Source organism: Streptomyces sp. NPDC059787 (assembly GCF_042732315.1).
Lineage (GTDB): Bacteria > Actinomycetota > Actinomycetes > Streptomycetales > Streptomycetaceae > Streptomyces > Streptomyces atrovirens.
Window position 1 is genome coordinate 134,332 of the sequence record NZ_JBHWHX010000004.1, and the last position, 57,671, is coordinate 192,002.

The 57,671-nt window shown below is 72.3% G+C and carries 47 protein-coding genes (1 of these 47 running past the window's edge); 36 read left to right on the forward strand and 11 right to left on the reverse strand.

Annotation, left to right across the window (positions count from 1 at the left end; translation table 11 throughout):
- From ACFV5H_RS05500 to ACFV5H_RS05515, 4 genes are all read left to right on the forward strand, one after another.
- Window positions 1-281 carry the 3' portion of a hypothetical protein gene (locus ACFV5H_RS05500; protein ID WP_385052338.1) on the forward strand. It extends 43 nt beyond the left edge of the window, so the window shows 281 of its 324 coding nt (coding positions 44-324); its start codon lies beyond the left edge, outside the window; the stop codon is at window positions 279-281.
- 172 nt (window positions 282-453) lie between these two features.
- Window positions 454-2,700 carry an MMPL family transporter gene (locus ACFV5H_RS05505; protein ID WP_385193000.1) on the forward strand — a complete coding sequence of 749 codons (2,247 nt, stop codon included), beginning with the start codon at window positions 454-456 and terminating at the stop codon, window positions 2,698-2,700.
- On the forward strand, window positions 2,678-3,238 hold the full coding sequence (locus tag ACFV5H_RS05510; RefSeq protein WP_385193002.1) for a GNAT family N-acetyltransferase: 561 nt from the start codon (window positions 2,678-2,680) through the stop codon (window positions 3,236-3,238). The genes ACFV5H_RS05505 and ACFV5H_RS05510 overlap by 23 nt, the downstream gene beginning before the upstream one ends.
- A gap of 35 nt (window positions 3,239-3,273) precedes the next feature.
- On the forward strand, window positions 3,274-3,816 hold the full coding sequence (locus ACFV5H_RS05515; protein ID WP_385193005.1) for a hypothetical protein: 543 nt from the start codon (window positions 3,274-3,276) through the stop codon (window positions 3,814-3,816).
- A 50-nt stretch (window positions 3,817-3,866) separates the two neighbouring features.
- On the opposite strand, the gene ACFV5H_RS05520 is transcribed toward ACFV5H_RS05515, so the two are convergent.
- Genes ACFV5H_RS05520 through ACFV5H_RS05535 form a run of 4 tightly spaced genes read right to left on the reverse strand, consistent with a single transcriptional unit; the run spans window position 3,867 to window position 8,124 of the window.
- Window positions 3,867-4,778: a 5-dehydro-4-deoxyglucarate dehydratase gene (locus tag ACFV5H_RS05520; protein WP_385052328.1), complete on the reverse strand. Its 912-nt coding sequence runs from the start codon at window positions 4,776-4,778 to the stop codon at window positions 3,867-3,869.
- 46 nt (window positions 4,779-4,824) lie between these two features.
- Window positions 4,825-5,808, reverse strand: coding sequence for a 2-hydroxyacid dehydrogenase (locus ACFV5H_RS05525; RefSeq protein ID WP_385052325.1), 984 nt, complete (start codon window positions 5,806-5,808; stop codon window positions 4,825-4,827).
- A 7-nt stretch (window positions 5,809-5,815) separates the two neighbouring features.
- Window positions 5,816-7,090 (reverse strand): glucarate dehydratase family protein, encoded by a 1,275-nt coding sequence (locus ACFV5H_RS05530; RefSeq protein ID WP_385193007.1) that lies wholly within the window; start codon window positions 7,088-7,090, stop codon window positions 5,816-5,818.
- Window positions 7,091-7,149: 59 nt separating this feature from the next.
- Window positions 7,150-8,124, reverse strand: a complete 975-nt coding sequence (locus ACFV5H_RS05535; protein ID WP_385052320.1) for a 2-hydroxyacid dehydrogenase — start codon at window positions 8,122-8,124, stop codon at window positions 7,150-7,152.
- Window positions 8,125-8,642: 518 nt separating this feature from the next.
- Here ACFV5H_RS05535 and ACFV5H_RS05540 point away from each other — a divergent pair.
- The 9 genes from ACFV5H_RS05540 (at window position 8,643) to ACFV5H_RS05580 (ending at window position 18,714) form a co-directional block, all read left to right on the forward strand.
- Window positions 8,643-10,154, forward strand: coding sequence for an ABC transporter substrate-binding protein (locus tag ACFV5H_RS05540; protein ID WP_385193010.1), 1,512 nt, complete (start codon window positions 8,643-8,645; stop codon window positions 10,152-10,154).
- Window position 10,155: 1 nt separating this feature from the next.
- Window positions 10,156-11,085, forward strand: a complete 930-nt coding sequence (locus ACFV5H_RS05545) for an ABC transporter permease (protein WP_385052314.1) — start codon at window positions 10,156-10,158, stop codon at window positions 11,083-11,085.
- 14 nt (window positions 11,086-11,099) lie between these two features.
- Window positions 11,100-12,077, forward strand: a complete 978-nt coding sequence (locus tag ACFV5H_RS05550; protein ID WP_385193013.1) for an ABC transporter permease — start codon at window positions 11,100-11,102, stop codon at window positions 12,075-12,077.
- The gene (locus ACFV5H_RS05555) at window positions 12,074-13,078 is read left to right on the forward strand and encodes an ABC transporter ATP-binding protein (RefSeq protein WP_385052308.1); all 1,005 of its coding nucleotides are present in this window, start codon (window positions 12,074-12,076) and stop codon (window positions 13,076-13,078) included. The genes ACFV5H_RS05550 and ACFV5H_RS05555 overlap by 4 nt, the downstream gene beginning before the upstream one ends.
- Window positions 13,071-14,114: an ABC transporter ATP-binding protein gene (locus ACFV5H_RS05560; RefSeq protein WP_385052305.1), complete on the forward strand. Its 1,044-nt coding sequence runs from the start codon at window positions 13,071-13,073 to the stop codon at window positions 14,112-14,114. Before ACFV5H_RS05555 ends, ACFV5H_RS05560 begins: the two co-directional genes overlap by 8 nt.
- Window positions 14,111-14,830 carry a sulfite exporter TauE/SafE family protein gene (locus ACFV5H_RS05565; protein WP_385052361.1) on the forward strand — a complete coding sequence of 240 codons (720 nt, stop codon included), beginning with the start codon at window positions 14,111-14,113 and terminating at the stop codon, window positions 14,828-14,830. The genes ACFV5H_RS05560 and ACFV5H_RS05565 overlap by 4 nt, the downstream gene beginning before the upstream one ends.
- Before the next feature lie 105 nt (window positions 14,831-14,935).
- Complete coding sequence (locus ACFV5H_RS05570; protein WP_385052302.1) at window positions 14,936-15,133, forward strand: hypothetical protein; 198 nt, start codon at window positions 14,936-14,938, stop codon at window positions 15,131-15,133.
- Window positions 15,134-15,443: 310 nt separating this feature from the next.
- The gene (locus ACFV5H_RS05575) at window positions 15,444-18,491 is read left to right on the forward strand and encodes an AAA family ATPase (protein WP_385052300.1); all 3,048 of its coding nucleotides are present in this window, start codon (window positions 15,444-15,446) and stop codon (window positions 18,489-18,491) included.
- 34 nt (window positions 18,492-18,525) lie between these two features.
- Window positions 18,526-18,714 (forward strand): DUF6191 domain-containing protein, encoded by a 189-nt coding sequence (locus ACFV5H_RS05580; protein ID WP_385052299.1) that lies wholly within the window; start codon window positions 18,526-18,528, stop codon window positions 18,712-18,714.
- 7 nt (window positions 18,715-18,721) lie between these two features.
- Here the strand turns inward: ACFV5H_RS05580 and ACFV5H_RS05585 are convergent, their stop codons facing one another.
- Entirely contained in the window at window positions 18,722-19,888 is a 1,167-nt protein-coding gene (locus ACFV5H_RS05585; RefSeq protein ID WP_385193016.1) for a PQQ-dependent sugar dehydrogenase, read from the reverse strand.
- 110 nt (window positions 19,889-19,998) lie between these two features.
- Window positions 19,999-20,997 carry an aldo/keto reductase gene (locus tag ACFV5H_RS05590; protein ID WP_385193018.1) on the reverse strand — a complete coding sequence of 333 codons (999 nt, stop codon included), beginning with the start codon at window positions 20,995-20,997 and terminating at the stop codon, window positions 19,999-20,001.
- A gap of 296 nt (window positions 20,998-21,293) precedes the next feature.
- On the opposite strand from ACFV5H_RS05590, the gene ACFV5H_RS05595 reads away from it, so the two are divergent.
- The 6 genes from ACFV5H_RS05595 to serA all read left to right on the forward strand — a co-directional run bounded on the left by ACFV5H_RS05595 (window position 21,294) and on the right by serA (window position 31,326).
- Entirely contained in the window at window positions 21,294-22,247 is a 954-nt protein-coding gene (locus ACFV5H_RS05595; RefSeq protein ID WP_385193020.1) for a 2-hydroxyacid dehydrogenase, read from the forward strand.
- A 491-nt stretch (window positions 22,248-22,738) separates the two neighbouring features.
- The gene (locus ACFV5H_RS05600; RefSeq protein WP_385193022.1) at window positions 22,739-25,738 is read left to right on the forward strand and encodes a putative bifunctional diguanylate cyclase/phosphodiesterase; all 3,000 of its coding nucleotides are present in this window, start codon (window positions 22,739-22,741) and stop codon (window positions 25,736-25,738) included.
- Window positions 25,739-25,968: 230 nt separating this feature from the next.
- The gene (locus tag ACFV5H_RS05605; protein WP_385052284.1) at window positions 25,969-27,819 is read left to right on the forward strand and encodes an acetolactate synthase large subunit; all 1,851 of its coding nucleotides are present in this window, start codon (window positions 25,969-25,971) and stop codon (window positions 27,817-27,819) included.
- 35 nt (window positions 27,820-27,854) lie between these two features.
- Window positions 27,855-28,379: an acetolactate synthase small subunit gene (gene ilvN / locus ACFV5H_RS05610; protein WP_030866294.1), complete on the forward strand. Its 525-nt coding sequence runs from the start codon at window positions 27,855-27,857 to the stop codon at window positions 28,377-28,379.
- 118 nt (window positions 28,380-28,497) lie between these two features.
- Window positions 28,498-29,496 (forward strand): ketol-acid reductoisomerase, encoded by a 999-nt coding sequence (gene ilvC / locus ACFV5H_RS05615; RefSeq protein ID WP_385052281.1) that lies wholly within the window; start codon window positions 28,498-28,500, stop codon window positions 29,494-29,496.
- A 240-nt stretch (window positions 29,497-29,736) separates the two neighbouring features.
- Window positions 29,737-31,326 carry a phosphoglycerate dehydrogenase gene (gene serA, locus ACFV5H_RS05620; RefSeq protein WP_385052277.1) on the forward strand — a complete coding sequence of 530 codons (1,590 nt, stop codon included), beginning with the start codon at window positions 29,737-29,739 and terminating at the stop codon, window positions 31,324-31,326.
- Window positions 31,327-31,376: 50 nt separating this feature from the next.
- Here serA and ACFV5H_RS05625 read toward each other — a convergent pair whose 3' ends face one another.
- Entirely contained in the window at window positions 31,377-32,927 is a 1,551-nt protein-coding gene (locus ACFV5H_RS05625) for an MFS transporter (RefSeq protein WP_385193025.1), read from the reverse strand.
- 84 nt (window positions 32,928-33,011) lie between these two features.
- On the opposite strand from ACFV5H_RS05625, the gene ACFV5H_RS05630 reads away from it, so the two are divergent.
- A complete protein-coding gene (locus tag ACFV5H_RS05630) occupies window positions 33,012-33,602 on the forward strand; it encodes a TetR/AcrR family transcriptional regulator (RefSeq protein ID WP_385052271.1) in 591 nt (196 codons plus the stop codon).
- Here the strand turns inward: ACFV5H_RS05630 and ACFV5H_RS05635 are convergent.
- Complete coding sequence (locus ACFV5H_RS05635) at window positions 33,583-34,833, reverse strand: PucR family transcriptional regulator (RefSeq protein WP_385193027.1); 1,251 nt, start codon at window positions 34,831-34,833, stop codon at window positions 33,583-33,585. The two genes, ACFV5H_RS05630 and ACFV5H_RS05635, sit on opposite strands and share 20 nt — an antisense overlap.
- A gap of 138 nt (window positions 34,834-34,971) precedes the next feature.
- Between ACFV5H_RS05635 and ACFV5H_RS05640 the strand changes: the two genes are divergently transcribed.
- The 5 genes from ACFV5H_RS05640 (at window position 34,972) to ACFV5H_RS05660 (ending at window position 40,586) form a co-directional block, all read left to right on the forward strand.
- Window positions 34,972-35,898: a proline dehydrogenase family protein gene (locus ACFV5H_RS05640; protein ID WP_385052266.1), complete on the forward strand. Its 927-nt coding sequence runs from the start codon at window positions 34,972-34,974 to the stop codon at window positions 35,896-35,898.
- 173 nt (window positions 35,899-36,071) lie between these two features.
- Window positions 36,072-37,703: an L-glutamate gamma-semialdehyde dehydrogenase gene (pruA, locus tag ACFV5H_RS05645; protein WP_385193029.1), complete on the forward strand. Its 1,632-nt coding sequence runs from the start codon at window positions 36,072-36,074 to the stop codon at window positions 37,701-37,703.
- A gap of 302 nt (window positions 37,704-38,005) precedes the next feature.
- On the forward strand, window positions 38,006-38,137 hold the full coding sequence (locus ACFV5H_RS05650) for a hypothetical protein (RefSeq protein WP_106982032.1): 132 nt from the start codon (window positions 38,006-38,008) through the stop codon (window positions 38,135-38,137).
- Window positions 38,138-38,204: 67 nt separating this feature from the next.
- Window positions 38,205-39,248, forward strand: a complete 1,044-nt coding sequence (locus ACFV5H_RS05655) for a 3-isopropylmalate dehydrogenase (RefSeq protein ID WP_385193032.1) — start codon at window positions 38,205-38,207, stop codon at window positions 39,246-39,248.
- A 249-nt stretch (window positions 39,249-39,497) separates the two neighbouring features.
- Window positions 39,498-40,586, forward strand: coding sequence for a branched-chain amino acid aminotransferase (locus tag ACFV5H_RS05660; protein ID WP_385052261.1), 1,089 nt, complete (start codon window positions 39,498-39,500; stop codon window positions 40,584-40,586).
- Window positions 40,587-40,715: 129 nt separating this feature from the next.
- Here ACFV5H_RS05660 and ACFV5H_RS05665 read toward each other — a convergent pair whose 3' ends face one another.
- Window positions 40,716-42,158, reverse strand: coding sequence for a cytosine permease (locus ACFV5H_RS05665; protein ID WP_385193034.1), 1,443 nt, complete (start codon window positions 42,156-42,158; stop codon window positions 40,716-40,718).
- 144 nt (window positions 42,159-42,302) lie between these two features.
- Here ACFV5H_RS05665 and ureA point away from each other — a divergent pair, with 144 nt between their 5' ends.
- The 7 genes from ureA to ACFV5H_RS05700 all read left to right on the forward strand — a co-directional run bounded on the left by ureA (window position 42,303) and on the right by ACFV5H_RS05700 (window position 50,881).
- A complete protein-coding gene (gene ureA, locus ACFV5H_RS05670; RefSeq protein WP_385052257.1) occupies window positions 42,303-43,007 on the forward strand; it encodes an urease subunit gamma in 705 nt (234 codons plus the stop codon).
- Window positions 43,004-44,716: an urease subunit alpha gene (locus ACFV5H_RS05675; protein ID WP_385193036.1), complete on the forward strand. Its 1,713-nt coding sequence runs from the start codon at window positions 43,004-43,006 to the stop codon at window positions 44,714-44,716. The genes ureA and ACFV5H_RS05675 overlap by 4 nt, the downstream gene beginning before the upstream one ends.
- 8 nt (window positions 44,717-44,724) lie before the next feature.
- A complete protein-coding gene (locus ACFV5H_RS05680; RefSeq protein WP_385193038.1) occupies window positions 44,725-45,774 on the forward strand; it encodes an agmatine/peptidylarginine deiminase in 1,050 nt (349 codons plus the stop codon).
- Window positions 45,775-45,783: 9 nt separating this feature from the next.
- A complete protein-coding gene (locus tag ACFV5H_RS05685; protein WP_385193041.1) occupies window positions 45,784-46,275 on the forward strand; it encodes a hypothetical protein in 492 nt (163 codons plus the stop codon).
- A complete protein-coding gene (locus ACFV5H_RS05690; protein ID WP_385193044.1) occupies window positions 46,272-46,874 on the forward strand; it encodes a TetR/AcrR family transcriptional regulator in 603 nt (200 codons plus the stop codon). The genes ACFV5H_RS05685 and ACFV5H_RS05690 overlap by 4 nt, the downstream gene beginning before the upstream one ends.
- A 926-nt stretch (window positions 46,875-47,800) precedes the next feature.
- Entirely contained in the window at window positions 47,801-49,405 is a 1,605-nt protein-coding gene (gene cimA / locus ACFV5H_RS05695; protein WP_385052246.1) for a citramalate synthase, read from the forward strand.
- A 111-nt stretch (window positions 49,406-49,516) separates the two neighbouring features.
- The gene (locus ACFV5H_RS05700) at window positions 49,517-50,881 is read left to right on the forward strand and encodes a hypothetical protein (RefSeq protein WP_385052244.1); all 1,365 of its coding nucleotides are present in this window, start codon (window positions 49,517-49,519) and stop codon (window positions 50,879-50,881) included.
- Between the two features lie 566 nt (window positions 50,882-51,447).
- Here ACFV5H_RS05700 and ACFV5H_RS05705 read toward each other — a convergent pair.
- Window positions 51,448-52,053, reverse strand: a complete 606-nt coding sequence (locus ACFV5H_RS05705) for a YceI family protein (RefSeq protein ID WP_385059194.1) — start codon at window positions 52,051-52,053, stop codon at window positions 51,448-51,450.
- 138 nt (window positions 52,054-52,191) lie between these two features.
- Here ACFV5H_RS05705 and ACFV5H_RS05710 point away from each other — a divergent pair, with 138 nt between their 5' ends.
- On the forward strand, window positions 52,192-52,863 hold the full coding sequence (locus ACFV5H_RS05710) for a hypothetical protein (RefSeq protein WP_385193046.1): 672 nt from the start codon (window positions 52,192-52,194) through the stop codon (window positions 52,861-52,863).
- Here ACFV5H_RS05710 and hpnR read toward each other — a convergent pair.
- A complete protein-coding gene (gene hpnR / locus ACFV5H_RS05715; RefSeq protein ID WP_385059189.1) occupies window positions 52,860-54,359 on the reverse strand; it encodes a hopanoid C-3 methylase HpnR in 1,500 nt (499 codons plus the stop codon). The genes ACFV5H_RS05710 and hpnR overlap by 4 nt on opposite strands.
- A gap of 284 nt (window positions 54,360-54,643) precedes the next feature.
- On the opposite strand from hpnR, the gene ACFV5H_RS05720 reads away from it, so the two are divergent.
- The 3 genes from ACFV5H_RS05720 (at window position 54,644) to ACFV5H_RS05730 (ending at window position 57,544) form a co-directional block, all read left to right on the forward strand.
- Entirely contained in the window at window positions 54,644-55,498 is an 855-nt protein-coding gene (locus ACFV5H_RS05720) for an SDR family NAD(P)-dependent oxidoreductase (RefSeq protein ID WP_385193119.1), read from the forward strand.
- Window positions 55,499-55,757: 259 nt separating this feature from the next.
- A complete protein-coding gene (locus tag ACFV5H_RS05725) occupies window positions 55,758-57,341 on the forward strand; it encodes an acyl-CoA carboxylase subunit beta (protein WP_385059187.1) in 1,584 nt (527 codons plus the stop codon).
- Between the two features lie 14 nt (window positions 57,342-57,355).
- Window positions 57,356-57,544, forward strand: coding sequence for an acyl-CoA carboxylase subunit epsilon (locus tag ACFV5H_RS05730; protein ID WP_073936439.1), 189 nt, complete (start codon window positions 57,356-57,358; stop codon window positions 57,542-57,544).
- The last annotated feature ends 127 nt before the right edge of the window (window positions 57,545-57,671 follow it).

The following is a 57,671-nucleotide window of genomic DNA, read 5'->3' on the forward strand; positions in this document are numbered from 1 at the left end:
GGGCCGAGGACGCCGAGCAGGGCGACGAAGCCTCGCAGGAGGTGCGGCGCGCCCGGTGGGCCGCGGTCGGTGCCGGGGCCGTACTCGCCCTCGCGGGTGCGGCCGCCGCTCTGCTCCGTCTCGCGGGTTCCGCACCGGCCCTCGTCCCCGTCGCGTACGCCTGCGGGGCCGCCGTCTGCGCCCTCGCCGCGGTGCTGGGCTCCCGGGGGCGGACCCGCAGAGCGCTGTGGCTGCTGGTCGCGGGGCTCATGATCATGGCGCTGGGGGACCAGTTCGACTGAGCGGTGCCGCTGCTCGCGGAGATGTGAACAAGGACACGAAAGCGACAAACGATCATCTATGACTGCGAGAGTGGTCAGCACATCGCTCATGCGTTCTTTGCGGGATGTTCCGTCCACGTTCGGCTGTTCCCGGTCAAAGATCCACACCTCAGTCACTCCGGGAGCACGTTTCGTGGCAGCCCTCGCACGCTGGTGTGTCCAACGCCGTCTGATCACCGTTCTGCTCTGGCTCCTCGCCCTCGGCGGGGTCTCCGCCGGCGCCTTCGCCGCCGGCTCCGCCTACTCGAACGACTACAAGGTGCCCGGCACCGAGTCGGGGCGGGCCACCCAGCTGCTGAAGGAGGGCTTCCCGGACCTCGGCGGCGACAGTGACAACGTGGTCTGGCACACCACGTCCGGCAGCGTCCGGGACACCGGCGTCGAGCAGGCCATGACCCGCACCCTGGACCGGATCGGGGACCTGCCCGGCGTGGCCGCCGTGAGCGGTCCGTACGACGACCGGGGCGCCGGCCGGATCAGCGCGGACGGCCGCACCGCCTACGCCACGGTCACCTTCGACGACCAGTCCGAGGACATCGACGCGGGCGAGGCCGCCACCGTGGTGGAGACGGCCGAGGCCGCCCGGACCGACGGGCTCCAGGTCGAGCTGAGCGGCAGCGCCGTCGAGATCGGTGAGTCCTCCGGCGGGCACACGGCCGAGATCGTCGGCGTGGCCGTCGCCGCCGTCGTCCTCTTCCTCGCCTTCGGCTCGCTCGCCGCCGCGCTGCTGCCCATAGCCACCGCCCTGGTCGGCGTCGGCACCTCCTACGCCGGGATCGTGCTCCTCGGGCACGTCATGACCGTCGCCGACTTCGCCCCCATGCTCGGCATGCTGATCGGGCTCGGCGTCGGCATCGACTACGCGCTGTTCATCGTGACCCGGCACCGGCGCGGACTGAAACGCGGCCTCACCGTCACCGAGGCCGCCACCAACGCCGTCGCCACCACCGGACGGGCGGTCGTCTTCGCGGGCGCCACCGTCTGCATCGCCCTGCTGGGCATGCTGATCCTCCGGCTGAACTTCCTCAACGGCGTCGCCATCGCGGCCTCGCTCACCGTCGTCCTGACCGTCGCCGCCTCCGTCACCCTGCTGCCCGCCCTGCTGAAGTACATCGGCATACGCGCGCTCAGCCGCCGGGAGCGGCGCCGGCTGGCGGAGCACGGGCCCGAGCCGGAGCTGCCGACCGGGTTCGCCGCCCGCTGGTCGGCGTTCGTCGAGCGCCACCCCAAGCTGCTCGGCGCGGTCGCGGTCGTCGTCATGGCGGTCCTCGCGCTGCCCACCCTCTCCCTCCACCTGGGCACCTCCGACCAGGGCAACGACCCCAGGACGTCCACCACCCGCCAGGCCTACGACCTCCTCGCCGACGGCTTCGGCCCCGGCGTGAACGGCCCCCTCACCCTCGTCACCCACGTCGACGACGCCGGGGACCGGCTCGCCCTGGACAACCTCGACACCACCCTGCGCGCCACCGAGGGCGTCGCGTCGGTGTCGCCCGCGACCTACGGCACGGGCGGCGACACCGCGTACCTCACCGTCGTACCGGAGTCGTCCCCGCAGTCGAAGCAGACCAGTGACCTGGTCGACCGGCTGCGCGACGACGTGCTGCCGCGGGCCGAGTCGGGCACCTCGCTCGATGTGCACGTCGGCGGTGTGACGGCCGGGTACGACGACTTCGCCGACGTCATCGTCGACAAGCTGCCCCTCTTCGTCGGTGTCGTGATCGGCCTGGGCTGCCTGCTGCTCCTGCTCGCCTTCCGGTCCATGGCCATCCCGCTGAAGGCCGCCGCGATGAACGTGGCCGCCGTCGCCGCGGCCTTCGGCGTCGTCGTCGCGATCTTCCAGTGGGGCTGGGGCAGCGAACTGCTCGGCCTCGGCAGCGCGGGCCCCATAGAGCCCTTCCTGCCCGTGATCATGGTGTCGGTCCTCTTCGGGCTCTCCATGGACTACCAGGTCTTCCTGGTCAGCCGGATGTACGAGGAGTGGCTGGAGACCGGCGACAACCGGCGCGCCGTCCGCGTCGGCCTCGCGGAGACCAGCCGGGTGATCAACTCCGCCGCCGTGATCATGATCTCGGTCTTCCTCGCCTTCGTCCTCACCGGCGACCGGGTGATAGCCATGTTCGGCATCGCGCTCGCCGCGGCCGTCGCCCTCGACGCCTTCGTCCTGCGCACCCTGCTCGTCCCCGCCCTCATGCACCTCCTCGGCGGCGCCAACTGGTGGCTGCCGCGCTCGCTGGACCGGATCCTGCCGCGCATCAGCATCGAGCCGCCCGAGGCCCGGGCCGCCCATGAGAGGCTGGCCGCCGCCACGGACGCCGAGGTGGCGGACGTACTGGCCGAGGAGGAGCAGCAGCGGGATGTACGCGATACGACTGGGTGACGACGGAGCCGAACTGCGCCCCCTGGAGCCCTGGCACGCCGAGGAGTTCCTGGCCCATCTGGACCGGGGCCGGGACTTCATCAACCAGTACGTCCCCTTCGGCTCCAAGGCCACGGACGTGGACGGCGCCCGGGAGGTGCTCCGGCGGTACGCCGACTGGCGCGCCGCCGACACCGCCTCGCTGCACGGGCTGTGGCTGGACGGCACGCTCGTGGGCGGGGTGCTCACCCTGAACTTCGACGCCGGGAACGGCAGCTGCGAGGTGGGCTGCTGGCTGGAGCCCGCCGCCACCGGGCGCGGGCTCGTCACCCGCGCGATGCGGGTGCTCATCGACTGGGCCGTCGAGCAGCGCGGCATCCACCGGGTCGAATGGGTCGCGGCGGCCGGCAACGAGCCGAGCGTCAACATCGCACGCCGGCTCGGCATGACCCGTGACGGTGTGCGCCGCGAGGCCCATCTCCACCACGGGGTACGCCACGACCTGGAGGTGTGGTCCGTGCTGGCCCCGGAGTGGCGCGCGGCGCACAACGATCATTAAGCGGACTCTCAGAGAGCGTCCGTACGGTGCGGGGCATGGGAACCAGGACAGTGGACGAGACCGGAGCCGACACCGAGCGCGACGAGACGGCGGTGGACGCCACCGAGCCGGACGACGCCACGGACGAGGTGCAGGACGCACCCGAGGCAGGTACCGAGGTCGGCAAGGAGGGCGACGGTCCGTCCGGTGTCGGACAGGGCGCCGCCGCGGTCGTCTCCGCGGCCCTCGGCCTCGTCTCGCTCACCGGCGGCTGGCTGGGCACGGTGGCCGCCGCGCGGGAGACCCTCATGGGCCAGCTGGAGACGGCCGCGGACGCCTCCGTCGCCACCCAGGTCAAGGAGGTGTACGGCGACGCCTGGCACACCAGCGCGCTGTGGGCCGGTCTGTTCGCGCTGACCGCGCTGATCGTGGGCGTGGTGGTGCTGGCGAGGCCCGCGTTCGGGACGCCGGGACGGACCGTCCAGGCGCCCTGGACCAGGTCGGTCGCCTGGGCGGGCGTGTCGCTCGGCGTCATCGGGCTGCTGCTGGCGGTCCTCAAGTACACCGACGTACTGCTGGGCCTGCCGGCGACCGGCTGAGCCGGGCCGCGTGAGGGGTCTCCGGGTGCCCGGAGACCCCTCACGCGCGTTCAGGAGGCGAGTACGGCACGCGCCTCGGCGATGATGGCCGCCAGTTCCTCGGTCTCGGGCGCGGTGAGGGGGGTCAGCGGCGGGCGCACCGGTCCGGCCGCGAGGCCCTCCAGGGTGACCCCGGCCTTCACCAGCGCCACCGCGTATCCCGGAACCCGCTTGCGCAGCCGGACCAGCGGGTGGAAGAAGGTCCGCTGCAGCGCGTCGATCCGCTTCCGGTCGCCCTCCTCCACCGCGCGGTGGAAGGCCAGGGAGACGTCGGGCGCGAAGGCGAAGGCCGCCGACGAGTACAGCTCCACGCCCAGCGCCCGGTACGCGAGCTGGCTGGCCTCGGCCGTGGGCATGCCGTTGAAGAACTGGAACTCCTTGCCGGTCCCGTCGAGCGCCTCCCGCACGGCGGGGACGATCCGCGCGAGGAGGTCGAGGTCACCGGTGCCGTCCTTGAAGCCCACGACGGTGGGCAGCTGGGCGACCGCCGCCGCCGAGCGTTCGTCGAAGCGGGCGTTGGCCCGGTTGTAGACGATCAGTGGCAGGGCGGTCTCGCCGGCCACTTCGCGGGTGTAGGCGACGAGCCCGTCGCCGGGGGCCTCGACCAGGTACGGCGGCATGAGCAGCAGACCGTCCGCACCGGCCCGGTCGGCGGCCCGCGCGAACCGGCGGGCCTGGCCGACGGCGCCGCCGGCCCCGGCGTACACCGGGACGCGTCCTGCCACCGCCTCGACGGCGGTGCGGACGACCGCGGTGTACTCCTCGTGGTCCAGGGCGTGGAACTCGCCGGTGCCGCAGGCGACGAAGACTCCGCCCGGTCCGGCGTCGACCCTGGCCGCGATGTGCCGGCGCAGGGCGTCGAGGTCGACGTCACCGGTCTCGGTGAACGGGGTGACGGGGAAGAACAGAACGCCTTCGAGCATGGGTGGGTTTCCTACTCTGGGTGAGGGACGGGAGTGCCGGCCGGTGTCAACGGCCGGGGGACGGAGCGCGGACCACGTTGGTGAGCGCGTCCCCCCGCTCCAGCCGGTCGATGTTCTCGGCGATCTCGGTCGCGCGGGCGGCGAAGGTGTCGGCCGTGTGGCCCGAGTGGTGCGGGGTCATCAGTACGTTCGGCAGGTCCTGGAAGGGCAGCCGGCTCGGCGCGTCGGGCGGGCCCGACCACCACACGTCCAGTGCGGCGCCCGCGATGGTGCCGGAGCCGAGCGCCTCGTAGAGCGCCTCCTCCTGGACCACCGGCCCCCGCGCCACGTTGACCAGCAGGGCCCGGGGTCCCATGGCCTTCAGTTCGGCGGGGCCGATCAGTCCGCGGGTGGCGGGGCCCAGCGGGACGGTTACCACCACGACGTCGGAGTCGGCGAGGAGTTCCGGCAGCCGGTCGTCGCCGCCGACCCAGTCGGGCCGCAGGTCCGCGGGGAACGGTGCCGAGGGGTCACGTCGTACGGCGCGGACCCGCAGGCCGACCGCCTGGCACAGCCGGGCGACCTCGGTGCCGGTCTCGCCGAAGCCGATGATGCCGACCCGGCGGCCGTGCAGCGTGGTCCCGAAGGGCAGTCCGGGGTCGACCGCCACGTTGCGCCACCGCCCGGCGCGCAGCGCGCGGTCGGCGCCCAGGACGTCGCGGGAGAGCATCAGCACCGACATCAGCACGTGCTCGGCGATGGAGCGGCCGTGGTGGTGGGTGGTGGCGACCGTGACTCCCGGGTGGAGCGCGTCCAGCGGGATGCCGTCGTAGCCGGCGCCGACGACGTGGACGAGCCGCAGCCGCCGCGCGCGCCGGGCGTCCTCGGGGCTCAGCTTCGAGCCGACGTAGACGTCGATGCCGGCGACGGCCTCGGAGAACCGTGCGGCGTCCAGGTCGAAGGACTCCAGCCAGTCGTGCTCACCCTGGGTGGACGCCTTGAGCCGGTCGTGGAAGCGGCTCAGGATGCGGTGGTCGAGCATGATGCGCATCGGCCGCTCACCACCTGGGGGTCTTGGTGGAGAAGGACGGTTCGAAGCGGCGCATGTAGCCGGTGTCGTCGCGGTCGCGCAGCCCGCAGTCGAGGTACTGCCGGTGCAGCCGGGCCAGGGCGTCCCGGTCCAGTTCCAAGCCGAGTCCGGGAGCCGTCGGCACGGCGAGCCGGCCCTCGGCGAACCGCAGCGGCGTGGGGTCGACGACGTCCTCGTCGGGCCGCTTCCAGGGCCAGTGCGTGTCACAGGCGTAGGTCAGCCGGGGTGTCGCGGCGGCCAGGTGGGTCATCGCGGCGAGGCTGATGCCGAGGTGCGAGTTGGAGTGCATCGACAGGCCGAGGCCGAAGGTCCCGCAGATCGCGGCGAGCTGTCCGCAGCGCCGCAGGCCGCCCCAGAAGTGGTGGTCGGACAGGACGATGCCGACGGCTCCCTTCGCCACCGCCGGGGCGAGGTCGTCGAAGGAGACCACGCACATGTTGGTCGCCAGCGGCGTGGGCGTCCCGCGGGCCACGGCGGCCATGCCGTCGATGCCCTCGGTCGGGTCCTCCAGGTACTGCAGGACGCCGTCCAGCTCCCGGGCGACGTGCAGTGACGTTTCCGTACTCCATGCCGCGTTGGGGTCGAGGCGCAGGGGGAGCTCCGGGAACGCCTTGCGCAGCGCCTTGACCGCGGCGATCTCCTCGTCGGGCGGGAAGACGCCGCCCTTGAGCTTGATGGAGGTGAAGCCGTAGGTGCCGATCATGCGGCGGGCCTGTTCGACCAGTCCCGCAGGGTCGAGGGCGGGGCCCCAGTCGTCGTCCTCCCGGCCCGGGTGGCCGGCCCACTTGTAGAAGAGGTACGCGCTGTAGGGCACCGAGTCGCGGACCGCTCCGCCCAGCAGGTCGCTGACCGGGCGGCCCACGAGCTTGCCCTGGATGTCCAGGCAGGCGACGTCGAACGGGGACATGACCCGGTCCACGGTGCTGCTGCCCGTGACCATGCCGGACATGCCGTCGCCGCCCGTGGTGTCGGCGCCCAGCGCGCGGGTGGTGCGGGCGATCAGCTCGTTCAGGCTCCACACGTCCATGCCGGTCAGTCCGTCGGCGGCCCGGCGCAGCCGTTCCAGGTGCACCGTGCCGCCGTAGGTCTCACCGACGCCGCTGACACCGGACTCGGTGGTGATCTCCACGATGGTGCGCAGGGCGTAGGGCTCGTGCACTCCGACCGTGTTCAGCAGGGGGTGGTCCCGGAAGGCCACGGGGGTCACGGTGACGCCGGCGATCCGCTCTGAGGTCCGAACCATGAATGCCATCCTCATATGTAGTCGGCGTTCTCATTTGTAGACAGCCAGGTGCGGCGGTGTCAATGGGTGGATCCCGGCACCGGGGTGAGCAGGACCCCCTCGGTCATGAACCGCTCCACGTTGCGCAGCACCAGATCGCCCATGGCCTCGCGGGTCTCCCGGGTGGCGCTGGCGATGTGGGGGAGCAGGACCACCCGGTCCGAGTCCAGGAGCGCCCGCGGCACGTTCGGCTCGTCGGCGAAGACGTCGAGCGCCGCGCCCGCGATCCGTCCCGCCTCCACCGCCGCGACCAGGGCGGATTCATCGACGACACTGCCCCGCGCGACGTTCACCAGATGGCCCTCGGGGCCGAGCGCCTCCAGCACCGCCGCCGACACCAGGCCCTCCGTGCCCGCGCCGCCGGCGACGGTGACGACGAGCGCGTCGCACGCCTCGGCCAGCGCCCGCGCGGTGGGCAGACGGCGGTACGGGACACCCGGCACCGGGACGCGCGAGCAGTACGACACCTCCACGCCGAACCCCTCGAGCCGTCGCGCCACGGCCCGGCCGATGCGGCCCAGCCCGAGAACGCCGACCCGCTTCCCGCTCACCCGCGCGGCCAGCGGGAAGGGTGCGGCGCTCCAGCCGCCGGCCCGCACGTACCGGTCGGCCGCCGACATCCGGCGCATGACGTCGATCAGCGCGCCGACGGCGAGGTCGGCCACGCAGTCGGTGAGCACGTCCGGGGTGTTGCTGACGTCGATGCCGCGCGCCCGGGCGCGGGCCACGTCCGTGGTCTCGTGACCGACGCCGAAGTGGACGATCGCGCCCAGCCTCGGCAGCGCGTCCATCAGGGCGTTCCCGACCCCGGACCGCGCACTGGTGACGGCGGCGACCACGTCCGCGCCGTGGTCGCGCAGGAAGCGGTCGGGGTCGGGCAGCTCGTGCAGACGCACCGTGCGGTGGCGCTCGGCAAGGGTCTGCTCCAGGCCGGGGAGCAGCGGGGACACCTGGAGCACGGTGGCCGGGGCGGTCGTGGTGCCGGGAGTGGGCATGTGATCTCCTGCCTGGGTCTTAGGGGGGGGCGGGGCGCACGAGTGGGACGGGCGCGGCCCTGTGGGGTGCCGTGAAAGGCGTCCTGGGCCACGCGGCCGTCGCGGCCGACGCGGCCGGCCGTCGCGGCCGGGCGGCTCGGGCGCCCCGGGCGCCGGCGCCGCGGCACGGCGCCGGACGGTCCGGCCGGTCGCGCCGCCGTGCCGGACGGTTCGGCCGGTCGCGCCGTGCCGGGCGGGGCGGTCGGCCGTGCCCGGACGGACCGTCCGCGCGAGGAGCGCGGCACGGATCCGTTCCTGCGCATGTCTTGACGCTGCCACGGTGCCGGTTTAGCTTCGGCGTTCACAGATGCGGACCGGGTACGCAAGTGTAGACAGCCTCTCGCAGTCGCCCGTACGTGGAACGCGACACACCAGCACTCACCGGAGACAGGCCGACGATGAAGTTCTCCGTTTCCCCCCTTCCGTCCACCGGACGAAGGCGCCTCCGCGCGCCGACGGCGACACTCCTGGCGGGCACGGTGCTGCTGTCCAGCGGCTGCGCCGTGGCGGGCAGCGCCGCCGGTGACGCCGGCCGTGCCGACGGCCGCACCCTGCGGGTGGTGCTCACCCAGGAACCACCGACCCTGGAACCCTGCGAAGCCTCGCTGACCGGCACCGGCGTCGTCGTCCGGTCCAACATCACCGAGCCCCTCGTCGAACGCGACCCCGACTCCGGCGAACTCCACCCGCTGCTCGCCACCGGCTGGAAGCAGACCGGCGACCGCACCTGGACCTTCGACACACGCGAGGGGGTGACCTTCCAGAACGGCGAGCCGTTCACCGCGCGGGACGCCGCCTTCTCCATCGACCGGGCCGTCAACTCCGACCTCGCCTGCAACGTCGAGGGCTATGTCTTCGGCGACGACGACCTGACGGTCGAGGCGGAGAGCGACACCCGGCTGACCGTCACCACCGAGCAGCCCGACCCGATCCTGCCGCTGCGCCTGAGCTTCGTGGAGATCGTGCCGCGCACGACGAACGCCGAGGCCAAGGTCCGTATCCCCATCGGCACCGGCCCCTACGCCGTCAGCTCCTGGCAGCCCGGAGCGGCGATCGACCTCAGCCGCTACGACGACTACTGGGGCGACGCCCCCGACTTCCCCCGCGCCCGCTACGTCTGGCGCAGCGACGCCGGCGTCCGGGCCGCCATGATCGACAAGGGTGAGGCGGAGATCGCCGTGGCCCTCGACCCCATCGAGGCCGAGAAGGACACCACGGTCGCCTACCCCAACAACGAGACCACCGCGCTGCGGCTGGACGGCCGCGAGGCGCCGCTCGACGACATACGGGTACGCCGCGCGGTCGACCTGGCCGTGGACCGGGACGGCATCATCGACGCCCTGCTCGGCGGACTCGCCGAACCGGCCGGCCAGCTGGTCCCGCCCGGAGTGGTGGGACACGACGAGGAGATCGAGCCGACCCGGCAGGACGTGGCACGGGCCAAGGCCCTGATCGAGGAGGCCGAGGCCGACGGCGTACCCGTCGGCCGGCAGATCACCCTGGTCGCCCGCAACGGCATGTTCTCCGGGGTGTCGGAGACGGCGGAGGCGCTCCAGTACCAGATGCGGCGGATCGGGCTGAACGTCAAGGTCCGGATGGCGGACACCGCCACCCAGCTCCAGTACCAGCTCCGGCCGCTGCCCGAGAACGTCGGACCCATCGCCCTGCTGATCATGCACGGCAACCAGGCCGGTGACGCGGCCTTCACCACGAGCCAGTACCTGCTGAGCGACGGACCCCAGTCCACCTTCGGCACCGAGGAGCTCGACCGGCGCATCGCCGACGCGGGCGCGCTCTCCGGCGAGCAGCGGCAGCAGGCCTTCGCCGGCCTGCTCGCGGACCAGAACAGGTCGGTCGTCCAGTACGCCCACCTGGCCCACATGAGCGGACTGCTCGGCCTGTCACCGTCCATCCGGTACGAGCCGAACTCCGCCACCGGCGACGAGATGCGGCTGGCAGAGGTCGGCCCGGCGAAGGCGGGACAGCACTGACATGGTCACCTTTCTGCGCAAACGCGTCCTCTCCAGCGCCGTCCCCCTGGTGTGCGTGGTGCTGGGCGTGTTCTTCCTGGCCCGGATGACCGGCAACCCGGTCGACCTCTACCTCCCGCTGAGCGCCACCGCCGAACAGCGCGCGGAGTTCTCCGCCGCTCAGGGCTTCGACCTCTCCGTCCCGGCCCAGCTCTGGAACTACCTCGTCGACGCCGCCCACCTGGACTTCGGCACCTCGCTGCGGACCGGGCAGTCCGCCACCGAGATGGTCTTCGACGCCTTCCCCGTCACCCTCCAGCTCGCCGGCGTCACCATGCTCCTCGCGATCACCGGGGCGGTGCTGATCGGCAGCCTGGCCGCCTACCGGCCCAACTCCCTGGTCGACCGGATCGCCAGCCTGCTGTCGATGACGGCCGCCAGCATCCCCGACTTCTGGTTCGCCGTCATGGGCGTCCTCGTCTTCGGCGTCAGCCTCGACCTGCTGCCCACCTCCGGCACCCTCGGCGGGCCCGAGATCTGGGTGCTGCCCGTCGCGACCCTGCTGATCCGCCCGTTCGGCGTGCTCGTCCAGGTGGTGCGCGGCAGCATGGTCTCCGCGCTCTCCGCGCCCTACGTCAAGATCGCCCGCGCCAAGGGCGCCGCACCCCGCCGGGTGATCTTCGGCCACGCCCTGCGCAACGCGGTGACGCCGGTGCTGACCGTCGCCGGCGACCTGACGGTGGGTCTGGTCAACGGCGCCGTCATCGTGGAGACGATCTTCGGCTGGCCCGGCATCGGCAAACTCATGATCGACTCCATCCTCCAGCGCGACTTCGCGGTCCTCCAGGCGGCCGTCCTGATGACAGCGGTGACGATCTTCGCGCTGAACATCCTCGTCGACGTCTGCCACGCGCTGACCGACCCCCGAGTACGTCAGGCGGTGCCGGCGTGAGCGAAGGAAGCATCATGACCACAGCGGAGACCGCCACCGCGGACGGGCGCGAGGACGCCCCGGAGTCCGCCCCCGTCCGGAAGAGCCCGCCGCGCTGGTGGCGGCTGCTCGGCCGGGACCGGGCCGCCGCCGTCGGAGCCGTCGTCCTGAGCCTGGTCGTCCTGGTCGCCCTCTTCGGCCGGCTGTTCATCGGCGACCACGCACAGCGCCAGGACCTGGACGCCTCCCTGCGGGCGCCCTCCCTGAGCGACGGCTTCTACGGACTGCTCGGCACCGACGTCCTCGGGCGCAGTGTGCTGGCCCGGCTGATCGACGCGGCGGCCACGACCCTGTCCGTGGCCGTCCCCGCGGTGCTCTGCTCCCTGGTGATCGGATCGGCGGTCGGCCTGTGGGCCGGCTACCACGGGGGCCGCCGGGAGAGCGTGGCGATGCGCGTCGCCGACGTCATCCTCAGCTTCCCCTCGCTGCTCATCGCGGTCGTCGTGCTGTACGTCTTCTCGCCCTCCGCGATGAACATCGTGCTGATCCTCGCCGTGGCCCGCATCCCGGTCTACCTGCGCACCTCCCGCGCGGAGGCGGCCGAGCTGCGCAGCCGCCTGTTCGTCGACGCGGCCCGCACCTTCGGCACCCCCAGCCGGAACATCATCTACCGGCACATCCTCCCGATCGCCCTGCCGACCCTGCTGACGGTCGCCACCCTCGACTTCTGCTTCGTGATGCTCACCGAGTCCTCGCTGAGCTTCCTGGGCATCGGCATCCAGCCCCCGGACGTCAGCTGGGGCCTGATGGTCGCCCAGGGCCGGCAGTACCTCCAGACCGCCTGGTGGATCACCGTGCTGCCCGGACTGGCCATCGTGCTCACCACCGTGTCCGCCACGGTGCTCGCCGCCTGGGCCCGCATCGCCACCGACCCCGCCCAGCGCTGGCGTCTGACGCTGCCCCGCAAGCGCCGCGGAGCCTCCGCCGCCGTACCCCCGGAGATGATCCCGTGACGACCACATCCGCCTCGTCCGACACCGGCCCGGCCCTCGACGTCGAAGGGCTGTGCGTGGACCTGAGCACGGCCTCCGGGACGGTGCGCGCCGTGGACGGCGTCAGCTTCAGCGTCCGCCGCGGCCGCACCCTGGCCCTCCTCGGCGAGTCCGGCTGCGGCAAGTCGATGACCGCGCTGTCGGTCGTGGGACTGCTCGACCCCGCCGCTTCCGTGACCGGCGGCGCCGTACGGGTCAGGGGTGAGGACACCCTGCGCCTCAGCCCGGCCGAGCGCCGCAGACTGGCCGGTCCCGTCCTGTCGATCGTCTTCCAGGACGCCCTGACCGCCCTCAACCCGGTGCAGCCGGTGGGCCGGCAGATCGGCGAGCCGTTCCGCATCCACCGCGGACTCTCCCGGCGCGAGGCACAGGAGAAGGCGATCGAGCTGATGACCCGCGTCGGCATCCCCGAACCGAGGCAGCGGGCCAAGTCCTACCCGCACCAGTTCTCCGGCGGCATGCGCCAGCGGCTGCTGATCGCGATGGCCGTCGCCCTCGACCCCGACGTGCTCATCGCCGACGAGCCGACCACCGCCCTCGACGTCACCGTGCAGGCCCAGATCATGCGGCTGCTGCGGGACCTCCAGGACGAGCGGGACATGGCCGTCGTACTGATCACCCACGACCTCGCCGTGGTCGCCCAGCGCGCCGACGACGTCGTCGTGATGTACGCCGGCACGGTCGTGGAGCAGGGCACGGTGCGCGAGGTCTTCTCCGCGCCCCGCCACCCCTACACCCGCGGACTGCTCGACTCCGTCCCCGAGGACGCCGAGCGCGGACAGCCGCTGCCCGCCGTCCCCGGCAGCCCGCCCGAGCTGAGCGCGGTGCCGCCCGGCTGTGTCTTCCAGGACCGCTGCCCCCTGGTGCGGGAGCGCTGCGTACGGGAACGGCCGTCCCTGCGCGCCACCGGCGACGGACGTTCGGCCGCCTGTCACTTCTCCGAGGAGCTCGACCGTGACTGAGTCCCGCACCACCACCGAGACCACCGGGCCCCGGACCGGCGGACACCCGCCACTGCTGGAGGTCCGCGGTGTCACCAAGAGCTTCGGCAGCGGACGCCGCCGGCTGACCGCCCTGGACGGAGTGGACGTACGGCTCGGCCGGGGAGAGACCCTCGGGCTCGTCGGCGAGTCCGGCTGCGGCAAGTCCACCCTCGCGCGGGTGCTGCTCGGGCTGGAACGGCCCGACGCGGGCACGGTCCGCTACGACGGTGTCGACCCGTTCGCCCTGCGCGGCAAGGAGCTGCTGAACTGGCGGCGCCGCGTCCAGATGGTCTTCCAGGACCCCTTCGCCTCGCTCAACGCCCGTATGTCGGCCGCAGATCTGATCGGCGAGCCCTGGCGCACCCACCGGGACGTCGTCCCCGACGCCAGGGCCCGCGAGAAGCGGATCCGCGAACTGCTGTCCCTGGTCGGACTGCGGGAGAGCGACGCCCACCGCTACCCCAACGAGTTCTCCGGCGGACAGCGCCAGCGCATCGGCATCGCCCGCGCGCTCGCCCTGGACCCCGACCTCATCGTGTGCGACGAACCGGTCTCCGCCCTGGACCTGTCGGTGCAGGCCCAGGTCCTCAACGTGCTCTCCGAACTCCAGTCCCGGCTCGGCGTCGCGTACGTGTTCATCTCCCACGACCTGTCCGTGGTGCGGTACATCTCCGACCGGGTGACGGTGATGTACCTGGGCAAGGTCATCGAACACGGGGAGACCGAGGACGTCTTCGACCGCCCCCGGCACCCCTACACCGCCGCGCTGATGTCGGCCGCACCGGTCCTGGACGCCTCCCGCGCCGCCCACGACCAGGAGATCCAGCTCAAGGGCGAGATCCCCTCGCCCTTCGACATCCCCTCCGGCTGCCGCTTCCGCACCCGGTGTTGGCGCGCCGAGGACAAGTGCGCCACCGAGGTGCCCCCGCTCGTCGTCCGCGAGTCCGGAGGCGACGGTGACGACCACACCGCCCTGTGCCACTTCCCCCTGGAGGCGCGGCCCGCGTGGGCATGACCGGCGCGGAGTTCGCCCTGCTCTCCCTCACGGTGGGCGTCGGCGCGGTGCTCCAGGTGTCCGTCGGCTTCGGCCTGGGCATGATTGCCGCGCCGGTGTTCGCCGTGGTCGACCCCACCCTGGCGCCTCCGGTGGTGCTGCTGCTGGCCGCCGGGGTGACGGCGGCGGTGCTGGTGCGGGAGCGGGGCTCGGCGGATCTGCGCGGCTGCGGCTGGGCCCTCGTCGGACGGGTCCCGGGAGCGGCCGCGGGCGCGCTGCTCGTGGTGGCGCTGCCGGCGAGGTACCTCGCGCTGCTCATTGCCGGGGTGGTCCTCACCGGCGTCGCGGTGAGCGCGGCGGGGTACGTGCCCCGGGCGCGGCGCTCCTCGGTGTTCCTGGCCGGGATGGCGTCGGGGCTGATGGGCACGGCGACCTCCATCGGGGGCCCGCCGATGGCGATGGTGTGGCAGCGGCTGAGCGGGCCGCGGCTGCGGGCCACGATGAGCGCGTTCTTCCTGGCCGGCTCGCTGATGAGCCTGGTCGCACTGGGTGCGGCGGGGGCGGTGGGCGCGCACACGTTCCAGCGCACGGTGCTGCTCGCGCCGGCGGCGGTCGCCGGCGTGCTGCTCGCCGGTCCGCTGACCCGGCGGCTGAACGCGCGCCACACACGGACGGCCGCCATGGCGCTCGCGGTCGCCGGTGCGGCGGGGCTGGTGGTGCAGCAACTGAGGGCTTAGGCGGCCTAAGTACCTTCTAAGGCCCCGCGCCGGCCGGAAGATACGGAACCCTCCCGATGTGGCGGATCCGCCTTGGAGACGAAGGTGGAGGCATCGCAGAAAGCGATGACCGACACCGACTCCTCCGGGGGACACACCATGTTCGAGTACGCACTCCACCGGCTCCACCACGACGACCTCGTCCGCCAGGGGGAGGAGCACCGCCTGGCCCGGGAAGCCACCCGCCTCCGCCGCACCGCCGCCCCCCGGAACACCGAGGCGGAAAGCCATACCCGCCGCCACTGGTTCACCCGAGCCGCGTAACCGCGGGGCGGCGACCGCACGGGGGTCGGCCGCCGCCCCGCAGTTCCCGCTCTCCGCGGCCGGTCGTGCCGTTGACCCCGTCGTTCCCGCGGGCAGTCGTGCCTTCCCCAGTGCCTTAAAGGCCTGGGAGGTACCCCCAGGGCGGCACGGGTGGGCTGGGGGCACCCCTCTGGGGGAGGCACCCCGCAAGCGCCGGGCAGCGCGAACACCCCCCGCCCAGCCCCACACCGGGCACCGCACAAGCGCCGGTCCGCAGGACCACTCCCACCCCACAACAAAAACCGGTGACCCGTCGCCGGAAGGGCATGCAATGCTCAGAACCGTGGAGACCAAGTCCGTCAGTCCCGTGTTCGTGGGCCGCAGCACCGAGCTCGACACACTGAACACCGCCCTCACCCGCGCCACCACCGAACCCCAGGCCCTCCTCATCGCAGGCGAGGCCGGCGTAGGGAAGACCCGCCTCGTCGAGGAGTTCGCCACCGCGGCCCGCCGTCGCGGCGCGATCGTCGCCCTCGGCGGCTGCGTGGAGATCGGCGCCGACGGACTCCCCTTCGCCCCCTTCTCCACCGCCCTGCGCCAACTCCGCCGCGAACTGCCCGACCAGCTCGCCGCCGCCGCCTCCGGCCAGGAGGAGGAACTCGCCCGCCTGCTCCCCGAGATCGGCACCGCCGCCCGCGAGGCCCGCCGCGACGAACAGGGCATGGCCCGCCTCTTCGAGCTCACCGCCCGCCTGCTGGAGCGCGTCGCCGCCGACCACACCGTCGTCCTCGCCCTGGAAGACCTGCACTGGGCCGACGCCTCCACCCGCCACCTGCTCGCCTACCTGCTCCGCACCCTGCGCACCGGCCGCCTCGTCGTCCTCGCCACCTACCGCTCCGACGACATCCACCGCCGCCACCCCCTGCGCCCCCTCCTCGCCGAACTCGACCGGCTCCGCACGGTCCAGCGCGTAGAACTCGGCCGCCTCAGCCGCGAGGAGGTCGGCCGGCAGATAGCCGGCATCATCGCCCGCGAACCCGACCCCGACCGCGTCGACGACATCTTCGAACGCTCCGATGGCAACGCCTTCTTCGTCGAGGAACTCGCCGTCGCCTCCGACGAGGGCTGCTGCACCGGCCTCACCGACTCCCTGCGCGACCTGCTCCTCGTCAGGGTCGAGGGCCTGCCGGAGAGCGCCCAGCGGGTCGCCCGGATCGTCGCCGAGGGCGGCTCCACCGTCGAGGACCGGCTGCTGGCCGCCGTCGCCCGGCTCACCGAGGACGACCTCATCGAGGCCCTGCGGGCCGGCGTCAACGCCAGCATCCTCACCCCCGCACCCGACCGCGACGGCTACCGCTTCCGCCACTCCCTGGTCCGCGAGGCGGTCAGCGACGACCTGCTGCCCGGTGAACGCTCCCGTCTCAACCGCCGCTACGCCGAGGCCCTGGAGGCCGACCCCACCCTGGTCCCCGCCGACGAGCGGGTGACCCGTCTGGCCAGCTACTGGTACCACGCCCACGACGCGGCCAAGGCCCTGCCCGCCGTCCTCGACGCCTCCGTGGAAGCCCGCCGGCGCCACGCCTACTCCGAGCAACTGGGCCTGCTGGACCGGGCGATGGAGCTGTGGGACGCCGTCCCCGACACCGTACGGGCCACCCTGCGCCCCCTCGACTACGCCGAGGTCTACCCTCCTTGCGGCTGCGACCCCGAGACGACGCCGCTGCGCTACCTCGACCTGATGGCCGAAGCCGCCGTCGCCGGACGCCTCTGCGGGGAACGCGAACGCTCGATGAAGATCACCAAGCGGGCGCTGCGCCTCCTCGACGAGGACCCGGACCCCCTGCGCGCCGCCTGGTTCTGGGTGCAGCGCTCCCGGCTCACCCAGGCCCTCGCCCGCGGCGACGGCTGGGCCGAACTCGGCACCGCCCAGGACCTGGTGCGCGGACTGCCCCCGTCCGAGGTGCACGCCGAGGTCCTCGCCTCCGCCGCCAGCTGGTCCATGCTGCACGACCCCGGCCCGGACGCCATGGCCGCCGCCGAGCGCGCCGTCGAGTACGCCCGCATGGTCGGTGCCCGCGACATCGAGCTCAACGCCCGGCTCACCTTCGGCGGCCTCATGGTCGACGCCGGTGGCATCGACACCGGACTCGCCGAGATGTACGAGGTCAAGGACCGGGCGACCGAACTGGGCATGGACATGGTGGTGGCCCGCGCCCATGTGAACCTCCCGTCCGTCCTCGAAGGCGTCGGCCGCTCCGAGGAGGCCGCCGGACTCCTCCACGAAGGCGTCCACCTCACCCGCAGGCTCGGACTGCTGGACTCCGAGGGCTGGGTGTGGGGCAACCTCGCCGAGTCCCTCCACACCCTCGGCCGCTGGGACGAGGCGGCCCGCGCCGCGGCCAACGCCCAGCGTCTCGAACAGAGCGCCAAGCCCCGCGCCGGGGGCTCGATGCGCCTGGCGTACCTCGCGTACGACCGCGGGGACATCGCCGAGGCCGCCCGCCGGCTCGCCGACGCCCGCACCTTCTTCGGCACCCATGACCCGATGCCGCAGTACGCCCTTCCCATGAAGTGGGTCGCCATCGGCATCGCCGCCGCCGAGGACCGCCTCCCTGACGCCCGCGCCGAGTTGCTGGCCGCCCTCGACGCCGGCCTCCCGCCCGGCACCCAGCGCTACGGCTGGCCCCTGCTGCTCGCCGCCACCACCGCGGAGGCCGACGCCCACGGCGCCCCGGCGACCGAGCCCGGCCGCCCGGAGATCCTGGACCGGATCCGCGCGGCGGCCAGGACCCTGACGACCGGCGTGCCCGTATGGCAGGCGTACGACCTGTGGCTGCGCGCCGAGCTGCTGCGCGCCGAGGGCAGGACCGCGCCGGACGCGTGGTCCGCGGCCGTCGCGGCGGTCGAGCCACTGGAGCGGCCCTACGACCTCGCACGCGTCCGGTTCCGGCTCGCCGAGGCGCTGCTCGCCACCGGCGCGGGCGACGACGAGCGCGCCCGCGCCACGGAACTGCTGCGGCTGGTGACCGCCGTCGCCGACCACCTCGGCGCCGCACCGCTGGCCCGGTCCGCCACGCTGCTGGCGCAACGCGCCCGCCTCGCACTGCCCTCCGCCACCCGCGAGCCGGCCCCCGCCGCCCCGGCCGACGCGCTCGGCCTCACCAGCCGCGAGCACGACGTCCTGCGCCTGGTGGCCGCCGGCCACACCAACCGCCGTATCGCCGAGGCGCTCTTCATCTCCCCGAAGACGGCCAGCGTCCACGTCTCCAACATCCTCGCCAAGCTGGGCGTCTCCGGACGGGGGGAGGCAGCGGCGGTGGCGCACCGGCTCGGTCTGTTCACGGCGGAGACGGGCGAACGGCTGGCGGCGGGACAATAGGTGTGCGACCCATTCGTCCCTGGGGAGGGGAGCGATGTTCAACGCCTTCGAGGAACTGTTTGCCCCTGGCCGTAAACACACCCGCGACGAGCAGAACCGTCTGGAGCTGACCCGGGAGGACGTCGGCGACGCCGACCCCGGACGCGGGCCGATAGACCTCGCGTCCGGAAAGGTCACCGTGCGCCCGCCGGCCGTCCCGGAGGAGGAACCCGACGAGACGTGAGCGCCGGCTAGCTCACCTCCAGCTCCAGGATCCGGTCGTCGTCCTCCTTCGGGTTGCCGCGGCCGTCCGTGTTGCTGGTGATCAGCCACAGCTTGTTGCCGCCCGCCGCCGTCACCGTGCGCAGCCGGCCGTACTCGTCCTCCAGGAAGGCCTCCGGGTCCGCCGATGCCTCCGTGCCCTTCAGGGGTATGCGCCACAGCCGCTCGCCGCCCAGGCCGGCCATCCAGACCGAGCCCTCGGCGTAGGCGATACCACTGGGGGAGGCCTCGTCCGTGGTCCACTGGTCGACCGGGTCGTGGAAGCCGCCGTCGTCCGACTCGCCCTCCGCCTCCGGCCAGCCGTAGTTGTCACCGGGTTCGATCGCGTTCAGCTCGTCCCAGGTGTCCTGGCCGAACTCCGAGGCGAACAGCCGCTGTTTGGCGTCCCAGGCCAGCCCCTGCACATTGCGGTGGCCGTACGAGTACACCGCGGAGTCGGGGAACGGATTGCCCGGGGCCGGCTCGCCCTCCGGGGTCAGCCGCAGGATCTTGCCGCCCAGGGACTCCTTGTCCTGGGACAGACCCGTGTCACCGCTCTCGCCCGTGCCCGCGTACAGCATCTTGTCCGGGCCGAAGGCGATCCGGCCGCCGTTGTGGATCTCGCCCTTGGGGATGCCCCGGAAGACCGTGTCCGGCGCTCCCAGCTGCTCACCGGCCGGCTTCTTCTCGTCGTAGATCATGCGGACGATGCGGTTGTCGGAGGCCGAGGTGAAGTACGCGTAGATCATGCGGTCCGAGGCGTACTCGGGGGAGAGGGCGATGCCGAGCAGGCCGCCCTCGTTGGACGACGACACCCCGGGCACCTCGCCCAGCTCGGTCTTCTCGCCGGTCCTCCCGTCGACCCGGGTGATCGTCGCCTCGTCCCGGGAGGAGACCAGCAGGTCGCCGTCGGCCAGCGGGGCCAGGCCCCAGGGAGTGCTCAGGCCCGTGGTCACCGTGCGGACCACCTTCACCGAGCCCTTCGCGGGCGGCGTCTCCTCCGCGCTCCCCTCCGGCGACGACGACCTCGTCGCCGTACCGCTCGGGGAGGCGCCGGCGTCCGAGCCGCCCGGCGGTCCCCCGTCGTCGGAGGAGCAGCCGGCGGTCAGCAGGAGCGCGGCGGCGGCCAGTACGGCCGTCACGGCTCGTCGTTGCACGATCTCGTCCCTTCGACGCGGCGGGTCCTACCTGTCATACACCGCTCGCGCCTCCGAAGTTCCCGATCGCGGAACCCCGAACCGCGAGATCGCCGCCGCCGGCCCGTCGCTCAGTCCCACGACCCCTGCGCCGCGGGCAGTTCCGCGATCTCCGCGAGGTCGCGTTCCGACAGGCGCAGATCCGCCGCGGCCGCGTTCTCCACGACCCACCGCTCCCGCTTGGTGCCGGGGACCGGGATCACCTGGCGGCCCCGGCCCAGCACCCAGGCCAGCGCCACCTGCGCCGGGGTGACGTGCTCGCCGTGCCGGCGGGCGACGCGGCGCAGACCGGCCACGATCGGCTGGTTCGCGGCCATCATCTCGGCCGTGAAGCGGGGGTGCCGGGCGCGCAGGTCGTCCGCCTCGAAGCCCACGCCGGGCGTCAGCGTCCCGGTCAGGAAGCCGTTGCCCAGCGGCATCGCCGCCAGGAGGCCGATCCCCCGCGACGCGCACCACGGCAGCAGTGTCCGCAGCGCCTCCGGCGACCACACCGACAGCTCCGCCTCCACCGCGCTCACCGGAAAGACCTGCTGCACCCGCTCCAGTTGCCGGATCGTCGCGTCGTGCAGCCGCGCCCCCGGCCGCCGCGCCGAGCGCGCCCCCACCGCGCACAGCCCCAACGCCCGTACCTTTCCCGCCTGTACGAGCTCCGCCATCGCACCCCAGGTCTCCTCGACCGGGACCTCCGGGTCGGCGCGGTGCAGCTGGTAGAGGTCGATGACATCGGTCTGGAGCCGGCGCAGCGACGCGTCGCAGGCCCTTCTCACGTAGCCGGGGCGGCCGTTGGCCACGATGTGCTGATCACCCACCAGCAGCCCGACCTTCGTGGACACGAAGGCGTCGGAGCGCCGCTCCTTCAGCACCCGCCCGAGCAGCAGCTCGTTGGTGAACGGACCGTACATGTCGGCGGTGTCGAGGAGCGTCGAGCCCGCGTCCAGCGCCCGGTGCACCGCCCTGAGCGACTCCTCGCCGCGCTGCCGGGACGTGCTGTAGCCCCAGCTCATCGGCATGCACCCGAGTCCGACGGCCCCCACCGCGAGCGCCCCCGCGCCGATCGTCCTGCGCTCCACCTGGTCGTGACCCTCCCTCTCCGGCCCTCCAACCTAACCTCTGCGCTCCCGCACTCCTGAATGAGGGCCTGTCCGGCGGATCGTGCCGGGGACGCGGGGTCCGGCACGCACTCCCACCACTGCCTGAAGGGCGTGGGCGGTGCCCCCGGCGGCGTTGTCGTCGGCTGTCAGGGCTCCGCCCTGACGCGTCCCCTCCGCCTTGCCGCCGCACGCACCGGGTCCCGCTCCCCAGGGCTTGCAAGGCGACCTCGATCCCCTTCGACCCGATCCGCCGGACAGGCCCTACCCTCCGAACCATGAACGCTGCTGACGTATGGCTTCCCATTCCGCCGGACGAGATCGAGGGCCTTCCCGAGGGGCCGCACTACCGTTTCTGGGACGGGGGCGAGGAGTTCCCCGCCGACCCGGCCGACTGCGTCTTCTACGTCGTGCCCTACATGAAGCCCGCCGGGGTCGGTGTGCGGCCGATGCCCCTGATGCGCTCCGTCCGCGTCGTGCAGACCCTGTCGGCCGGCACCGATCACGTGGAGCCCGGTCTGAAGCACCTGCCCGCCGGTGTACGGCTGTGCAACGCGCGCGGTGTGCACGAGGCCAGCACCGCCGAGCTCACGCTCGCGCTGATCCTGGCCTCCCTGCGGGGCATCCCCGATTTCGTGCGGGCACAGGACAAGGGGGAGTGGCGCGGCGGGTTCCGGCCCGCGCTCGCCGACAAGAACGTGCTCATTGTCGGGTACGGCTCGATCGGCGCGGCCATCGAGGACCGGCTCGTTCCGTTCGAGCTCGCGCGGGTGGTGCGCGTCGCGCGCTCCGCACGCACCACGGAGCGCGGGCCGGTGCACCCGCTCACCGAACTGCCCGCCCTGCTCCCGGAGGCGGACGTCGTCGTCCTCTCCACGCCGCTGACCGAGACCACCCGGCACCTCGTGGACGCCGGATTCCTGGCCCGGATGAGGGACGGCGCCCTGCTGGTGAACGTGGCCCGCGGCGGCGTCGTCGACACCAAGGCGCTGCTCACCGAGGTGGAGAGCGGCCGCATCACCGCGGCCCTCGACGTCACCGACCCCGAACCGCTGCCCTCGGAGCATCCCCTGTGGCGGGCACCGGGCGTCCTCATCACCCCGCACGTCGGCGGACCCACCTCCGCCTTCCGGCCGCGGGCCGAGCGGTTGCTGGTCAATCAGTTGCGCCGTCACCTGAACCGGGAGGAGCCCGGGAACGTGGTCCTGGTGACGGGAGCGGGAGACCTGTAGTCCACTTCGAGTACCGTCCGCGTTTCTCCGGGCGCGGTGGGTACTCATATACCAGTTGATCGTTACGGAGCGTAGAGAAGCTATGTCCCTGAGTGACGATACTGGTGTATCGTCCCGACAGGGGCCGCGCTGCTGACCATCGGCGCGGGGGCAGGACACTGTGGACAGTGAGGGGGGCGACGGGCGATGCACGGCCTATGGACGAGCGATCCGACGCGGCGGAGCCGTCGACGACGACCGTGGCGCACGGCCACGCGCCGCCGCGGCCGCCACATCCGGTACGGTGGCCCTCATGACGGTCCCGGCCGCCACCCTCACCGGCACGACAGTCGCGGAAGGCATGCCCACCCGATGCGCCGGGGACGGAGGGGGTGCCGTTCGGATCTTGCCGGGGGCGCGGGGCCCGGCCACGAGACACTGTTTCCCGGGATCGGCCCGGTCCGGACGACACCTTCCGGGGACCCGGGAGCGGAGCGGACCGGGAGGTACCGGTGAGCGCGCCCACCCCCACCTCCACGCTCGACGGAGCGCCGCGGCGGCAGCCCGCGCCGTCGGCCGGTGCGACGGCCGCCGGCGCACCGGCCGGCGGCCGTAGGCCCGGCCCGGCCGCCCAACTCGTTCTCGCCCTGGTCTGCGCGGCCTACGCCGTCGGCGCCGCGTTCGGCTGGGGCTCGGAACAACTCGCGCTGATCATGGGCGACTTCGGACTGAGCGCCGCGGCCGGTGCCGCCGCCGTGTCCTGTTTCGTCTACGCCCGCAGCCCCCGCACCCGGTTCCGGCCCGCCTGGCTGATGTTCGGCCTCTCCTCGACCATGGCCTCCCTGGGCAACCTGGTCTGGGGGTGGTACGAGGTCGTCCTCGGGCTTCCCGTGCCCAGCCCCAGCTACGCCGACCTGTTCTTCCTGTGCTTCGCGCCGCCCGCCATCGTGGGACTGCTGGTGCTCGCCAAACGGCCCGCGAACAAGGCCGGCTGGGTCTGTCTCGCCCTGGACGCCTGGCTGATCGGCGGTTCCCTGCTCACCCTCGCGTGGAGCCTCGCGCTCGCCCAGGCCGCGCGGGCCGAGGGGCCGGGCGTCGCGCACACCGCGCTGTCACTGGCGTACCCGCTGCTCGACATCGCCCTGGTCAGCATGGTGCTCGCGCTGCACTTCCGGCGCTCGGCGGTCAACCGGTCCGCGGTCAACACCGCGATCGGCGCGCTCGCGCTGACCGTGATGTGCGACGCCCTGTTCACCTCCCCGCTGCTGCACGCCGACTACCGCTCCGGACAACTGCTCGACGCGGGCTGGTTCGCCGGCTCGCTGCTCCTGGCGTACGCCCCCTGGACCGCGCCCCGCGGAGGACGGCCCGAGCGGGAAGGGCACACGCGCGTGGTCCGCGAGCACCTGCCCGGACGGTACGGCGCACCGGACCACCATCACGGTCCGCCGCCCGGCGAGCACACCCGGTATCCGCTCTCCCGGCCCATCACCGGCTCCCTCGCCGCGCTCACGCCGTACCTCGCCGCGGCCGTATGCACCCTGGGGATCCTCTACAACGTCCTCAACGGCCGCAGCGTCGACCGCGTCGTGCTGCTCACCGGGGGCACGGTGGTGCTCGCGCTCGTCGTGCGCCAGGGCATCATGCTGCTCGACAACATCACCCTCACCCAGGAACTGGCGCAGAAGGAGAACCACTTCCGCTCCCTGGTGCAGGGCTCCAGCGACGTCATCATGATCGCCGCCCCCAGCGGCATCCTCCGCTACGTCTCCCCGGCCGCCGCCGGGGTCTACGGCAGGCCCGCGGAGGAGCTGGAGGGGACCGAACTGGCCGGTCTCATCCACCCGGAGGACCTGGGCTGTGTCGTGCACGAGGTACGCCGCTTCCTCGCCGCCGACCCGGTCGAGGAACCCACCACCCGCATCGAGTGCCGCTTCCGCTCCGGCGGTGGGGGAGGCTGGCTGAACGTCGAGTCGACCGTCAACCGGCACCACGGCGGCCTGATCTTCAACAGCCGTGACGTTACCGAACGGGTGCGGCTCCAGGCGCAGCTCCAGCACAACGCGGAGCACGACCCGCTCACCGACCTGCCCAACCGCGCCCTGTTCACCCGGCGCGTCCAGCAGGCCCTGTCCGGCCGCCGCGCCTCGGACCGCGGGGCCGCCCTCAGGGGCACGGCGGTGCTCTTCATCGACCTCGACGGCTTCAAGGGCGTCAACGACACCATCGGGCACCAGGCCGGGGACGAGCTCCTCGTCCAGGCCGCCCGCAGACTCCAGGACGCGGTCCGCAAGGGCGACACCGCCTCCCGGCTGGGCGGCGACGAGTTCGCGGCCCTGATCGTCGGCGACGGCGTCCGCGACCGGGACGCCCGCGAGCGGCACATCGTCGAACTCGCCGACCGGCTGAGAGCGACCCTCTCCCAGCCCTACGCCATCGACGGCAACGATGTCCGGGTCAACGCCTCCATCGGCGTGGCCTTCGCCGAACCCGGCCTCGGCGCGGGCGAACTGCTGCGCAACGCCGACCTCGCCATGTACCGGGCCAAGGCCGCCGGCAAGGGCCGGGTGGAGCTGTACAAGCCGCAGATGCAGCAGGACGTGGTGCGCAGGGCGGAGCTGGCCACCCGGCTGCGCGCGGCGCTGCACCACGGCGAGTTCGCCCTGCTGCACCAGCCGGTGGTGTGCCTGGCGGACGGCCGGATCACCTCGGTCTGCGCCCAGGCGCGCTGGCGCTCCTCCCAGGGGGCGCTGTTCACCCCCGCGGAGTTCCTGCGCGCGGCCGAGGACAGCGAGAAGACCGCCGAGCTGGGCCGCTGGGTGCTGGAGGAGGCCGTCGAACAGGCCGCCGAACGGCACGCGACCGGTCTGCCCGTCCCGGTGGCCGTCCGGCTGAGCGCGCACCGGCTCCTCGACCGGTCACTGCCCCTGGGCTCGGTCGAGGCCCTGCTGACCCGGCACGGGCTGCCGTCCGGCTCCCTGGTCGTCGAGCTGGCCGACACCGACCCCAGGGTGTCGCTCGACGAGCTGGAGCGCCGGCTGACCGTGCTCAAGCGGCTCGGTGTCCGGATCGCGCTCGACGGCTTCGGCAGCGGGCCCGCGGCGATCACGGCCCTCAGGCGGCTCCCCGTCGACGTACTGAAGCTCGACCGGGGCCTGGTCGACGGCGTGGTGGAGTCCGCCCGGCTGCACAAGATCACCAGTGGGCTGCTGCGGATCGCCTCCGACCTCGGGATGCAGTCCGTGGCCGTCGGCGTGGACCTGCCCGAGCAGGTCGCGGCCCTGCGCGCGATGGGCTGCACGCACGGGCAGGGCAAGGCCTTCTCCGGGCCGCTGGACGAGTACCGGCTGCGCAGGGCGCTGGCCGCCGGGCACTACCCGGTGCCGCCCGGACCGGCCGAACCCGTGTTCGTCGGCGGGGGCTCCGGGGTGTACTCCACCGGAGCGACCGCCGTACTCCAGGCCGGTACGGCACTGCGCTCACATAATGAGACTCCCGTCCCACCCACTTGACACTGGGTGCACGCCGGGTGGAGGGTCAGTGCCATGCGCACCCGAATTCTCGTACTTGGAAAGCGCGTCGGCTGACGCTGAGCCTCCACCGCTCAGCGACCACCACCCGGCGCGCTCCCCTCGCTTGCCTTACGGCACGAGGGGTTTTTTGTTGCACAGGCACCCGCCGAGCAGCACGCGTAACCCGTACAAACTTCGCAAAAACCCTCAGCATCGAGAAGAGAATGCCGATGACCGAGCAGGCCACCGGGGCCCATCACCCGCAGCCCCGGCCCCGATCCGGAGGACAGTCCGCCCCCGTCGAGCACGTCACGGGCGCACAGTCCCTCATTCGCTCTCTCGAGGAGGTCGGCGCCGACACGGTATTCGGCATTCCCGGGGGCACCATCCTGCCGGCGTACGACCCCCTGATGGACTCCACGCGGGTGCGCCACGTGCTGGTCCGCCACGAGCAGGGCGCCGGCCACGCGGCCACCGGTTACGCCCAGGCCACCGGCAAGGTCGGGGTCTGCATGGCGACGTCCGGTCCGGGCGCCACCAACCTGGTCACCCCGATCGCGGACGCGCACATGGACTCCGTGCCGCTGGTCGCGATCACCGGACAGGTGGTGTCCAAGGCGATCGGCACGGACGCCTTCCAGGAGGCGGACATCGTCGGCATCACCATGCCGATCACCAAGCACAGCTTCCTGGTCACCAAGGCGGAGGACATCCCCCGGGCGATCGCGCAGGCGTTCCACATCGCCTCCACCGGCCGTCCGGGACCGGTCCTGGTCGACATCCCCAAGGACATCCTCCAGGCGAAGACCACCTTCTCCTGGCCGCCCACCATGGACCTGCCCGGCTACCGGCCCGTCACCAAGCCGCACGCCAAGCAGATCCGCGAGGCCGCCAAGCTGATCACCGCCGCGAAGCGGCCGGTCCTCTACGTCGGCGGCGGTGTCCTCAAGGCCCGTGCCACCGCCGAGCTGAAGGTCCTCGCCGAACTCACCGGAGCTCCCGTCACCACCACCCTGATGGGACTCGGCGCGTTCCCCGACAGCCACGAGCTGCACGTGGGGATGCCGGGCATGCACGGTTCGGTCACCGCCGTCACCGCGCTGCAGAAGGCCGACCTGATCGTCGCCCTCGGAGCCCGCTTCGACGACCGCGTCACCGGCAAGCTGGACAGCTTCGCCCCGTACGCCAAGATCGTCCACGCCGACATCGACCCGGCCGAGATCGGCAAGAACCGCGCCGCCGACGTGCCGATCGTCGGTGACGCCCGCGAGGTCCTCGCCGACCTCGTCCAGGCCGTCCAGAAGGAGCACGCCGAGGGCAGCCGCGGCGACTACACCGCCTGGTGGAACGACCTGAACCGCTGGCGCGAGACCTACCCGCTCGGCTACGACCTGCCCGAGGACGGCTCGCTCTCCCCGCAGCAGGTCATCGAGCGCATCGGACAGCTGGCGCCCGAAGGCACGATCTTCACGGCAGGCGTCGGCCAGCACCAGATGTGGGCGGCGCACTTCATCCAGTACGACAAGCCCGCCACCTGGCTGAACTCCGGCGGCGCCGGAACCATGGGCTACTCGGTGCCGGCCGCCATGGGGGCCAAGGCCGGCGCCCCCGACCGCGCCGTCTGGGCGATCGACGGCGACGGCTGCTTCCAGATGACCAACCAGGAGCTCACCACCTGCGCCCTGAACAACATCCCGATCAAGGTCGCCATCATCAACAACGGCGCCCTCGGGATGGTCCGCCAGTGGCAGACCCTCTTCTACAACCAGCGGTACTCCAACACGGTGCTGCACTCCGGCCCCGGAGCCGACACCGCCGAGAAGAGCGCCGGCACCCGGGTCCCCGACTTCGTGAAGCTGTCGGAGGCCATGGGCTGCCACGCGATCCGCTGCGAGGACCCGGCCGACCTCGACAAGGTCATCGAGGAGGCGAACTCGATCAACGACCGTCCGGTCGTCGTGGACTTCATCGTCCACGAGGACGCGATGGTGTGGCCGATGGTCGCCGCCGGCACCTCCAACGACGAGATCATGGCCGCCCGGGACGTCCGCCCCGACTTCGGCGACAACGAAGACGACTGAGAGCCGTCAGGACTTTCAAGCAGAGGAAGCAGATCATGTCCAAGCACACGCTCTCCGTCCTGGTGGAGAACACCCCGGGCATCCTGGCCCGGATCGCCGCCCTGTTCTCCCGCCGCGGCTTCAACATCGACTCGCTCGCCGTCGGCGTCACCGAGCACGCCGACATCTCCCGCATCACCATCGTGGTGAGCGTCGAGGAGTTCCCGCTGGAGCAGGTCACCAAGCAGCTCAACAAGCTCGTCAACGTGTTGAAGATCGTCGAGCTCGAACCCGGGCAGGCCGTTCAGCGCGAACTCGTTCTGGTGAAGGTGCGCGCCGACAACGAGACGCGCTCCCAGATCGTCGAGATCGTCCAGCTGTTCCGCGCCAAGACCGTGGACGTCTCCCCGGAGGCCGTGACCATCGAGGCCACCGGCAGCAGCGACAAGCTGTCCGCCATGCTCAAGATGCTGGAGCCGTTCGGTATCAAGGAGCTCGTCCAGTCCGGCACGATCGCGATCGGACGCGGTGGCCGTTCCATCACGGACCGGTCGCTGCGGGCCCTGGACCGGTCGGCGTAGGACCCGTGAGCGGGCGGCCGGGACACGACCGGCCGCCCGTATACCGAGACCGAGAGACTTCCCTTCCCCTCACCGGCATACGGTGGGACGCAACACCTGCACTCAAGGAGATAACCCAGTGGCCGAGCTGTTCTACGACGCCGACGCCGACCTGTCCATCATCCAGGGCCGCAAGGTCGCGGTCATCGGTTACGGCAGCCAGGGCCACGCCCACGCCCTGTCGCTGCGTGACTCGGGTGTCGACGTCCGTGTCGGTCTGCACGAGGGCTCCAAGTCCAAGGCCAAGGCCGAGGAGCAGGGCCTGCGCGTGGTGAGCCCGTCCGAGGCCGCCGCCGAGGCCGACGTCATCATGATCCTGGTCCCGGACCCGATCCAGGCCCAGGTCTACGAGGAGCACATCAAGGACAACCTGAAGGACGGCGACGCGCTGTTCTTCGGTCACGGCCTGAACATCCGCTACGGCTTCATCAAGCCCCCGGCCGGTGTGGACGTCTGCATGGTCGCCCCCAAGGGCCCGGGTCACCTGGTGCGCCGTCAGTACGAGGAAGGCCGCGGCGTTCCCTGCATCGCCGCCGTCGAGCAGGACGCCACGGGCAGCGCCTTCGCGCTGGCCCTGTCGTACGCGAAGGGCATCGGCGGCACCCGTGCCGGCGTCATCAAGACGACCTTCACCGAGGAGACCGAGACCGACCTGTTCGGCGAGCAGGCCGTTCTGTGCGGTGGCACCGCGGCGCTGGTCAAGGCGGGCTTCGAGACGCTGACCGAGGCCGGCTACCAGCCGGAGATCGCGTACTTCGAGTGCCTGCACGAGCTGAAGCTGATCGTGGACCTCATGTACGAGGGCGGCCTGGAGAAGATGCGCTGGTCGATCTCCGAGACCGCCGAGTGGGGCGACTACGTCACCGGCCCGCGGATCATCACCGACGCCACCAAGGCCGAGATGAAGAAGGTCCTCGCCGAGATCCAGGACGGCACCTTCGCGCAGCAGTGGATGGACGAGTACCACGGCGGTCTGAAGAAGTACAACGAGTACAAGCAGCAGGACTCCGAGCACCTCCTTGAGACCACCGGCAAGGAGCTGCGCAAGCTCATGAGCTGGGTCGACGAGGAGGCGTAAGTCTCTTCGCCCCGCGACGGTGCCGCCGGTTCCGGGTGCCGTCGCGGGGCTCCGCCCCGGACCCCGCCACTTCCGGGTGATCATTCCGCAGAGGCGCAAGACGACTCGCCCCGCGCCACTAGACTGCTGTACAACAAACGCGTCAGGCCCACAGCGTCGTGCGTCTTCCACGCGGCTAGCACTTCTTCACCGCCTGCGGCCGTCGGGACGGCCGTCCGCATTGGACTTGTGAGGACTCACGTGAGCTCGAAACCCGTCGTACTCATCGCTGAAGAGCTGTCGCCCGCCACCGTCGACGCACTCGGTCCGGACTTCGAGATCCGCCACTGCAACGGCGCGGACCGTGCCGAGCTGCTCCCGGCCATCGCCGAGGTGGACGCGATCCTGATCCGCTCGGCCACCAAGGTCGACGCCGAGGCGATCGCCGCCGCGAACAAGCTCAAGGTCGTCGCCCGCGCCGGCGTCGGCCTGGACAACGTCGACGTCTCCGCCGCCACCAAGGCCGGCGTGATGGTCGTCAACGCCCCCACCTCGAACATCGTGACCGCCGCCGAGCTCGCCTGCGGTCTGATCGTCGCCACCGCCCGCCACATCCCGCAGGCCAACGCCGCGCTGAAGAACGGCGAGTGGAAGCGCAGCAAGTACACGGGTGTCGAGCTGGCCGAGAAGACCCTCGGTGTCGTGGGTCTGGGCCGCATCGGTGCGCTGGTCGCCCAGCGCATGTCCGGCTTCGGCATGAAGGTCGTCGCCTACGACCCCTACATCCAGCCCGCGCGGGCCGCGCAGATGGGCGTCAAGGTCCTGTCGCTGGACGAACTGCTCGAGGTCTCCGACTTCATCACCGTCCACCTGCCCAAGACCCCCGAGACCGTCGGCCTCATCGGCGACGAGGCGCTGCGCAAGGTCAAGCCGAGCGTGCGCGTCATCAACGCCGCGCGCGGCGGCATCGTCGACGAGGAGGCGCTGTACTCGGCGCTCAAGGAGGGCCGCGTCGCCGGCGCCGGCCTCGACGTGTACGCCAAGGAGCCGTGCACCGACTCCCCGCTGTTCGAGTTCGACCAGGTCGTCTGCACCCCGCACCTCGGTGCCTCCACCGACGAGGCGCAGGAGAAGGCCGGTATCGCCGTCGCCCGCTCGGTGCGCCTCGCCCTCGCCGGTGAGCTGGTCCCGGACGCGGTGAACGTGCAGGGCGGGGTCATCGCCGAGGACGTCAAGCCGGGTCTGCCGCTCGCCGAGCGCCTCGGCCGGATCTTCACCGCGCTCGCCGGTGAGGTCGCGGTCCGCCTCGACGTCGAGGTCTACGGCGAGATCACCCAGCACGACGTGAAGGTGCTGGAACTGTCCGCGCTCAAGGGCGTCTTCGAGGACGTCGTCGACGAGACGGTGTCCTACGTCAACGCCCCGCTGTTCGCCCAGGAGCGCGGTGTCGAGGTCCGGCTGACCACCAGCTCCGAGTCGGCCGACCACCGCAACGTCGTCACCGTGCGCGGCACCCTCTCCGACGGCGAGGAGATCTCGGTCTCCGGCACGCTGGCCGGTCCCAAGCACGTCCAGAAGATCGTCGCGGTCGGCGAGTACGACGTCGACCTCGCGCTCGCCGACCACATGCTCGTGCTGCGCTACGAGGACCGTCCGGGTGTCGTGGGCACCGTGGGCCGCGTCCTCGGCGAGGCGGGCATCAACATCGCCGGCATGCAGGTCGCCCGCGCGGCGGTCGGCGGCGAGGCGCTCGCCGTGCTGACCGTCGACGACACGGTGGCCGCCGGGGTGCTCGGTGAGCTGGCCGCGGAGATCGGGGCGACGTCCGCCCGGTCGGTCAACCTGGTCTGAGAGTGCCGGGGGCTCCGCCCCCGGACCCCCGTTCACCCTGAACGGGCTCGTCATCGAACGCCGGACGGGCTGAGTGCATCAGCCTGTCCGGCGTTTTCCATGGGCGCTTCCGGACGGATCCTGATGTGCCGCAGGCCCATCGCCGCCAGACCCGCCGCCCCGAGCAGCAGTACCGCCGCCGCGACCGCCGCTGCCTGCATCCCGCTGGTGAACGCCTCCCGTGCCGCCGCGGCCAGGGCGTCCCCCGCGCGCCCCGGCAGTTCGGCGGCGACGGCCAGTGCGCCGCCCAGGGTCTCCCGGGCCATCGCGGGGGCCGTGTCCGGGATCTCGTGGCGGTAGACGGCCGTACCGATGGAGCCGAGGGCGGCCATGCCCAGGGCGCCGCCGAACTCCGTGCCGGTCTCCAGCAGGGAGGACGCCGCCCCCGCCCTCTCGACCGGCGCCGAACTCAGGGCCAGGTCGGTGAGCAGGGACATCACGATGACGATGCCAGCGGCCAGCACCCCGCACGCGGCCAGCACCAGCCACAGCGAGTCCGTACCGGCCAGGGCCAGCAGCCCGTAGCCGCCCGCCGCGATGACGAAGCCGGCCGTCACGACGTACGCGCGCTCCACGCCCCGCTGGACGAGCTGGGCGGCGACCGGTGCGGCGGCGCCGATGAGCACCGACGGCAGCAGGCTCCACAGCGCGGCCTCCAGCGCGCTCTTGCCGAGGACCGACTGCAGGTACTGGGTGGTGAAGTACGCCGAGCCCATCATCCCGAAGGCCGACAGGGTGTTGAGGACGAGCGCCGGGGTGAAGCCGTGCCCGCGGAAGAGGGCCGGCGAGATCATCGGTGAGACCGCGGTGCGCTGCCGGTGCACGAACAGCGCCGCGAACAGCAGGCCGACGGTGATCGAGACGACGTAGCGGACGTTCCAGCCCTCGGAGGGCAGTTCCTTCAGGCCGTAGACCACGGGCAGGACCGCCGCCATCGACAGCGGGACGCTCAGCAGGTCGAAGCGGCCGGGGGAGGGGTTCTTCGACTCGGGGAGCAGCACCGGGCCGAGGACCAGCAGCAGGGCCATGGCGGGCAGGTTGACCAGGAAGACCGAGCCCCACCAGAAGTGCTCCACGAGGACGCCGCTCATCACCGAGCCGAGCGCGATCCCGGCCGTCATCACCCCGGACCACAGCCCGATCGCCTTCGCGCGCTGGGCGGGGTCGGTGAACATCGTGCGGACCAGCGCCATCGTGGACGGCATCAGGGTGGCGCCGCCGATGCCGAGGACCGCGCGGGCCGCGATCAGCGTCTCGGCGGTGTGCGCGTAGGCCGCGAGCAGCGAGGCGGCGCCGAAGGCGGCGGCCCCGAGGAGGAGCAGCCTGCGGCGGCCGATGCGGTCGCCCAGCGCGCCCATCGTCATCAGCAGGCCGGCCAGGACGAAGCCGTAGATGTCGAAGATCCACAGCTGCTGGGTGCCGCTCGGCTCCAGGTCCGCGCTGATCTCGGGGATCGCGAAGTAGAGGACGGAGACGTCCATCGAGACCAGCAGCAGCGGGAGCATCAGCACGGTGAGCGCGGTCCACTCGCGGCGGCCGGCGCGGGGCGGGTTCGTTGTCATGGCGGTGACTGTACGCACGTCTTATACGCTTGTCTAGAACAATCGTATAAGACAGGCGTATGGAGAGGTGGGTAAGGTGACGCCATGGGACACCGTGAGGATCTGCTGGAGGGCGCCAAGCGCTGCCTGCTCGCCAAGGGCTTCGTGCGCACGACGGCGCGGGACATCGTCAAGGAGTCGGGGACCAACCTGGCGTCCATCGGCTACCACTACGGGTCGAAGGACGCGCTGCTCGCGCAGGCCTACGTGTCGCTCGTCGAGGGGATGGGCGGTGCCTTCGAGGGCGACGGGACCGTGGACGAGACCGTGCCCGGCTCCCTGGAGCGGTTCGAGCGGGTGTGGTCGAACATCATCGGCACCATGAAGGAGCCCGGCTCGGTGTGGCGGCTCAGCATGGAGGTCCTCGCCCTCGGCGACCGGCTCCCCGAGGTCCGAGACCATCTGGCGGCGGCGCAGCGCGAGGCCGGGCGCGGTCTGGTCCCGCTGCTGATGGGCGGCCGGGAGGAGGACGTGTCCGACGAGACCGCGGACACGGTCGGCATGTTCTACGTGACCCTGATGACGGGCCTCATCGCACAGTGGACCTTCGACCCGAAGTCGGCGCCCGACGGCGGGCAGCTCGCCGTCGGCCTGCGCCGGGTGATCGAGGCCGCCGCTACAGACGCGCGGCCTTGAGCGCCATGTGCAGCAGCAGCCGGTCCTCGCCGTCGTCCAGGTCCAGGCCCGTGAGCTGCTCGATCCGCGACAGCCGGTAGTACAGGGTCTGGCGGTGGACGCCCAGCTCGGCGGCCGTGCGGCCGGCCTGGCCCGCGCGGTCGAGGTAGACCTCGGCGGTGCGGGCGAGTTCGGCCTGGGCGGGGGAGAGCAGGGGGCCGACGACGGGGTCGCGGGCTGCTCCCGGGGGCAGCGCGGTCAGCAGGCGGAACGGGCCGATCGACGCCCACCGGGCGACCGGTCCGAGCCGGGGTTCGGCCAGCGCCGCCCGGGCCGACGCCGACGCCTCGTCCCAGGCCGCGCCCAGTTCGGCGAGACCCGCGCGGGGCGCGGCGATCCCGGCGGCCACCGGGGGGCCGCCCGAGCCCGCCCGCTCCAGCAGCCGTGAGGCCGCCGTCGTCGCCGGGGCCAGTACGTCCGTCGAGCGCAGCCGCAGCAGCAGGGCCAGCGACAGGCCGCCCCCCACCGCACCAAGGGCGTGGGAGGTGCCCCCGGCCCCCCACGGCAGGGTGCACAGCGCCGTCGCCCCCGGCACCGTACGCACCGACGGGGCGTCGTCCGGGCCGGTGGAGGGCCAGGGGGCGACACAGACCACCGTGTGCGGACCGTCGGCGCGGCTGCCGAGGGCGGTGCGCAGCTCGGCGACGGCCATCTCCCGCTGCCAGTCCCGCTCCGCCGTCAGCACCGCCCGCAGTTCCCGCGTGAGGTCGGCGCCGTGCTGGGCCTCGTCCGCGAGGAGCGCGCCGATCCGGGCCGTCACCCGCATGGCCGCGTCCAGTTGTTGTTCCGAGGGGCCGGGGTCGTAGTCGAGCAGCCAGACATAACCGAGGACGACACCCCGATGCCGTACCGGCAGACAGACGCGTCCCCGGTGCACGCCCGCCTCCGGAGTGCGCGGGATGCGGACCGGGCCGGTCGCGCGGGTGATGCCGAAGCCCTCGAACCAGGCGCGGACGGCGGCCGTCGAACGGCGGGTCAGGATCGAGCGGGTGCGCACCGGGTCCAGCGCCGACGGATCGAGGTCGCCCTCGCTGTCGTACGCCCCGAAGGCGATCAGCTCGAAGTCGCGGTTCTCCAGGGTCGCCGGAGCGCCCAGCAGCTCCGAGATCTCGTCCACCAGCTCCTGGTAGTCGTCCCTGTGTTCCGACGTCACCCGGGCATTCTGCCGCAAAATCCCGGAGCCTTCATACATCTGTCTGAGATCTGCGGCACGGATGCGTGACAGCTGTCGATGGCCCACGATCGGGGGCATCCGTAGGTTTCACGGTGGTTCTCCGTGCCGTGCCCGAATCGTCGGGTGACGGCCTCATGCAGCTTGTGGAGGTGCCCCGTGCTGGGTCCCGTGATTCTCGCCGCGTCGCGCAGCGACCGGATGCGACGCCTGATCTCGGCGGCCCCGGTGACCAAGCAGGTCGTCGACCGCTTCATCCCCGGGGAGACCGTCGACGAGGTCCTGCCGATCGTCCAGGAGCTCACCGGCAACGGCCTGGAACTCACCATGGACGTGGTCGGCGAGGACATCACCACCCCCGAGCAGGCCGCCGCCGCCCGCGACGCGTACCTGGAGCTGATCGGCCGGCTGGGGCCGCTGGAGCTCGGTACCCGCGCGGAGATGTCGGTGAAGCTGTCGATGTTCGGCCAGGCGCTGGACGGCGGCCACGAGCTGGCCCTCGCCAACGTCCGCCCGGTCGTCGAGGCCGCCGCCGAGATCGGCACCACGGTCACCCTCGACGCGGAGGACCACACCACCCTCGACTCGATGTTCGCCATCCACGAGGAGCTGCGCAAGGACGTCCCGCAGACGGGCTGCGTCATCCAGGCCTACCTCTTCCGCACCGAGGAGGACGCGCGCCGCCTCGCCGCGGCCGGCAGTCGCGTACGGTTGGTGAAGGGCGCCTACAAGGAGCCCGCCGAGGTCGCCTACCAGCAGAAGCACGAGATCGACAAGGCGTACGTGCGCATCCTGCGGACGCTGATGGAGGGCGAGGGCTACCCGATGATCGGGTCCCACGACCCGCGCCTGATCTCCATCACCCAGGAACTGGCCCGCACCGCCGGACGCAAGCTCGACGAGTACGAGTTCCAGATGCTCTACGGCATCCGCGGCGACGAGCACCTGCGACTGGCCGCCGAGGGCCACCGCATGCGCGTCTACACGGCCTACGGCACCGACTGGTACGGCTACTTCATGCGCCGTCTGGCGGAGAAGCCGGCCAACCTGCGCTTCTTCGCGCGGAGCATGATCAGCCGCGGCTGAGACAACTCGATTGCGCTGCCGCCCGGCTCCGGCCGGGGGTCCGGGGGGTGTCCCCCGGGAAAGCACAGCATGCGGCGGCTCGCGGAGAAGCCGGCCAACCTGCGCTTCTTCGTCCGCAGCATGATCACCAAGGGCTGACACCACACCGCTCACGACAAGGAGTTACGCCACCCATGGACGCTGTGACCCAGGTCCCCACCCCCGTCAACGAGCCGGTGCACGGCTACGCCCCCGGTACGCCCGAGCGCGCCCGGCTGGAGGCCAAGCTCAAGGAGCTGGCCGACAACCCGATCGACCTGCCCTGCACCATCGGCGGTGAGCAGCGGATGGGCGGCGGCGAGCGCTTCGACGTCGTGCAGCCGCACAACCACAAGGCCCGCCTGGGCACCTACGCCAACGCCACCCGGCAGGACGCCCAGGACGCCGTCGACGCGGCCCTCGCCGCCGCGCCCGCCTGGCGCGCGATGGCCTTCGACGACCGCGCGGCGATCATCCTGCGCGCCGCCGAGCTGCTGGCCGGCCCCTGGCGCGAGACCATCGCCGCCTCCACCATGCTGGGCCAGTCCAAGACCGCGCAGCAGGCCGAGATCGACAGCCCCTGCGAGCTGGTCGACTTCTGGCGCTTCAACGTCCACTACGCGCGCGGCATCCTCGCCGAGCAGCCCCCGGCCAACTCCCCGGGCGTGTGGAACCGCCTCGACCACCGCCCGCTGGAGGGCTTCGTCTACGCGATCACGCCGTTCAACTTCAGCGCGATCGCCGCCAACCTGCCCACCGCGCCGGCCCTCATGGGCAACGTGGTGGTCTGGAAGCCGTCCCCGACGCAGACCCACGCCGCCGTGCTGCTCATGCGGCTCCTGGAGGAGGCCGGGCTGCCCAAGGGCGTCATCAACCTGGTCACCGGTGACGGCCTGGAGGTCTCCGAGGTCGCCCTGAACCACCGCGACCTGGCCGGCATCCACTTCACCGGCTCGACCAGGACCTTCCAGCACCTGTGGAAGACGGTCGGCCAGAACATCGAGAAGTACCGCACCTACCCGCGCCTGGTCGGCGAGACCGGCGGCAAGGACTTCGTCGTCGCCCACCCGAGCGCCGACCCCGCGATCCTCAAGACCGCGCTGACCCGCGGTGCCTTCGAGTACCAGGGCCAGAAGTGCAGCGCCACCTCGCGCGCGTACATCCCGGCGTCGATCTGGAACTCCGGCTTCAAGGAGGAGTTCGCGGCCGAGGTCGACTACATCACCATGGGTGACGTCACCGACCTGTCGAACTTCATCGGCGCCGTCATCGACGAGCGGTCCTTCGCCAAGAACAAGGCCGCCATCGACCGCGCCAAGGAGGACCCGTCCTGCACGATCGTCGCGGGCGGCTCCTACGACGACTCGGTCGGCTACTTCGTCCGCCCGACCGTCATCGAGTGCGACGACCCGGAGAACGAGGTGTTCCGCACCGAGTACTTCGGCCCGATCCTCGCCGTGCACGTCTACGACGACGAGAAGTACGACGAGATGCTGACCCAGATGGAGTCGGTGTCCGACTACGCCCTCACCGGCTCGGTCATCGCGAACGACCGCGCGGCGGCGGCGTACACGATGGAGAAGCTGCGCTACGCGGCCGGCAACTTCTACATCAACGACAAGTCGACCGGCGCCGTCGTCGGCCAGCAGCCCTTCGGCGGCGGCCGTGCCTCCGGCACCAACGACAAGGCCGGCGCCCCGCAGAACCTGATGCGCTGGACCCTGACCCGCGCCATCAAGGAGACGCTGGTCCCGCCGACCGACTACGGCTACCCGCACATGGGCTGACGCCCACCCCGACCCCGGACGGGCCAGGTCACCCCCCGACCTGGCCCGTTCGGTGTTTTCGCAGGTGGGAGCGGTGTGACCCGGTCTGCCGTCTCAGATAGTAGGAAGTCCGAGTAATTGTGCAGACAGGCGCGGTCCGCTCCTCTAGTTTTGTAGGAGCCGAACGACTCGCTCGATCAAGCGAACGGCGGTCGTGAGCCGGACCCCGCGCAGGCAACCCCTGCGGTCCGCCGCTCCCCGCCCTCCTCGGCGTCTCACAACCCCTTTCCGCACTCCACGTATGCCGAAGGAGTCGATGACCCATGGCCGAGACGACCGTCCGCCGCCGCGTCCGTCACACCTCCCGCACCAGCGAATCCGACCGCAAGAACGCCGCCGCCGCGCTCCAGCGCGCCCTCGACCGCAGGGACAACGGCGGTTCGACCGGCCACTGACACGCCGACGGCGTCCGTATGCCGGACACCGCATGTCATCCCGTGGGACGAGGAGTAGGGTGCCCGCATGTCTCGCAGCATCAATCTCGCAGTGATCCCCGGTGACGGCATCGGCCAGGAGGTCGTGGCCGAAGGTCTCAAGGTCCTCTCCGCCGTCCTCCCGCAGGATGTGAAGCTGGAGACCAAGGAGTACGACTTCGGCGCCAGGCGGTACCACGCCACCGGTGAGACCCTCACCGACGCCGACCTCGACGAGCTGAAGCGGCACGACGCCATCCTGCTCGGCGCCATCGGTGACCCGTCGGTCCCCTCCGGCGTCCTGGAGCGCGGCTTCCTGCTCAAGCTCCGCTTCGCCTTCGACCACCACGTCAACCTGCGTCCGTCGAAGCTCCTCCCGGGTGTCGCCACCCCGCTCGCCGGCCAGCCGGAGATCGACTTCGTCGTCGTGCGCGAGGGCACCGAGGGCCCGTACACGGGCAACGGCGGCACCATCCGCAAGGGCACGCCGCACGAGGTCGCCACCGAGGTGTCCGTCAACACGGCCTTCGGCGTCGAGCGCGTGGTCCGCGACGCCTTCGCCCGCGCCCAGGCCCGCCCCCGCAAGAAGCTCACGCTGGTCCACAAGAACAACGTGCTGGCCTTCGCCGGCCACCTGTGGACGAACGTCTTCAACAAGGTGGCCGAGGAGTACCCCGAGGTCACCACCGACTACATCCACGTCGACGCCGCGACGATCTACCTCGTCACCGACCCGGCCCGCTTCGACGTCATCGTCACCGACAACCTCTTCGGCGACATCATCACCGACCTCGCCGCGGCCGTCTCCGGCGGCATCGGCGTCGCGGCCTCCGGCAACATCAACCCGGGCCGCGAGTACCCGTCCATGTTCGAGCCCGTGCACGGCTCGGCCCCGGACATCGCCGGCCAGGGCAAGGCCGACCCCAGCGCCACGGTCCTGTCCGTCGCCCTCCTGCTGCGTCACCTCGGCCACGACGCCGAGGCGGCCCGCATCGAGGACGCCGTCTCCGCCGACCTCGCGGAGCGCGGCGGCCTGCCCGCCCGCAGCACCTCGCAGATCGGCGACGCGCTCGCCGCACGAGTAGCCGGCTGACCCGGCGCCCCCTCGAAAACATTCGAAGCCGCCGGGTCGCAACCGCGCCCGGCGGCTTTCCCCTGTCCCCGCCGGGTGCCACCATCGACCACCGGGCCGCATTCACCCTGTTTCTTCCGCCGCCGCCTCCGGGCGATAATCGAACGCGGAGCCGCGGAATGAGGGAATGCTCGGACGTCCTAGTACTGGCCACCGGCCGTACGGGAGTGTGCGCGGCCCGTCACTACAACCGGTGAAGGACAACCACTCATGACGACGCCCACGATCGAGCTCAAGCCCTCGGCGCACCCGCTCTCGGACGCAGAGCGCGAGGCGATCCTGACCAACCCCGGGTTCGGCCGCCACTTCACCGATCACATGGTGACGATCAAGTGGACCGAGGGCCGCGGCTGGCACGACGGCCAGCTCGTCCCGTACGCGCCGATCTCCCTCGACCCCGCGACCACCGTCCTGCACTACGCGCAGGAGATCTTCGAGGGTCTGAAGGCATACCGGCAGCCCGACGGCTCCGTCGCCACCTTCCGTCCCGAGAAGAACGCCGAGCGCTTCCAGCGCTCCGCCAGGCGCCTCGCGATGCCCGAGCTACCGGTCGAGACCTTCATCGAGGCGTGCGACGCCCTCGTCAACCAGGACAAGGCGTGGGTGCCGGCGCACGGCGGCGAGGAGTCCCTCTACCTGCGCCCGTTCATGATCGCGACCGAGGTCGGGCTGGGTGTGAAGCCCGCCAACGAGTACCTGTTCCTGGTCATCGCCTCCCCGGCCGGCGCCTACTTCCCGGGCGGCGTGAAGCCCGTCTCCATCTGGGTCTCGGAGGACCGCGTCCGCGCCGTCCCCGGCGGCATGGGCGACGCCAAGACCGGCGGCAACTACGCGGCCTCCCTGCTCGCCCAGGCCGAGGCCGCCGCCAAGGGCTGCGACCAGGTCTGCTACCTCGACGCGGTCGAGCACCGGTGGGTCGAGGAACTGGGCGGTATGAACCTGTACTTCGTGTACGGAGACAAGATCGTCACCCCCACCCTCAGCGGCTCCATCCTGGAGGGCGTCACCCGTGACTCCCTGCTGGGCGTCGCCCGCGACCTCGGCTACGAGGCCGTCGAGGAGCGCGTCTCCGTCGAGCAGTGGCAGCGCGACTCGGAGAACGGCACCCTCACCGAGGTCTTCGCCTGTGGTACGGCGGCCGTCATCACCCCGGTCGGCACGGTCAAGCGGGCGGGCGCCGAGTGGCAGCAGAGCGGTGGCGAGCCCGGCGAGGTCACCCTCCGCCTGCGACGGGCGCTGCTGGACATCCAGCGGGGTACGGCCGAGGACAAGCACGGCTGGATGCACCGGCTGGCGTAGGGCGCCGGCGTCGGCGGGTCGCCGGGGGCTCCGCCCCCGGGCCTCCGGCCCCTGCCCGTCCACCACCCGACCGGGTCCGTCAAGAGGCGGGCCTCCCCGGGGGGCTCCGCCCCCGTACCCCCTCTCGGCCTAGACGGCCTCGTCCTCGAACGCCGGGCGGGCCGCGGGGGTTGTCGTGCCCCGGTTCCTTCCGACGGTTCCGGGAGCCGACATCACGTACGCCGCGCCTCCCACCACCCCCGACAGCAGGAAGCTGCAGTCCACCCCGCCGGTCAGCGCCACCAGCGGACCCTCGTACGACGGCAGTGCCACCGCCAGCACACCGACCACCGCGCCCGCCGCCCACGAGACCGTGGCCGGGATGTTCCAGCCGGCGGTGTACCAGTAGATCCCGCCCCGTGCGCGGCGGTTGAAGACCTGGAGCGCGTCGGCGTCGTACACCCCGCCGCAGCGGACGAAGCCGATCAGTGTGATCACCGCCCACGGTGTGCCGATCGCGGTGAGCAGCAGCACGAACGACGTCATCGCGTCCTGGGCCGTCGACAGGTAGTGCCCGGTGAACACGCAGACCGTGGCGACCACGGCGACGACGTACGTGGCCGTCGCACGGGAGGCGCGCGGCACGATGGCGTCCAGGTCGAGGCCCATCGAGTAGAGCATCAGACCCGCGTTGCCGACCGAGCCCGCGGAGGCGGCCAGCAGCAGCGGCACCAGGTACCAGCCGGGAGCGGCGTCGACCAGCGGACCGGCGTAGTCCAGCGCGGCGCGCGCCGCGTACGCCGTGAAGGTGCCGAACAGCTGCGGCACCAGCAGACCCAGCATCAGCCCCAGCCAGGTCGCGCGCAGCACCCGGCGGGGGGAGAAGCGGGCGGGGGAGACGTAGCGGGTGTAGTCGCCGAGCAGGGTGATGAAGGCGATCGGCCCGGACAGCCCGGCCGCCACCGCGGACAGCAGCCAGGTCGGCCAGTACCCGCCCAGCAGGTAGCCGCCGGCCTCCGGCAGCGCGGCGGTGGTGAAGTCGGGCGCGTAGGCGATCACGCCCAGGACCAGCAGGGCCGTCATGCCGAATGCCAGCACCCGCGACATCGCGAGGAGCACCCGGTAGCCGTAGACCGCGCCCGCCACGGTCGCCGCGGCGAGCAGCCCGTAGACGACGGTGTAGGACGCCTCGCCGGACGGCAGTCCGACCAGCCGTTCGAGCACGCCCACCATCACGTCCCCGCCGATCCACACGGTCAGCGCGGTGTACCCGAGCGCCAGCAGCAGCCCGACCACCGAGCCCACCAGCCGCCCGCGCACGCCGAACTGGGCGCCGGAGGAGGTGGACAGGTTGGTCGCCGTGCGCAGCGAGACCAGCGCCAGCGGGGCGGTGAACAGCGTGCCGACGACCGTGCCCGCGATCACCGAGCTGACCGACGACCACCAGTCCAGTCCGAAGGACGGCGGCAGCCAGCCGAAGACGATCACGCCCAGACAGAGGTTGGACCCCAGCAGGATCGAGACGAGGTCCCGCGGCCCGCTGGTGCGTTCCGCCTCGGGGACGGTGTCGACTCCGCGCTGTTCCATCAGCATGACTGGTCTCCTCCGAACGGCCGCATGGTGTTAGAGCGACGTTCAATGTGACGGCTGGTCGCGGTTGCCGTCAACGGTTCCGTTCCAGGAATTCCACGTTTAGAGTGCTGCTCTAACTGAGGGAAGGCAAGGAGGTGCCGCGTCGTGAGACTGACCCCCACGGAACGTGACCGGCTGCTGCTCTTCGGGGCCGCCGAGCTGGCCCGGGCCCGCCGGGCCAGGGGACTCCGGCTCAACGTCCCCGAGGCGACGGCCCTGATCGCCGACACCGTGTGCGAGGCCGCCCGCGACGGCGCGCGCCTCGCCGAGGCCGTCGAGCGCGCCCGGTCGGTGCTCGGGCCCGACGACGTGCTGCCCGGAGTGGCGGACGTGGTCACCGAGGTGCACGTCGAGGCGGTCTTCGACGACGGCTCCCGGCTCGCGGTCGTCTCCGATCCGATCGGCGGCGGACCGGGGGAGCGGGCCCCGGGAGCACTGCTGCCCGGCCCGCGGCACACCGAGCCCGAGCCGGTGGTGCGGCTGACGGTCACCAACACCACCACCGTGCCCGTCTCGGTGACCTCCCACTTCCATTTCTTCGAGGCCAACCCGCGCCTGGACTTCCGGCGTGCCGACGCCTACGGCATGCGGCTCGCCGTGCCCGCCGGGTCGTCGGTGCGCTTCGGACCGGGCGAGACCCGTGAGGTCGGACTCGTGCCGATGGGCGGCGCACGTGTCGCCGTCGGCTTCGCCGGACTGGTCGACGGACCGCTGGACGCCCCGGGCGCCAAGGAGGAGGCGCTGCGTCGGGCGGCGGCCTGCGGATACCTCGGCGCCGCACACGACGGGTTTGAAGGAGGCGGGCGGTGAGCCGCTCGAAGGGACGCGAGATCAGTGAGTCCGTCCGGGTCGATCCCCACGCCTACGCGGCCACCCACGGTCCGCGCGCCGGGGACCGCGTCCGGCTCGGCGACTCCGGACTGACCGTCCGCGTCGAGTCCGACGCCCAGCGGTACGGCGACGAGTTCCTCGCCGGCTTCGGCAAGACCGCCCGCGACGGGCTGCACCTGAAGGCCGCCGCCGTACGGGAGACCTGTGACGTCGTCATCAGCAACGTGGTGGTGATCGACGCGGTGCTGGGGATCCGGAAGGTCTCCATCGGGATCAGGGAGGGGCGGATCAGCTCGATCGGGCGGGCCGGGAACCCCGACACCCTCGACGGCGTGGACGTCGTGGTCGGCACGGGGACCTCGATCGTCTCCGGCGAGGGGCTGATCGCCACCGCCGGAGCCGTCGACACGCACGTCCATCTGCTGTCGCCGCGCATCATGGAGGCGTCGCTGGCCTCCGGGGTCACCACGATCATCGGCCAGGAGTTCGGCCCGGTCTGGGGCGTCGGCGTCAACTCGCCCTGGGCGCTGCGGCACGCCTTCGGCGCCTTCGACGCCTGGCCGGTCAACATCGGCTTCCTGGGCCGGGGTTCCTCGTCCCACGAGGCGCCGCTGATCGAGGCGCTGGCCGAGGGCGGCGCGTCCGGCTTCAAGGTGCACGAGGACATGGGCGCCCACACCCGGGCCCTGGACACGGCGCTGCGGGTCGCCGAGGAGCAGGACGTCCAGGTCGCCCTGCACAGCGACGGCCTGAACGAGTGCCTGTCGGTCGAGGACACCCTGCGGGTGCTGGAGGGGCGCACCATTCACGCCTTCCACATCGAGGGCTGCGGCGGCGGACACGTCCCCAACGTGCTGAAGATGGCGGGCGTGCCGAACGTCATCGGCTCCTCCACCAACCCCACCCTGCCCTTCGGCCGGGACGCGGTCGCCGAGCACTACGGCATGATCGTCTCCGTCCACGACCTCAAGACCGACCTGCCCGGCGACGCGGCCATGGCCCGCGACCGCATCCGCGCCGGGACCATGGGCGCCGAGGACGTGCTGCACGATCTGGGCGCCATCGGCATCACCTCCTCAGACGCGCAGGGCATGGGCCGCGCGGGCGAGACGGTCCGCCGTACCTTCGCCATGGCCGGGAAGATGAAGGCCGAGTTCGGTGCGCCCGAGGACCACGACAACGAGCGGGTCCTGCGGTACATCGCCAAGCTGACCATCAACCCCGCGATCGCCCACGGCCTCGCCCACGAGGTGGGCTCGATCGAGACCGGCAAGCTCGCCGACATCGTGCTGTGGCGGCCGGAGTACTTCGGCGCCAAACCCCAGCTGGTGCTCAAGGCCGGCTTCCCCGCGTACGGGGTGGTCGGCGACCCCAACGCGGCGACCGACACCTGCGAACCCCTCGTCCTGGGACCGCAGTTCGGGGCGTACGGCGCCACGCCCGCCGACCTCTCGGTCGCCTTCGTCGCCCGGGCCGCCTTCGACCAGGGCCGCGACACCATGCCGACCCGGCGCCGCAGGGTCGCCGTGCGCGGCACCCGCGGCATCGGCCCGGGGGACCTACGCCTCAACTCCCGTACCGGGGCCGTCGACGTCGACCGGCGCACCGGCCTCGTCACCCTCGACGGGGAACCGCTCAGCTCCCGGCCGGCCGAATCGGTCTCCCTCAACCGCCTCTACTTCCTCTGAGGACCCACATGAACACACCCGCGTCCGACGGCTTCCGCATGCCCGCCGAGTGGACCCCGCACGAGCGCACCTGGATGGCCTGGCCCGGCCCCAACGTCACCTTCGCCGACCCCGGCGAGCTGGACGCCGCCCGGACCGCCTGGGCGTCGGTGGCCCGCGCGGTCCGCCGCTTCGAGCCGGTGACGGTGGTGTGCGGCACCGGCCAGTCGGACGGGGCGCGGGCGCTGCTCGGCCCCGGCATCGACACCGTCGAGCGGGACCTCGACGACGCCTGGATGCGGGACACCGGGCCCACGTTCCTCACCGACGGCGCGGGCCGGCTGGCGGCCGTCGACTGGACGTTCAACGGCTGGGGCGCCCAGGAATGGGCCCGCTGGGACCACGACGCGAAGATCGCCGCGTACGTCTCGGACCTCGCGGGGGCACGGACGTACGCCTCGCCACTGGTCAACGAGGGCGGCGCGATCCACGTCGACGGCGAGGGCACGGTGCTGCTCACGGAGACGGTCCAGCTCGGCCCGGAGCGCAACCCCGGCTGGTCCCGCGAGCGGGTCGAGGCGGAGATCCACGCCCACCTCGGCACCCGCAAGGCGATCTGGCTGCCGCGCGGCCTCACCGGCGACTATCCCCCCCACGGCTTCGGCACCCTCGGCCATGTGGACATCGTCGCGGCCTTCGCCCGCCCCGGTGTGGTCGTGGCCCATGTGCAGCCCGACCCGGCGCACCCCGACCACGAGGTCACCAAGGAGACCGTCGGCCTGCTGAAGTCGCAGACGGACGCGCGCGGCCGCCGCCTGGAGGTCGTCGAGGTCCCCGCCCCGACCGTCCTGGAGGCCGACGGGCACTGGGCCGACTACTCCTACATCAACCACTACCTCTGCAACGGTGGCGTGGTGCTCTGCGGCTTCGACGACCCCCGGGACGAGATCGCGGCCGGGATCTTCCAACGGCTGTTCCCCGGGCGGACCGTGACGCCGGTGGACGCGCGGGCGGTCTTCGCGGGCGGCGGCGGCATCCACTGCATCACCCAGCAGCAGCCGGAGACGGCGGTCGGGTAGAACAGACGGGTGAACGTACTGCTCTGCGCGGCCTGCGGCCGGCGGCCGACCGAGCCGGTCCGCCGGCTCGACGAGATGCCCGGGTACCCCGGCCGGGACGGGCTCCAGGGTCCGGACGGCCGGCGGCACGGCCCGCCGAGCGTTCCGCGGGGGACGTACGCGGTCGGCCCACTGCCCTTCGGGGCGCCGTTCGAGCCGGCCGCCCCCGACGAGGAGTACGACGGGATCGTGCCCGGCGGCATGTGGATGTCCGACGAGCGGGGCTTCCTGGTCCCGGCCGGGCCGCGCGGCACGTACGTGCCGCACCCGGAGGACGTCGTGGACCTCGCCCCGCACCCCGACGCGCGCCGTCTCATCGGCTGCTGCGGTCCGGACGGGCGGGCCGGGGCCAACCACGTCCGCGCGTGCGGGGCCGAGGCGGCGATCGTGGCCGCCGACCGCACCAGCGGCTACGAGACCCGGCTCGTCCCGGACGCCGTCCGCGTGGAGGCCGCCGCGTGAGCGCCCGCCGCCGTACCCCCGCGCCGCCTCGCGAGGACGTCCTCGCGGCCGCCATGGCGATGATCGCCGAACGCGGCCTGGAACAGCTGACCATGGCGGCTCTCGGCCGGGAAGTCGGTATGAGCAGCGGTCACCTGATCTACTACTTCGGGTCCAAGGACGAGCTGCTGCTGCGCACCCTGGAGTGGAGCGAGGGCCGCCTCGGCGCCGAGCGCGCACGGCTGCTCGCCCGTCCCGGCAGCGCGCGCGAACGCCTCGACGCCTACGTCGGTCTGTACGTTCCGGGCGGCCACCGCGACCCGCACTGGACGCTGTGGCTGGAGGTCTGGAACCGCTCGCAGAACGCCGGAGCCGACGCCCGCGACCGGCAGGCCGCCATCGAGGGTGCCTGGCACCGCGACCTGGTGGCGCTGCTGGCCGAGGGCATCTCCCGGGGCGAGTTCCGCCGGGTCGACCCGGACCGTTACGCGGCCCGTCTCCGCGCGCTGCTCGACGGCCTCTCCACCCATGTGGCGATCGGCCTGCGCGGCACGGGCCGGCCCCAAGTGCTCGCCCACGTGGAAGAGTTCCTCGCCGAGACACTCCTCGCGGACGTCTGAACTCCTGTCCGGGCCGTACTCGGATCGGCGGATCGACCGGTCGGCCGGCCATGCGATCGGCTCGGACGAGTCCTCGGCGCGGGGCCGGGGGACGAGCGTCCACGGGGAAGCGGGGGAGACGTGCGGAGGGCCGTGCGGGGGCGTCCGCCGCGGTGATCGCGGGGGCCGTGGTGGTGACGGCGGCACTGTCCGCGCCGGCCGCCCCGGCGCGGGGGGAGACCGAGCGCGTCAACGTCGCCGTGACCGGTGCACAGGCGTCCGCGGACTCGCGGACGGCGTCGGTGAGCGGTGACGGCCGTCACGTCGTCTTCGAGTCGGACGCGGACAGCCTGGTGCCGGGGGACACCAACGGGCGGGTCGACGTCTTCCTGCGCGACCTGCGCCGGGGCACCGTCGAGCGGGGCGGCGTCCGCGACGACGGCAGCGAGTACTCCGTGGTCGCCCACGCGCCGCAGATCGGTGCGGACGGGCGGTACGTCACGTTCGCGGCCGGCCCGAGCGCGTACGGGGTCGCCGAGGCCGGCCGCGACGGCGGGTACGCCGCCTTCGCCTCCGCCGGCTCCGGTCCGGTGCCGGGCGACACCGACGGCCTGCTGGACGTCTTCGTCCGTCGCCTGCGCCGACCACGTACCGCCCGCATCCTGAGACGGATCGTGAGCACGGGGGCAGGTTGTGCCAGACTGCCCCCGTGCTCTCGTTCGCCACGATTATTGGCAGCAGGCGCGCCGGTCCGCAGTGACCGCACGTACGACACGGTACGGGCGGACACCGTCGTCCTCGACCCGCGCGCAGACCTCTCGCACCCGCGAGAGGTTTTTCTGTTTCCTGGCCCCACCCGCGGCCGGGAACGGGGCGCGAGGGACCATGGGGGAACGGCGGAACCGGTCATTCCGGTAGACCGAGATCAACTCAGGAGCCTTCAGACCATGACCGCAACCAGCGAGCCCGACGACTCGTTCCACGTCTTCGACACCACCCTGCGCGACGGCGCCCAGCGCGAGGGCATCAACCTCACGGTCGCCGACAAGCTCGCCATCGCACGGCACCTGGACGAGTTCGGCGTGGGCTTCATCGAGGGCGGCTGGCCCGGTGCGAACCCGCGGGACACCGAGTTCTTCGCCCGCGCCCAGCAGGAGATCGAGTTCCGGCACGCGACGCTGGTCGCCTTCGGCGCCACCCGCCGCGCCGGCAGCAGTGCCGCGAAGGACCCCCAGGTCAGGGCGCTCCTCGACTCCGGCGCGCAGGTGATCACGCTGGTCGCGAAGTCCCACGACCGCCATGTCGAGCTCGCCCTGCGCACCACCCTCGACGAGAACCTGGAGATGGTCCGCGACACGGTCTCCTTCCTCAAGGGGGAGGGCCGCCGGGTCTTCGTCGACTGCGAGCACTTCTTCGACGGCTACCGCGCCAACCCCGAGTACGCGAAGTCCGTGGTCCGCGCCGCCTCCGAGGCCGGCGCCGACGTGGTCGTCCTGTGCGACACCAACGGCGGCATGCTCCCGGCGCAGATCCAGGCCGTGGTCTCCACCGTGCTCGCCGACACCGGCGCCCGGCTCGGCATCCACGCCCAGGACGACACCGGCTGCGCGGTCGCCAACACCCTCGCCGCCGTCGACGCGGGCGCCACCCACGTCCAGTGCACCGCCAACGGCTACGGCGAGCGGGTCGGCAACGCCAACCTGTTCCCGGTGGTGGCCGCCCTGGAGCTGAAGTACGGCAAGCAGGTCCTGCCCGAGGGCCGGCTGCGCGAGATGACCCGCATCTCGCACGCCATCGCCGAGGTCGTCAACCTCACCCCGTCCACGCACCAGCCGTACGTCGGTGTCTCCGCCTTCGCGCACAAGGCGGGCCTGCACGCCTCCGCGATCAAGGTCGACCCGGACCTCTACCAGCACATCGACCCCGAGCAGGTCGGCAACACCATGCGGATGCTCGTCTCCGACATGGCCGGACGCGCCTCCATCGAGCTCAAGGGCAAGGAACTCGGCATCGACCTCGGAGGCGACCGCGAACTGGTCGGCCGGGTCGTCGAGCGGGTCAAGGAGCGCGAGCTCAAGGGCTACACGTACGAGGCGGCCGACGCCTCCTTCGAGCTGCTGCTCCGCGCGGAGGCCGAGGGCAGGCCGCTGAAGTACTTCGACGTCGAGTCCTGGCGCGCGATCGTCGAGGACCGCCCCGACGGCACCCACGCCAACGAGGCCACGGTGAAGCTGTGGGCCAAGAGCGAGCGCATCGTCGCCACCGCGGAGGGCAACGGCCCGGTCAACGCCCTGGACCGCGCCCTGCGCGTCGCCCTGGAGAAGATCTACCCGCAGCTCGCCAAGCTGGAGCTGGTCGACTACAAGGTCCGCATCCTGGAGGGCAAGCACGGCACCCAGTCCACCACCCGCGTCCTGATCTCCACGTCCGACGGGGCGGGGGAGTGGTCGACGGTGGGCGTCGCCGACAACGTCATCGCCGCGTCCTGGCAGGCGCTGGAGGACGCGTACGCGTACGGGCTGCTGCGGGCCGGCGTGGAACCGGCCGCGTAGGAAGCGCCGAGGACGGCGGGCCCGCGGGTCCGGCGGGTCCGGCGGGGGCGGCACCGGAATCCCCGCCGGGCCCGATGTCTGTTTATCGCCCATTTGGGTACTTTCGAACGTATGAAGGCCGCGCCGACGCGTATCCACGTACGTCTGATACGCCTGCTGATCGTGCCGGTGGCCGCCGCGCTGGCGGTCCTGACAGCCGGTGTGCCCGGGGCGCAGGCGGCCACGGACCTCTCCGAGATCGCCCGCGAACTGCGCGAGAGCCCCGTCTACGTCGACCCCGAGGCCCAGGACATCCTGGCGAGGTCCGACGCCGAGGCCCTCGCCGACAAGATCGAGGACGCGGACGCACCCGTCTTCGTGACGGTCCTCCCGGCGGACTACCCGACGCAGAACCTCTTCCAGAACCTGCGCACCGAGACCGGCGTCACCGGCCTGTACGGTATCCGCCTCGGCGACGAGTTCGACGCGCGCGCCGACAGCAGCGTGCTCAGCCGCCAGGGCGTGCGGAACCTGGTCCAGTCCGTCCAGGGCACCGGCGACGCCAAGGCCCAGCTGAACGACTTCGTCGACAACGCGCTGCGCAGCACCGGCGGCTCCGCGCCGAACTCCTGGAGCGACGGGTCCGGCAGTGGCGTCCCGGTCGGCGGGCTGATCACCGTCGGAGCGCTGGCGGCGGCCGGCGGCGCGGGCATCTACGCCGTGTCCCGCCGCAACCGGCGGCGCCACGAGGAGGAGCAGCGGGCCGCGCTGGAGAAGCTGCGGGTGGTGGTGGACGAGGACATCACCGCGTTCGGCGAGGAACTCGACCGCCTCGACTTCCACCCCGGCGAACGGGGCGCGGACGACGCGATGCGCGCGGACTACTCGCACGCGCTGGACGCCTACGAGAAGTCCAAGTCGTTCATGGCCGCGGCCCGCAAACCGGAGGACGTCCGGGCCGTCACCCAGGCCGTGGAGGACGGCCGCTTCGCCCTCGCCTCCCTCGCCGCCCGGCGTGAGGGGCGCCCGCTGCCGGAGCGCCGCCCGCCCTGCTTCTTCGACCCGCGCCACGGGCCCGCGGTCGCCGACGCCGTCTGGACGCCGCCGGGCGGTGCCGAGCGCGAGGTCCCGGTGTGCGCGGCCGACCGGACCCGGCTGGCCGACGGCCTCGACCCCGCCGTCCGCGAGGTCGACACCGAGTACGGGCGCCGCCCCTACTGGGACGCCGGCCCCGCCTACGGTCCCTGGGCCGGCGGCTACTTCGGCGGCGGCCTGCTGCCCGGCCTGCTCGTCGGCACCATGCTCGGCGGCATGATGGCCGGCCCCGCCTACGCGGCCGACTACGGAGCCGGCTACGGCGACTTCGGCGGCTACGAGGGCGGCGACGTCTCGGGCGCCGACTTCGACGGCGGGGACTTCGGCGGCGATTTCGGCGGAGGCGGCGGCTTCGGGGGCGGGGACTTCGGTGGCGGCGGGGACTTCGGCGGAGGGTTCTGACGCGGACGGGACGGGGCAGGCCCCTGTCCGGCACCTTTGCGTCACACGAGTGACGGGGTGTCCGCCGCCGGGTTCGGTAAGCGCTTGCTGAAGTGGCCGGTGATCACAATCCGCGAGGGCCGCAGCGCCGGAGCGCCGGGGAGCCGGGGAGCCGGGGAGTCGCACAGTGGTCCGATCGTCGGCCGAACGCGCCGGTTCCCGGCGTGAGGCCGACCGGGGCGGCGGTACCGGTGTTCGCCTCCTCGCCGACGGGATCGGAAGGCCCGGCGACGGCACCGGACCGGTTCCCGACGGCGGGCGGCCGTCCGCCGCCGACGGTCGCGGGCGGACCGGACGACCCACCCGCACAAGGTTTCCCTCCTCCGGCGGGAGGGCCGTCGGCCGCCGGGCGGGTACCGCCTCGCGGCGTCCGCGCTCGTCACCCCCGCCACCCGGCAGCCGCGAGCGCGTGGCGCCGCCGTCCCGCGCCGAAGGGACGGCGGCCGGACGGGCGTCGGCCCGGACGCCTTGTCGGGCTCCGGGCCGTCACCGTGGTGAACTCGGTCGCCCCGAGGGGCCGGCGAGGCTCACGCCTGCTTGATCGCCGAGATGTCGAAGTTCAGCTTGATCTTGTCGGAGACCAGGACGCCACCCGTCTCCAGGGCCGCGTTCCAGGTCAGGCCCCACTCGGAGCGCAGGATCTCCGCCTTGCCCTCGAAGCCGACGCGCTCGTTGCCGAAGGGGTCCTTCGCGGCGCCGTTGAACTCCAGGTCGATGGTGAGCGGCTTGGTGGTGCCCAGGATGGTCAGGTCACCGGTGATGCGGTAGTCGTCGCCGCCGAGGGCCTCCGCCTTGGTGGTGCGGAAGGTCATCGTCGGGAACTCGTCCGTCTTGAAGAAGTCGGCGCTCTTCAGGTGGCCGTCGCGGTCGGCGTTGCCGGTCTCGATGCTGTCCATCACCACGTCGATGGTGGCCGTGGACCTGGACGGGTCGGTGCCGTCCAGGTGCAGCGTGCCGGTGAAATCCTGGAAGCTGCCCTTGACGTTGGTGACCATGGCGTGCCGGGCGACGAAGCCGAACGTGGAGTGCGCGGGGTCGATCGTGTACTCGCCGGTCAGCGCGGCCAGGTCCGGGTTCACCGTGGTGGTGGTCGCGGTGGCGGTCTCGTCGTCCTTGCGGCCGAAGATGCCCATGGTGTTCCTCCTGGGGGAATGAGGTTTAATGTTCAACTAACCCGACGAGGTCCACCGTAGACCTATTCTCTTTAACTTTCAACATGTTTGGTGAAAGTGGCGCGATCGGGCCGCCGCGACGAGTGGTATCCGCCGGTCGTGTCCTCGGTCGCGGTCCTGGTGGAACCGGTGCGGCGCGATACGCCGGGCGGCCGGACGAAGTGCCGGGAGCACTTCGCGCGGAGCGCCGCCCGCCTCCCGGAGCGCCTGCCCGACGGCTCCGGCGGCACACCCCTCGACCTGACCGTCTGCTTCCCGGGCGAACGCGAGCGGGTCGAGCCGCTCCCCCCGTACGTCCGGCTCGTCATGCTCCGGCCGGTCCTCCGCGCGGTCGGCCGACAGCCAGGACAGCGGGCCGGCCGCCCGGGGGCCGCCGCCGTGCGGGCGGAGAGCAGCGCCGGCGCCAGTCCCGCCGCCACCGCGAGCGTGCCGGACCACTCCCGCCGGCCCGGCCGCAGCCGGTACAGCCGCGCCGACAGCGGGACCGCGAGGACCGGCTCGGCGACGGTCGGCGGCGGCACCGGACTCGGCGGCCCGAACGCCGGCGCCGGCGACCGGAATCCGTACGCCACCACGGCCGGCCCGATCCCGCACGGTCACAGGGGATCCCGCGCCGGCCGCCCCGGAAGCCGCGCGGTGAGCGCCTCCGCGTCCGGCCGCGTGGCCGCAGCCCACCGTTGCAGGACCCCCGCGACGGCGAAACACACACCGGCGGCGAGCGGGGCGAGGGCGGCGATCGCCATGACGGAACAGCCCCCGGCAGACGGCTAGTCCGGGGTCCGGCCGGTCGGTGCGCCCCGCGTCGCCTCCCGCGTGTGGACGTACAGCTTGCGCCGGTCGCCGACGTCGAGGTGCTGGGGGAGCGGCAGCTCGTGGCGCACCGGCCGCGCGTGGTCGGCGAGCTGCCGGCGCGGGTTGTAGACCTGGTTGAACTTCCACAGCATGCGGGCGAAGTTGGTCTGCCCGTGCAACAGGTTGCGGCCGAGCACGCGCGCCGCGCCGAACGCCGTGCGCACCCCCAGGTGCTTGCGGTTGATGACCGCCTGGGTGCGCACCAGCTCCTCGTAGAAGCGCTCCAGCGGCAGCGTCGTCGGCACCACCGCGTGCTGGATGTCGAAGAGGCGGTAGTCGCGGGTGGTGAGCCGGCGCGACTCGGTGTGCCAGATCTCCGTACCCGGATACGGCGTCATCACCGTGAAGTGCACGATCTCCGGAACCGCCAGCGCGAACTCGCGCACCACGCGGAAGCGCTCCTCGTCCCAGGCCGGATCCACGATCAGATTGATCGCGACCTTGATGCCGAGCCGGCGGGCCGTCTCCAGAGCCTTCAGGTTCTCGTCCGGGCTGACCCGCTTGCGGTACAGGTCGAGTCCCTCGGCGTCGATCGCCTCCATGCCGAGGAACATGTAGCGCAGCCCCAGCCGTGCCCACCGCTCGAACACCTCGGGATGGCGCAGCAGGACGTCGGCGCGCGTCTCCAGGTAGTACTTCTTGCGGATGCCGCGCCGCTCCACCTCCGCGGCGATGGCGTTCCCGTGCTCGGGCCGGATGAACGCGACGTCGTCCACGATGAACACGTTCGGCTCGCGGACCCCGGCCAGGTCCTCCGCCGCCGCCTCGGGCGAGGCCTTGCGGTAGCTGCGGCCGTAGAACGTCCACGCCGAGCAGAACGAGCAGTCCCAGGGGCAGCCGCGGGTGAACTCGATGGACGCGCACGGGTCGAGCTCGCCGATGAAGTAGCGGCGCCGGCCGCGCATCAGATCGCGGGCCGGGAGCGGTCCGTCGATGCTGTGCAGCATCAGCGGCGCGGGGCCGCGTCCGGCCGCCGTGACGACGCCCGGCACACCCTCCACCCCGCCGTCGCGCACCGCCTCCAGCAGCGGGGCCACCGCCGGCTCCCCCTCCCCGCGGACCACCGCGTCGACCGCGCCCTCCGCCTGTTCGACGACCTCCTCGGCGACGAACGAGACACTGTGCCCGCCGAGGAACACGAAGCAGCCCGGCACCTCCCGCTTCACCCGCGCGGCCAGCGCGATCGCCTCGGGGATGTTCGCCAGGTAGTTGAGCGAGATGCCGAGCGCCTCCGGACGGAAGGACCGCACCTCGTCGCGCAGCCGGTTCACGCCCAGCACCTGGAGGTCGACGACCCGGACCTCGTGACCGGCCTCGCGGGCGGCGCCCGCCACCCGCTCCAGGCCCAGCGGTTCGAGCCGGAGGAAGATCTCGGAGTACATCAGGGCGCTGGGGTGGACGAGCAGCAGACGCATGGGGACCTCGCCACGGGGTCGGACGGACCGGGTACGGAAGGGTGTCCCCTTCGTATCCCGGCACACGCGGCCGCGTACCCGCCGTACGCCCGCCTGGCCGCACCCCGCGGCCCGCAGGAGTGGTCCTGCGGCGCGGCGCGCCGGCCCCCGTGAGCCCGGACGCCGCCCGTCGGCAGAGGCGGGAGGAGGCCGGGCGGACGGGCTCCAGCGCTGGCGGGGTGCACCGGAGTGGGGGTGTCCTGGATGCCGAGGACCCGCAGCGACAGCGCATGGGAGACCGACTCGTGACCACCACCGGCTCCGGTTCCACCTACGACCCCCCGGCGGACCCCGCACACGGTGCCGCGGCCTCCGCCCCGGCGGCGGTGCGCGGCCACGGGCCGCCGCCGCGCACCGGCCGGCGCGTCGCCCTCGTCACCGGCGCCTCCTCGGGCATCGGCGCGGCCACCGCGCGGCGCTTCGCCGCCGGGGGCTGGCAGCTGCTGCTCAGCGGCCGGGACCGGCGGCGGCTGGAGGAGACGGCGTCCGGCACCTCGGCGGTCCTGCTGCCCGCCGACCTCGCCGCGCCGGACGGGGCGAAGATGCTGGCACAGGCCGCGCTGCGGGAGACCGGACGCATCGACGTGCTGGTCGCGGGGGCCGGCATCGGCTGGGCCGGGCCCTTCCTGACCATGCCGCACACCGACATCGACCGGGTGCTGTTCCTGGACCTCAACGCGACGCTGCACCTCGTACGGGAGGTGCTGCCCGCGATGGTGGCGGCCGGCGGCGGCCGGGTGGTGCTCGTCGGCTCGGTGGCCGGCTCGGTCGGCGTACGGGAGGAGGCGGTGTACTCCGCCGCCAAGGCCGGGCTCGCCGCGTTCGCCGAGGCGCTCCGCCAGGAACTGCGCGGTACGGGCGTGGGGGTGACGCTCGTCGTGCCCGGCCCCGTGGAGACGGGCTTCTTCGCCCGCCGCGGCACGCCGTACCGCCGCTCCCACCCGCGTCCCACCTCGGCCGGCCGGGTCGCGGCCGCCGTCTGGAACGCCGTCTCCCAAGGCCGCGACGACACCTACATCCCCGCCTGGCTCGCCCTCCCCTCCCGGGTGCGCGCCCTGGCACCCGGCCTCTACCGCAGGCTCCTCGACCGCTTCGGCTGAGACCCCGGCGGGGAGCGGAGCACCGCCACCGCTACGCTCCGGATGAGCGGACCGACCCGAACGGGTGCATGCGCCTCACATGAATGTGAGGTGACTCTCAGGGGCCTTCTTTGTGCGACCCCTACAAGGGGGACGCCCTCTGAGCAGTCGGAACGGCTGCATGCCGCCGGGGTTCTGTTCAGGGGTACCAGGAAAACACCCCGGAGACTGTGAGGAGTCGACGGCTCGCATTTCCAGGTCGGCTTCGTAAGGTCACTACATGACCGTTTTGGATGAGGCGCCGGGTGAGCCGACCGACGCGCGCGGACGCGTGGCCGAACTGCACGAGATCCGTGCCCAGGCACTGGCCGGCCCGAGCGAGAAGGCGACCGCGGCGCAGCACGCCAAGGGCAAGCTGACCGCGCGGGAGCGCATCGAACTGCTGCTGGACCCGGGGTCCTTCCGCGAGGTCGAGCAGTTGCGCCGGCACCGGGCCACCGGCTTCGGTCTGGAGGAGAAGAAGCCGTACACGGACGGTGTGATCACCGGCTGGGGCACGGTGGAAGGCCGTACGGTCTTCGTCTACGCCCATGACTTCCGGATCTTCGGCGGCGCGCTGGGCGAGGCCCACGCCACCAAGATCCACAAGATCATGGACATGGCCATCGCGGCCGGGGCGCCGCTGGTCTCCCTGAACGACGGCGCCGGCGCCCGCATCCAGGAGGGCGTCTCCGCCCTCGCCGGGTACGGCGGCATCTTCCAGCGCAACACCAAGGCGTCCGGCGTCATCCCGCAGATCAGCGTGATGCTCGGCCCCTGCGCGGGCGGCGCGGCCTACAGCCCCGCCCTCACCGACTTCGTGTTCATGGTCCGCGACACCTCGCAGATGTTCATCACCGGGCCGGACGTCGTCAAGGCGGTCACCGGCGAGGAGATCACCCAGAACGGCCTGGGCGGCGCGGACGTGCACGCCGAGACCTCCGGTGTCTGCCACTTCGCCTACGACGACGAGGAGACGTGCATCCACGAGGTGCGCTACCTCCTCTCCCTGCTCCCGCAGAACAACCGGGAGAACCCGCCGCGCGTGGAGTGCGCCGACGACGCGGACCGCCGCAGCGACGTCCTCCTCGACCTGGTCCCCGCCGACGGCAACCGGCCGTACGACATGACCAAGGTCATCGAGGAGATCGTCGACGACGGCGAGTACCTGGAGGTCCACGAGCGCTGGGCGCGCAACATCATCTGCGCCCTGGCCCGGATGGACGGTCAGGTCGTCGGCATCGTCGCCAACCAGCCGCAGTCGCTGGCGGGCGTGCTGGACATCGAGGCGTCCGAGAAGGCCGCCCGCTTCGTCCAGATGTGCGACGCCTTCAACATCCCGATCCTCACCTTCCTGGACGTCCCCGGCTTCCTCCCGGGCGTCGACCAGGAACACGGCGGCATCATCCGCCACGGCGCGAAGCTGCTGTACGCGTACTGCAACGCCACCGTGCCGCGGATCTCGCTGATCCTGCGCAAGGCGTACGGCGGTGCGTACATCGTCATGGACAGCCAGTCCATCGGCGCCGACCTCACGTACGCCTGGCCGACGAACGAGATCGCCGTGATGGGCGCGGAGGGGGCGGCCAACGTCATCTTCCGGCGTCAGATCGCCGAGGCCGAGGACCCCGACGCCATGCGGGCGCGCATGGTCAAGGAGTACAAGTCCGAGCTGATGCACCCGTACTACGCCGCCGAGCGCGGTCTGGTCGACGACGTGATCGACCCGGCCGAAACCCGTGAGGTGCTGATCCGTTCGCTGGCGATGCTGCAGACCAAGCACGCCGATCTGCCGTCCCGCAAGCACGGCAACCCGCCGCAGTAAGGGAGACGCACGCCATGAGCACACCTGACATCCGCGTCGAGAAGGGGCACGCCGAGCCGGAGGAGGTCGCCGCGATCACGGCGATCCTGCTCGCCAGGGCCGCCGCCCAGCCGGCGGCTCCGGCCCACCGGGGCCGGGCGAAGGCCGGCTGGCGCCGCCTGGAACGCGAACCGGGCTTCCGAGCCCCCCACAGCTGGCGCTGACCCTGAAAAGGGCCCCTCCGCTCGAGGAGGGGCCCTTTCCCGTACCCGGACACCCGGCGCCGCGAGGGCACGCTCGACACGCCGCAGTGACACCCCCTGAGGGGCGCGGGGCTGCGACGACATGCGG

Bases quoted from the DNA above. Each gene is read 5' to 3' on its own strand.
- ACFV5H_RS05700 (WP_385052244.1), top strand. From the start codon at position 49,517: ATGAAGGCCGCGCCGACGCGTATCCACGTACGTCTGATACGCCTGCTG.
- ACFV5H_RS05625 (WP_385193025.1), bottom strand. From the start codon at position 32,927: ATGACAACGAACCCGCCCCGCGCCGGCCGCCGCGAGTGGACCGCGCTC.
- ACFV5H_RS05515 (WP_385193005.1), top strand. From the start codon at position 3,274: ATGGGAACCAGGACAGTGGACGAGACCGGAGCCGACACCGAGCGCGAC.
- ACFV5H_RS05655 (WP_385193032.1), top strand. From the start codon at position 38,205: ATGTCTCGCAGCATCAATCTCGCAGTGATCCCCGGTGACGGCATCGGC.
- ACFV5H_RS05530 (WP_385193007.1), bottom strand. From the start codon at position 7,090: ATGGTTCGGACCTCAGAGCGGATCGCCGGCGTCACCGTGACCCCCGTG.
- ACFV5H_RS05570 (WP_385052302.1), top strand. From the start codon at position 14,936: ATGACCGACACCGACTCCTCCGGGGGACACACCATGTTCGAGTACGCA.
- ACFV5H_RS05630 (WP_385052271.1), top strand. From the start codon at position 33,012: ATGGGACACCGTGAGGATCTGCTGGAGGGCGCCAAGCGCTGCCTGCTC.
- ACFV5H_RS05520 (WP_385052328.1), bottom strand. From the start codon at position 4,778: ATGCTCGAAGGCGTTCTGTTCTTCCCCGTCACCCCGTTCACCGAGACC.
- ACFV5H_RS05595 (WP_385193020.1), top strand. From the start codon at position 21,294: ATGAACGCTGCTGACGTATGGCTTCCCATTCCGCCGGACGAGATCGAG.
- hpnR (WP_385059189.1), bottom strand. From the start codon at position 54,359: ATGCGTCTGCTGCTCGTCCACCCCAGCGCCCTGATGTACTCCGAGATC.
- ACFV5H_RS05730 (WP_073936439.1), top strand. From the start codon at position 57,356: ATGAGCACACCTGACATCCGCGTCGAGAAGGGGCACGCCGAGCCGGAG.
- ACFV5H_RS05680 (WP_385193038.1), top strand. From the start codon at position 44,725: ATGAACACACCCGCGTCCGACGGCTTCCGCATGCCCGCCGAGTGGACC.
- ACFV5H_RS05580 (WP_385052299.1), top strand. From the start codon at position 18,526: ATGTTCAACGCCTTCGAGGAACTGTTTGCCCCTGGCCGTAAACACACC.
- ACFV5H_RS05605 (WP_385052284.1), top strand. From the start codon at position 25,969: ATGACCGAGCAGGCCACCGGGGCCCATCACCCGCAGCCCCGGCCCCGA.
- pruA (WP_385193029.1), top strand. From the start codon at position 36,072: ATGGACGCTGTGACCCAGGTCCCCACCCCCGTCAACGAGCCGGTGCAC.
- ACFV5H_RS05535 (WP_385052320.1), bottom strand. From the start codon at position 8,124: ATGCCCACTCCCGGCACCACGACCGCCCCGGCCACCGTGCTCCAGGTG.
- ACFV5H_RS05550 (WP_385193013.1), top strand. From the start codon at position 11,100: ATGACCACAGCGGAGACCGCCACCGCGGACGGGCGCGAGGACGCCCCG.
- ACFV5H_RS05565 (WP_385052361.1), top strand. From the start codon at position 14,111: ATGACCGGCGCGGAGTTCGCCCTGCTCTCCCTCACGGTGGGCGTCGGC.
- ACFV5H_RS05525 (WP_385052325.1), bottom strand. From the start codon at position 5,808: ATGCGCATCATGCTCGACCACCGCATCCTGAGCCGCTTCCACGACCGG.
- ACFV5H_RS05575 (WP_385052300.1), top strand. From the start codon at position 15,444: ATGCTCAGAACCGTGGAGACCAAGTCCGTCAGTCCCGTGTTCGTGGGC.
- ACFV5H_RS05635 (WP_385193027.1), bottom strand. From the start codon at position 34,833: ATGTATGAAGGCTCCGGGATTTTGCGGCAGAATGCCCGGGTGACGTCG.
- ACFV5H_RS05660 (WP_385052261.1), top strand. From the start codon at position 39,498: ATGACGACGCCCACGATCGAGCTCAAGCCCTCGGCGCACCCGCTCTCG.
- ACFV5H_RS05725 (WP_385059187.1), top strand. From the start codon at position 55,758: ATGACCGTTTTGGATGAGGCGCCGGGTGAGCCGACCGACGCGCGCGGA.
- ACFV5H_RS05705 (WP_385059194.1), bottom strand. From the start codon at position 52,053: ATGGGCATCTTCGGCCGCAAGGACGACGAGACCGCCACCGCGACCACC.
- ACFV5H_RS05665 (WP_385193034.1), bottom strand. From the start codon at position 42,158: ATGCTGATGGAACAGCGCGGAGTCGACACCGTCCCCGAGGCGGAACGC.
- ACFV5H_RS05650 (WP_106982032.1), top strand. From the start codon at position 38,006: ATGGCCGAGACGACCGTCCGCCGCCGCGTCCGTCACACCTCCCGCACC.
- cimA (WP_385052246.1), top strand. From the start codon at position 47,801: ATGACCGCAACCAGCGAGCCCGACGACTCGTTCCACGTCTTCGACACC.
- ilvN (WP_030866294.1), top strand. From the start codon at position 27,855: ATGTCCAAGCACACGCTCTCCGTCCTGGTGGAGAACACCCCGGGCATC.
- ACFV5H_RS05545 (WP_385052314.1), top strand. From the start codon at position 10,156: ATGGTCACCTTTCTGCGCAAACGCGTCCTCTCCAGCGCCGTCCCCCTG.
- ACFV5H_RS05510 (WP_385193002.1), top strand. From the start codon at position 2,678: ATGTACGCGATACGACTGGGTGACGACGGAGCCGAACTGCGCCCCCTG.